Annotated in this window: 57 protein-coding genes (2 of these 57 only partly in view); 41 read left to right on the top strand and 16 right to left on the bottom strand. The window is 61.8% G+C overall.

Features of this window, described 5'->3' with window-relative positions; genetic code table 11:
• A protein-coding gene (locus F552_RS0117540; RefSeq protein WP_018153082.1) for a carbohydrate ABC transporter permease crosses the window boundary here: on the bottom strand, positions 1-689 show its 5' portion. Its footprint begins 199 nt before the window's first position; 689 of the gene's 888 nt are visible here — the first part of the coding sequence; it begins with the start codon at positions 687-689; its stop codon lies off the left edge, out of view.
• A 121-nt stretch (positions 690-810) separates the two neighbouring features.
• Positions 811-2,049: an ABC transporter substrate-binding protein gene (locus tag F552_RS0117535; RefSeq protein ID WP_018153081.1), complete on the bottom strand. Its 1,239-nt coding sequence runs from the start codon at positions 2,047-2,049 to the stop codon at positions 811-813.
• A gap of 386 nt (positions 2,050-2,435) precedes the next feature.
• Between F552_RS0117535 and F552_RS0117530 the strand changes: the two genes are divergently transcribed.
• The 13 genes from F552_RS0117530 (at position 2,436) to F552_RS0117470 (ending at position 16,141) form a co-directional block, all read left to right on the top strand.
• Positions 2,436-3,644 carry a hypothetical protein gene (locus F552_RS0117530; RefSeq protein WP_018153080.1) on the top strand — a complete coding sequence of 403 codons (1,209 nt, stop codon included), beginning with the start codon at positions 2,436-2,438 and terminating at the stop codon, positions 3,642-3,644.
• Entirely contained in the window at positions 3,641-4,414 is a 774-nt protein-coding gene (locus F552_RS0117525; RefSeq protein ID WP_018153079.1) for an SDR family oxidoreductase, read from the top strand. The genes F552_RS0117530 and F552_RS0117525 overlap by 4 nt, the downstream gene beginning before the upstream one ends.
• A 107-nt stretch (positions 4,415-4,521) precedes the next feature.
• Positions 4,522-5,592: an ABC transporter ATP-binding protein gene (locus tag F552_RS0117520; RefSeq protein ID WP_018153078.1), complete on the top strand. Its 1,071-nt coding sequence runs from the start codon at positions 4,522-4,524 to the stop codon at positions 5,590-5,592.
• A gap of 15 nt (positions 5,593-5,607) precedes the next feature.
• Positions 5,608-6,927, top strand: a complete 1,320-nt coding sequence (locus tag F552_RS0117515; protein WP_018153077.1) for an amino acid deaminase — start codon at positions 5,608-5,610, stop codon at positions 6,925-6,927.
• A 37-nt stretch (positions 6,928-6,964) separates the two neighbouring features.
• Positions 6,965-7,840 (top strand): MurR/RpiR family transcriptional regulator, encoded by an 876-nt coding sequence (locus F552_RS0117510; RefSeq protein ID WP_018153076.1) that lies wholly within the window; start codon positions 6,965-6,967, stop codon positions 7,838-7,840.
• A 2-nt stretch (positions 7,841-7,842) separates the two neighbouring features.
• On the top strand, positions 7,843-9,312 hold the full coding sequence (locus tag F552_RS0117505; protein WP_018153075.1) for an N-acyl-D-amino-acid deacylase family protein: 1,470 nt from the start codon (positions 7,843-7,845) through the stop codon (positions 9,310-9,312).
• On the top strand, positions 9,309-10,211 hold the full coding sequence (locus F552_RS19770; protein WP_018153074.1) for a 2-dehydro-3-deoxygalactonokinase: 903 nt from the start codon (positions 9,309-9,311) through the stop codon (positions 10,209-10,211). Before F552_RS0117505 ends, F552_RS19770 begins: the two co-directional genes overlap by 4 nt.
• Positions 10,208-10,849, top strand: a complete 642-nt coding sequence (locus F552_RS0117495) for a 2-dehydro-3-deoxy-6-phosphogalactonate aldolase (RefSeq protein ID WP_018153073.1) — start codon at positions 10,208-10,210, stop codon at positions 10,847-10,849. The genes F552_RS19770 and F552_RS0117495 overlap by 4 nt, the downstream gene beginning before the upstream one ends.
• A 244-nt stretch (positions 10,850-11,093) precedes the next feature.
• Entirely contained in the window at positions 11,094-11,978 is an 885-nt protein-coding gene (locus F552_RS0117490; RefSeq protein WP_018153072.1) for a glucosamine kinase nucleotide-binding domain-containing protein, read from the top strand.
• Complete coding sequence (locus F552_RS0117485; RefSeq protein ID WP_018153071.1) at positions 11,971-12,702, top strand: GntR family transcriptional regulator; 732 nt, start codon at positions 11,971-11,973, stop codon at positions 12,700-12,702. Before F552_RS0117490 ends, F552_RS0117485 begins: the two co-directional genes overlap by 8 nt.
• Positions 12,703-12,714: 12 nt before the next feature.
• The gene (gene nagA, locus F552_RS0117480; RefSeq protein WP_018153070.1) at positions 12,715-13,818 is read left to right on the top strand and encodes an N-acetylglucosamine-6-phosphate deacetylase; all 1,104 of its coding nucleotides are present in this window, start codon (positions 12,715-12,717) and stop codon (positions 13,816-13,818) included.
• Complete coding sequence (locus F552_RS0117475; protein WP_026182858.1) at positions 13,799-14,821, top strand: SIS domain-containing protein; 1,023 nt, start codon at positions 13,799-13,801, stop codon at positions 14,819-14,821. Before nagA ends, F552_RS0117475 begins: the two co-directional genes overlap by 20 nt.
• Positions 14,822-15,154: 333 nt before the next feature.
• Positions 15,155-16,141, top strand: coding sequence for a sensor domain-containing diguanylate cyclase (locus F552_RS0117470; RefSeq protein WP_033375701.1), 987 nt, complete (start codon positions 15,155-15,157; stop codon positions 16,139-16,141).
• Here F552_RS0117470 and F552_RS0117465 read toward each other — a convergent pair.
• Positions 16,138-17,286 carry an ROK family transcriptional regulator gene (locus F552_RS0117465; protein WP_018153067.1) on the bottom strand — a complete coding sequence of 383 codons (1,149 nt, stop codon included), beginning with the start codon at positions 17,284-17,286 and terminating at the stop codon, positions 16,138-16,140. The genes F552_RS0117470 and F552_RS0117465 overlap by 4 nt on opposite strands.
• 335 nt (positions 17,287-17,621) lie before the next feature.
• On the opposite strand from F552_RS0117465, the gene F552_RS0117460 reads away from it, so the two are divergent.
• The gene (locus tag F552_RS0117460) at positions 17,622-18,902 is read left to right on the top strand and encodes an SDR family oxidoreductase (protein WP_018153066.1); all 1,281 of its coding nucleotides are present in this window, start codon (positions 17,622-17,624) and stop codon (positions 18,900-18,902) included.
• Positions 18,903-18,912: 10 nt separating this feature from the next.
• On the opposite strand, the gene F552_RS0117455 is transcribed toward F552_RS0117460, so the two are convergent.
• Entirely contained in the window at positions 18,913-19,824 is a 912-nt protein-coding gene (locus tag F552_RS0117455; RefSeq protein WP_018153065.1) for a LysR family transcriptional regulator, read from the bottom strand.
• A gap of 136 nt (positions 19,825-19,960) precedes the next feature.
• On the opposite strand from F552_RS0117455, the gene F552_RS0117450 reads away from it, so the two are divergent.
• Genes F552_RS0117450 through F552_RS19765 form a run of 3 tightly spaced genes read left to right on the top strand, consistent with a single transcriptional unit; the run spans position 19,961 to position 22,220 of the window.
• Positions 19,961-20,509, top strand: coding sequence for a carboxymuconolactone decarboxylase family protein (locus F552_RS0117450; protein ID WP_018153064.1), 549 nt, complete (start codon positions 19,961-19,963; stop codon positions 20,507-20,509).
• Positions 20,510-20,544: 35 nt separating this feature from the next.
• A complete protein-coding gene (locus F552_RS21015) occupies positions 20,545-21,627 on the top strand; it encodes a methyl-accepting chemotaxis protein (protein WP_018153063.1) in 1,083 nt (360 codons plus the stop codon).
• A gap of 41 nt (positions 21,628-21,668) precedes the next feature.
• On the top strand, positions 21,669-22,220 hold the full coding sequence (locus tag F552_RS19765; protein ID WP_018153062.1) for a pyridoxamine 5'-phosphate oxidase family protein: 552 nt from the start codon (positions 21,669-21,671) through the stop codon (positions 22,218-22,220).
• A gap of 70 nt (positions 22,221-22,290) precedes the next feature.
• Here F552_RS19765 and F552_RS0117435 read toward each other — a convergent pair whose 3' ends face one another.
• From F552_RS0117435 to F552_RS20605, 3 genes are all read right to left on the bottom strand, one after another.
• A complete protein-coding gene (locus F552_RS0117435) occupies positions 22,291-22,758 on the bottom strand; it encodes a hypothetical protein (protein ID WP_018153061.1) in 468 nt (155 codons plus the stop codon).
• A 124-nt stretch (positions 22,759-22,882) separates the two neighbouring features.
• The gene (locus tag F552_RS0117430) at positions 22,883-23,356 is read right to left on the bottom strand and encodes a hypothetical protein (protein ID WP_018153060.1); all 474 of its coding nucleotides are present in this window, start codon (positions 23,354-23,356) and stop codon (positions 22,883-22,885) included.
• 111 nt (positions 23,357-23,467) lie between these two features.
• Positions 23,468-23,635 (bottom strand): hypothetical protein, encoded by a 168-nt coding sequence (locus tag F552_RS20605; protein ID WP_018153059.1) that lies wholly within the window; start codon positions 23,633-23,635, stop codon positions 23,468-23,470.
• A 48-nt stretch (positions 23,636-23,683) separates the two neighbouring features.
• On the opposite strand from F552_RS20605, the gene F552_RS0117425 reads away from it, so the two are divergent.
• The 3 genes from F552_RS0117425 to F552_RS0117415 are packed head-to-tail and all read left to right on the top strand — an operon-like array spanning position 23,684 to position 26,896.
• Complete coding sequence (locus tag F552_RS0117425; RefSeq protein WP_018153058.1) at positions 23,684-24,934, top strand: efflux RND transporter periplasmic adaptor subunit; 1,251 nt, start codon at positions 23,684-23,686, stop codon at positions 24,932-24,934.
• Positions 24,931-26,181: an ABC transporter permease gene (locus F552_RS0117420; protein ID WP_018153057.1), complete on the top strand. Its 1,251-nt coding sequence runs from the start codon at positions 24,931-24,933 to the stop codon at positions 26,179-26,181. Before F552_RS0117425 ends, F552_RS0117420 begins: the two co-directional genes overlap by 4 nt.
• Positions 26,182-26,185: 4 nt before the next feature.
• Positions 26,186-26,896, top strand: a complete 711-nt coding sequence (locus F552_RS0117415; protein ID WP_018153056.1) for an ABC transporter ATP-binding protein — start codon at positions 26,186-26,188, stop codon at positions 26,894-26,896.
• Positions 26,897-26,912: 16 nt separating this feature from the next.
• Here F552_RS0117415 and F552_RS0117410 read toward each other — a convergent pair whose 3' ends face one another.
• The 3 genes from F552_RS0117410 to F552_RS0117400 form a co-directional block, all read right to left on the bottom strand.
• Entirely contained in the window at positions 26,913-28,037 is a 1,125-nt protein-coding gene (locus F552_RS0117410) for an HD-GYP domain-containing protein (protein WP_211208308.1), read from the bottom strand.
• A 164-nt stretch (positions 28,038-28,201) separates the two neighbouring features.
• Positions 28,202-29,182, bottom strand: coding sequence for a chorismate transformation FkbO/Hyg5 family protein (locus F552_RS0117405; protein ID WP_018153054.1), 981 nt, complete (start codon positions 29,180-29,182; stop codon positions 28,202-28,204).
• A 37-nt stretch (positions 29,183-29,219) separates the two neighbouring features.
• Positions 29,220-29,900 (bottom strand): phosphatase PAP2 family protein, encoded by a 681-nt coding sequence (locus tag F552_RS0117400; protein WP_018153053.1) that lies wholly within the window; start codon positions 29,898-29,900, stop codon positions 29,220-29,222.
• A 216-nt stretch (positions 29,901-30,116) separates the two neighbouring features.
• On the opposite strand from F552_RS0117400, the gene F552_RS0117395 reads away from it, so the two are divergent.
• From F552_RS0117395 to F552_RS0117305, 19 genes are all read left to right on the top strand, one after another.
• Positions 30,117-30,407: a phosphopantetheine-binding protein gene (locus F552_RS0117395; protein WP_018153052.1), complete on the top strand. Its 291-nt coding sequence runs from the start codon at positions 30,117-30,119 to the stop codon at positions 30,405-30,407.
• Positions 30,404-31,060, top strand: a complete 657-nt coding sequence (locus F552_RS0117390) for a COG4648 family protein (RefSeq protein ID WP_018153051.1) — start codon at positions 30,404-30,406, stop codon at positions 31,058-31,060. The genes F552_RS0117395 and F552_RS0117390 overlap by 4 nt, the downstream gene beginning before the upstream one ends.
• 33 nt (positions 31,061-31,093) lie before the next feature.
• Positions 31,094-32,446, top strand: coding sequence for an AMP-binding protein (locus tag F552_RS0117385; RefSeq protein ID WP_018153050.1), 1,353 nt, complete (start codon positions 31,094-31,096; stop codon positions 32,444-32,446).
• The gene (locus F552_RS0117380; protein WP_018153049.1) at positions 32,443-32,745 is read left to right on the top strand and encodes an ApeI family dehydratase; all 303 of its coding nucleotides are present in this window, start codon (positions 32,443-32,445) and stop codon (positions 32,743-32,745) included. The genes F552_RS0117385 and F552_RS0117380 overlap by 4 nt, the downstream gene beginning before the upstream one ends.
• Positions 32,742-33,665, top strand: a complete 924-nt coding sequence (locus F552_RS0117375) for a lysophospholipid acyltransferase family protein (RefSeq protein ID WP_018153048.1) — start codon at positions 32,742-32,744, stop codon at positions 33,663-33,665. Before F552_RS0117380 ends, F552_RS0117375 begins: the two co-directional genes overlap by 4 nt.
• A 7-nt stretch (positions 33,666-33,672) precedes the next feature.
• A complete protein-coding gene (locus F552_RS0117370) occupies positions 33,673-34,260 on the top strand; it encodes a LolA-related protein (RefSeq protein ID WP_018153047.1) in 588 nt (195 codons plus the stop codon).
• Positions 34,260-36,590 (top strand): MMPL family transporter, encoded by a 2,331-nt coding sequence (locus F552_RS0117365; RefSeq protein WP_018153046.1) that lies wholly within the window; start codon positions 34,260-34,262, stop codon positions 36,588-36,590. The genes F552_RS0117370 and F552_RS0117365 overlap by 1 nt, the downstream gene beginning before the upstream one ends.
• A complete protein-coding gene (locus F552_RS0117360) occupies positions 36,574-37,245 on the top strand; it encodes an alpha/beta hydrolase (protein ID WP_018153045.1) in 672 nt (223 codons plus the stop codon). Before F552_RS0117365 ends, F552_RS0117360 begins: the two co-directional genes overlap by 17 nt.
• Positions 37,242-38,042: a polysaccharide deacetylase family protein gene (locus F552_RS0117355; protein WP_018153044.1), complete on the top strand. Its 801-nt coding sequence runs from the start codon at positions 37,242-37,244 to the stop codon at positions 38,040-38,042. Before F552_RS0117360 ends, F552_RS0117355 begins: the two co-directional genes overlap by 4 nt.
• Positions 38,043-38,102: 60 nt before the next feature.
• Positions 38,103-39,296 carry a beta-ketoacyl-[acyl-carrier-protein] synthase family protein gene (locus tag F552_RS0117350; RefSeq protein WP_018153043.1) on the top strand — a complete coding sequence of 398 codons (1,194 nt, stop codon included), beginning with the start codon at positions 38,103-38,105 and terminating at the stop codon, positions 39,294-39,296.
• On the top strand, positions 39,293-40,081 hold the full coding sequence (locus F552_RS0117345; protein ID WP_018153042.1) for a beta-ketoacyl synthase chain length factor: 789 nt from the start codon (positions 39,293-39,295) through the stop codon (positions 40,079-40,081). Before F552_RS0117350 ends, F552_RS0117345 begins: the two co-directional genes overlap by 4 nt.
• Positions 40,078-40,515 carry a hotdog family protein gene (locus F552_RS0117340; RefSeq protein WP_018153041.1) on the top strand — a complete coding sequence of 146 codons (438 nt, stop codon included), beginning with the start codon at positions 40,078-40,080 and terminating at the stop codon, positions 40,513-40,515. The genes F552_RS0117345 and F552_RS0117340 overlap by 4 nt, the downstream gene beginning before the upstream one ends.
• A 17-nt stretch (positions 40,516-40,532) precedes the next feature.
• Positions 40,533-41,252 carry a 3-oxoacyl-ACP reductase FabG gene (gene fabG, locus F552_RS0117335; protein ID WP_018153040.1) on the top strand — a complete coding sequence of 240 codons (720 nt, stop codon included), beginning with the start codon at positions 40,533-40,535 and terminating at the stop codon, positions 41,250-41,252.
• A 178-nt stretch (positions 41,253-41,430) separates the two neighbouring features.
• Positions 41,431-42,195 (top strand): lysophospholipid acyltransferase family protein, encoded by a 765-nt coding sequence (locus F552_RS0117330; RefSeq protein ID WP_018153039.1) that lies wholly within the window; start codon positions 41,431-41,433, stop codon positions 42,193-42,195.
• A 27-nt stretch (positions 42,196-42,222) separates the two neighbouring features.
• The gene (locus F552_RS0117325; RefSeq protein WP_018153038.1) at positions 42,223-42,990 is read left to right on the top strand and encodes a glycosyltransferase family 2 protein; all 768 of its coding nucleotides are present in this window, start codon (positions 42,223-42,225) and stop codon (positions 42,988-42,990) included.
• Positions 42,991-43,037: 47 nt separating this feature from the next.
• On the top strand, positions 43,038-44,156 hold the full coding sequence (locus tag F552_RS0117320) for a GNAT family N-acetyltransferase (protein WP_018153037.1): 1,119 nt from the start codon (positions 43,038-43,040) through the stop codon (positions 44,154-44,156).
• 32 nt (positions 44,157-44,188) lie between these two features.
• Positions 44,189-45,400, top strand: a complete 1,212-nt coding sequence (locus tag F552_RS0117315; RefSeq protein WP_018153036.1) for an RtcB family protein — start codon at positions 44,189-44,191, stop codon at positions 45,398-45,400.
• Positions 45,401-45,512: 112 nt separating this feature from the next.
• Complete coding sequence (locus F552_RS0117310; RefSeq protein WP_018153035.1) at positions 45,513-46,400, top strand: glucosamine kinase nucleotide-binding domain-containing protein; 888 nt, start codon at positions 45,513-45,515, stop codon at positions 46,398-46,400.
• Between the two features lie 264 nt (positions 46,401-46,664).
• Positions 46,665-48,338 (top strand): type IV secretory system conjugative DNA transfer family protein, encoded by a 1,674-nt coding sequence (locus F552_RS0117305; RefSeq protein ID WP_018153034.1) that lies wholly within the window; start codon positions 46,665-46,667, stop codon positions 48,336-48,338.
• Positions 48,339-48,416: 78 nt separating this feature from the next.
• Here F552_RS0117305 and F552_RS0117300 read toward each other — a convergent pair whose 3' ends face one another.
• Positions 48,417-49,004, bottom strand: coding sequence for a malonic semialdehyde reductase (locus F552_RS0117300; protein WP_018153033.1), 588 nt, complete (start codon positions 49,002-49,004; stop codon positions 48,417-48,419).
• Between the two features lie 339 nt (positions 49,005-49,343).
• Between F552_RS0117300 and F552_RS0117295 the strand changes: the two genes are divergently transcribed.
• Positions 49,344-50,147: a class I SAM-dependent methyltransferase gene (locus tag F552_RS0117295; protein WP_018153032.1), complete on the top strand. Its 804-nt coding sequence runs from the start codon at positions 49,344-49,346 to the stop codon at positions 50,145-50,147.
• A 117-nt stretch (positions 50,148-50,264) separates the two neighbouring features.
• The gene (locus F552_RS0117290; protein WP_018153031.1) at positions 50,265-51,227 is read left to right on the top strand and encodes a threo-3-hydroxy-L-aspartate ammonia-lyase; all 963 of its coding nucleotides are present in this window, start codon (positions 50,265-50,267) and stop codon (positions 51,225-51,227) included.
• A 91-nt stretch (positions 51,228-51,318) separates the two neighbouring features.
• On the opposite strand, the gene F552_RS0117285 is transcribed toward F552_RS0117290, so the two are convergent.
• From F552_RS0117285 to F552_RS0117265, 5 genes are all read right to left on the bottom strand, one after another.
• Positions 51,319-51,681, bottom strand: a complete 363-nt coding sequence (locus tag F552_RS0117285; protein WP_018153030.1) for a group I truncated hemoglobin — start codon at positions 51,679-51,681, stop codon at positions 51,319-51,321.
• Between the two features lie 466 nt (positions 51,682-52,147).
• Complete coding sequence (locus F552_RS0117280) at positions 52,148-53,107, bottom strand: LysR family transcriptional regulator (protein WP_018153029.1); 960 nt, start codon at positions 53,105-53,107, stop codon at positions 52,148-52,150.
• A gap of 123 nt (positions 53,108-53,230) precedes the next feature.
• Positions 53,231-54,673, bottom strand: a complete 1,443-nt coding sequence (locus F552_RS19760; protein WP_018153028.1) for a M81 family metallopeptidase — start codon at positions 54,671-54,673, stop codon at positions 53,231-53,233.
• Between the two features lie 218 nt (positions 54,674-54,891).
• Entirely contained in the window at positions 54,892-56,064 is a 1,173-nt protein-coding gene (locus tag F552_RS0117270; protein ID WP_018153027.1) for an iron-containing alcohol dehydrogenase, read from the bottom strand.
• Positions 56,065-56,083: 19 nt separating this feature from the next.
• Positions 56,084-56,696, bottom strand: partial view of an aldehyde dehydrogenase family protein gene (locus F552_RS0117265; RefSeq protein ID WP_018153026.1) — the 3' end only. Its footprint extends 776 nt past the window's final position; 613 of the gene's 1,389 nt are visible here — the last part of the coding sequence; its start codon lies beyond the right edge, outside the window; it ends in the stop codon at positions 56,084-56,086.

Here is a 56,696-nt window from a genome sequence, read left to right as displayed (position 1 = left end):
GAGTTGAACACGTAAATCACGTTCAGCACGATGGCCATGTTGATGAACGGACGCAGCAGCGGCAGCGTCAGCTTGCGGAACATCTGCCACGGCGTGGCACCGTCAATGCGGGCGGCTTCGTAGATGTCGCCGGGCACCGAGGACAGGCCGCCCAGAAAGATGGTCACGGTAAACGGGACCGACACCAGGATACCCACCATGATTTCGACCGGGAACGCCCATTCGGCAGTGGCCAGCCAGTGGATGGGGCCGCTGATGATGCCGAGTTTTTGCAGGGTCACGTTGACCATGCCGTATTCGTCGTTAAAGGCCCAGCGCCAGACAATGGCGGTCATGGTCAGCGACACCGACCAGGGCAGCATGACCACCGTACGGGCAATGCCGCGGCCGTAAAAATCCTGGTGCAGGATCAGCGCTACCGGCACGGAGACCAGCACCGTCCCGCCGACCACGCTGACGGTCCAGATCAGGGTGCGCCGCAGCACATCCATGAACACGGGGTCTGCCATGACTTTCAGAAAATTGGTCAGTCCGTTGAAGTCCCGGATCATGCCGAAACGGGAGACATCATGTACCGACTGGAAAACGATATTGAAAAACGGGTAGCTGATGATGAACAGCGCCAGTGCAAAACTGGGCATGATCAGTAGCCATGGCATCATGGGCCGGCTGGATGCAGATTGCGTCATAGGAGCAAAGCCTTAAATCACCTCGGAAAAACCAGCCGCCCAAGGGACGGCCGGATCTCCGGATATTGCTAAAGACAGAGATACCGCCCCCGGAAAGGGGACGGTATCTGGCTGGCAAGGGTTACTGGCCGAGGGCCTTGTTGGCGTCTTCGGCGGCTTTCTTCAGGGCATCGGCCGGTTTGGCTTTGCCCAGATAAACGGCTTGCATGGCATCGCTGACGGCTTTGGCGGTGTCTTCCCACCCGGTTACTGTAGGGGCAAAGCGGGCGTGAGGCAACAGGGCCACGAACGCTTTGGTATCCGGATCGGCAAACTGTGGTGCTGTCGCTTCTTCCTTGGTGGTTGGCAAGAAGCCTTCACCGCTGGTAAACGCCACGCGAGGTGCCTTGGTGAACAGGTAGTCCAGGAACTTCCAGGCGGATTTCTTCACTTTGGAGTTCTTGAACATCACCATGGAGTCTGTCACCGCGTAAGTCGCATTGGTGGTACCCATCGGGATTGGCGCAATGCCGTACTGCAGGTTAGGTGCTTCTTTCTTGATCTGCTTGGCCAGGAACGGGGCAGAGATGGCCATGCTGACGCGACCCTGCTTGAACAGGTTCTGTACGTCTTCGCGGCTGTAGTTGGTCACGCCCGGCTGGGTCAGGCCCTGGTCGATCATGGATTTGTACAGGGTAGCGGCCTTGATGCCGGCAGGGGAAGCAAACGCGGCCTTGCCGTCTTTGCCGACGACTTCACCACCGTTGGTCCACAGGCCGTAGTACCAATACACATCGGTTTCGATCTCTTTACCCTGCAGACCAAACCCGTAAGAACCGGCGGCCTTGATCTTTTTGGACGCGGCAATCACGTCAGCCCAGGTTTTCGGGCCGTTCGGGAAACCGGCCTTGGCCAGCTGCTCTTTGTTGTAATACAGCGCACGGGCAGAGGCGGCAATCGGCAGGCCGTAAGTTTTGCCGCTGATCTGGCCCGGTGCCAGGAAGGCGCCGATGAAGCGGTTCTTGAACGATTTGTCCATGTAGCCGTCCAGCGGCTCGGCTACGTCGTCTTTCACGAAGTCCAGCAGCCAGCGGGTACCGATGATGGCCAGGTCGGCGTTGCTGCCGCCGGAGATGTCCGTTTGCAGTTTTTGCTGCAGGGTATCCCAGTTCACCATTTCAATCTTGATGTCGGTGCCCGGGTTGGCCTTGGTAAAGGCTTCCGCCATTTTCTTGAAATACGGCTCGGTCTGGTCGCTGTAATACGCCACCGTGACACGGACGGTATCGGCATGCGCCATCGGGGCCATGATGCTGGTCACACATGCTGCGGTCAGCGCCAGCGCCATTTTTGTCAGTTGTTTGGTTTTACGCACTTCCATCTCTCCTCCTGGGTAAAAATCAATGCACAGGATGGGCTTGCACCATGCAATCACACCTTGTGAAATTAATTTACATGCAAAGCAAATGTGGTTCGTATTGGTATCTAACTGGTATCTAACAAGTATTGGCGGTGCTTACAGAATCATGGTGTTCCGCCCCTGCTGTGCTGCTACCATGAATTTTTACTGATAGCTGAAAAATATTCAATCTAAACAGTGCATATACTCGCATGAAACTTAGTTTGTTCGATGAAAGAAAAAATGTCAACAATATTTTTGTTCCAGAACTAAGTCGAATATTTTTTATTCAATTGGTACTAAAAATCGCTTGCAATTTAAAATTTCAGGTCTCTATAATTTGTAGGAAATTTACAAGGACGAAAGAAATGCACACGCAAACCCGGGGGGATTCCTTGCGGTCCATCTATACCTATCCGTGGGATCTGTTCGATACGGGCGTCAGCAATTTTGTGGATGAAGCCCTGGCGCTGAACCTGAACGGCGTGACGCTGGCCACCAGTTATCACGCCGGCAAGTTCCTGCGGCCGCAGGCCCGCCAGGGGGCGGTGGTGTTTCCGGAAGACGGGGTGGTGTATTTCGAACCGGATGCCGGTGGCTATGAAGAAGTCCGGCCGCTGGCGCACAGCAACCCGGTGCTGCGCAAAGGGCTGGATGCGGTACTGGCGGATGGCCGCCTGTCGGTGCATGGCTGGACGGTGTTGCTGCACAACAGTCGTCTGGGGGCGATGTTTCCGCAGTACACCTGCCAGAACGCCTTTGACGAATCGTATGTCTACAGCCTGTGCCCGATGCAGCCGGCGGTGATGGCGTATGCCGTCAACCTTTGCCGGGACCTGGGCGCGCAGTACCCGCTGGCGAGCCTGGTGCTGGAAACCCCGGGCTGGTTGCCGTTTGCCCATGGTTACCACCACGAGTTTGCGCAGGTGAAGTCCAACGTCTGGCTGGACGGCCTGCTGGGTACCTGTTTCTGCCCGGCGTGTCTGCATGCCTTCCGTCTGGGCGGGCTGGATGCCGGGGCCATCAAGACCTGGACCGCGGCACGCATCCGCCAGTATTTTGCCGCTTGCGATGAGACCGGTGCCGATCAGGCAGCCGCCTGGATCAGTGCCGACCTGCTGCAGGATGAGGCATGGCGGGCGGTGCAGCAGATCCGCCAGCAGCGCGTCACCGAGCTGGTGCAGGCCATCCGGCAAGCGGTACCGGCACGCACACAGTTAACGGTGATCCCGACGGTGCAGCGGCCCACGGCGATGTGCTGGCAGGAAGGCAGCGACCTGGCCGCGCTGGCGCAAGTGGCCGACCGGCTGGAGATTCCGTTTTACGAGCCGTCTGCTGCCCGGGTGGTGGCAGACGCCATGCACTGCCTGACACGGGTGGCGCCAGAGAAGGTCCGCGCCATTCTGCGGCCGGGCACGCCGGATCTGGGTGACGGCCGCGAGCTGGGGGAGGCTTTGCAAGGCTTGGCGCAACAGGGGGTGACAGAGTTCGCCTTTTATAACTACGGATTGCTGGGCACGCGCCGCTTACAGGCACTGGGGCAGCAATTGGCACATTTTCACGGGGTAAGGTCATGAGTCGGATTACGTTAATCACGGGCGCGGCAGGGGGTATCGGCAAAAGCCTGTGCCGGCATTTTGTGGCGGCGGGCGATACCGTGCTGGCCCAGGACCGCGATGCGGCAGGGGTGCAGGCGCTGGTGGATGAGCTGGGTGCGGCCCGCTGTCTGCCGGTCATTGCCGACCTGACCGACGGCGCCGATTTGCGCCAGGCGCTGGCGGCGGTGACCCGCCAAACCGGCCCGGTCGAAGTGCTGGTGGCCAATGCGGGCACCGCCGAAGGCCTGACACTGGAAACCACCACCGGCGACGCATGGCGCCGGGATATGGACATCAATCTGAACGGTACCTTCGAGACGGTGACCGCGGTGCTGCCGGGCATGAAAGCCATGGGACGTGGCCGGCTGATCCTGATCGGCTCGGTCAATGGCATGACGGCGCTGGGCCACCCGGCCTACAGCGCGGCCAAGGCGGGGCTGATCAGCTATACCAAGGCGTTGGCGATGGAGTACGGCAAGTACGGCATTCGCGCCAACATCATTTGTCCGGGCACGGTCAAGACGCCGGCCTGGCAAGCCCGGGTGGACAAAAACCCGCACGTGTTCGATGACCTGAAAAAATGGTATCCGCTGCAGGATTTTGCCAGCCCGGAAGACATCGCCGCTGCGGCCGGGTTTCTGGCGTCGGACGCTGCGCGCATGATTACCGGAGTGGCTTTGCCGGTGGACGGTGGTCTGATGGCCGGCAACCGGGTCATGGCAGAAGAATTGACACTGGAAGCCATCTGAGGCGGAAAGTGTGATCCCCTGACCCGTTCGGGGTCAGGCAATGCACAAGCCCCCGGGCAGAATGCCGCAAGGCGCCCGGGGCAACAGGTTAATACAGGAGAGAGGCAATGGCAGCAGTACAGCTGGACGGGATTTTCAAGCGTTATGGCGACACACAGGTGGTGCACGGGGTAGACCTGCAGATTGAGGATGGCGAATTTGTGGTCTTGGTTGGCCCGAGTGGCTGCGGTAAAACCACCCTGATGCGCATGGTCGCCGGGCTGGAAGACATCAGCGGCGGCAACCTGCTGATTGGCGGAGTACGGGCCAACCAGCTGCCGCCGCAAAAACGCAATATTGCCATGGTGTTCCAGAGCTATGCCCTGTACCCGCACCTGAGCGTATTCGACAACATTGCCTTTGGTCCCAAATTGCGCAAGGAGCCGGAGTCGGTCTTCCGTCCGCGTATCGAGGCCGCGGCCAAGATGCTGAACCTGACCCCGTATCTGGAACGCCTGCCGCGTGCCCTGTCGGGCGGCCAGCGCCAACGGGTGGCCATGGGGCGTGCCGTGGTGCGCGAACCGTCGCTGTTCCTGTTTGACGAGCCATTGTCCAACCTGGACGCCAAGCTGCGGGTGCAGATGCGCACCGAGATCAAGGCATTGCATTTGCGCCTGAAAAACACCGTGATCTATGTGACCCACGACCAGATCGAGGCCATGACCATGGCCGACCGCATTGTGGTGATGAACGCCGGCCGCATCGAGCAGGTCGGCCGGCCGCTGGAACTGTACGACCGGCCAGCCAACCTGTTTGTGGCGGGCTTCATCGGTTCTCCGTCCATGAACTTCATCGAGGGCACGGTCGCGGCGGGTGATAACGGCCCGGTACTGCTGACCGAGGGCGGAGGCGCCTTCCCGTTGCCGGCAAGTGCCGCGCAACCGGGGCAGAAGGTGACGCTGGGTATTCGTCCGGAACATATCGACACCGTGAGCAGCGGGCCGATTACCGCCAACGTCAACGTGGTGGAGCCGACCGGTGCCGAGACGCATTTTTACGGCAAGATTGCCGATGTGGCCATTTGCGTGGCCGCGCATCGCCGGCTGGACGTGGCGCCGGGGCAGCAAGTCCATCTGGCGTTCCCGCTCGACAAGATTCACCTGTTCGATACCCCCTCCGGCCAGCGGATCAACGACTGAAAGCAGATACCGATCATGAGAACGACCCCCGCGCTGGATGTATCCGGCCTGAATCAGCAAACCCTGTTGCCGGGCTGCAAAGGCCTGCCCCTGAATGCACCGCTCCGCCAGTCGGAGGTGGGGGCGCAGGGCTGGCATATCCTTTCTGGCGATGTGTCTTACCCGGTGGCGGTCCTGAAAGAAAGCCGCTTGCAGTACAACGCCGACTGGATGCGCCGCTTCTGCGAGCAGATGGGGGCGGTGCTGGCGCCGCACGGCAAAACCACCATGAGCCCGCAACTCTTTGACCTGCAGCTGGCCAGCGGCGCGTGGGGGATTACCCTGGCGACGATGGCGCAGGTGCAGGTGGCTTACCGCTTTGGCGTGCGCAAGATGCTGGTGGCCAATCAGCTGGTGGCCCCGGCCGACATCCGTGCCGCCCTTCATCTGCTGCAACAGGACCCAGCGCTGGAGCTGATGGTGCTGGTGGACTCTGCAGCCGGCGTGGAACGTCTGGCCCGTGCCACCCGCGAGGCCAAGCTGGCACGGCCGCTGGGGGTACTGGTGGAACTGGGTCTGACAGGCGGGCGTACCGGCTGTCGCGATGCAGACGAAGTGTTGCAACTGGCCAGCCAGGTGCACGCCGCCCCGGGGCTGGTGCTGGCCGGGATCGAAGGATATGAAGGGCTACTGGTCAGCGCGCATCGCGCGGATGACCTGCCCAAGGTACGGGCATTTGTCGATCTGCTGTGCGAGATTACCCGTCGCTGCGACGCCGCCGGTCTGTTTGGCGGCACGCAGATCGTCCTGTCGGCCGGCGGCTCGGCCTATTTTGATCTGGTCGCCAACGGCTTCATGCAGGCCAGCGGTTTGTCCCGTCCGGTCTTGCCGCTGCTCCGCAGCGGCTGTTACCTGACCCACGATCACGGTTTCTACCACGGACTGATCGACGAAATGCGCGCCCGCCAGCCGGGCTTGCCGGCGGGTGGCCTGCTGCCGGCGCTGGAAGTCTGGAGCATGGTGCAGTCACGCCCGGAACCGACATTGGCGATCCTGACCATGGGCAAGCGCGATGCCTCTTACGACATCGACCTGCCCATCCCCGCCTGGTACCACCGCCCAGGCCAGACCGGTACGCCGCTGGCGCTGGACGCCGGTTTCCGCATCGAGAAAATGAACGACCAGCACGCCTATCTGCGCCTGCCGGACGGCCACCCGGTCAGCCAGCAACTGGCGGTAGGTGACCTGATCGGTTGCGGCATTTCGCACCCGTGCACCACCTTTGACAAATGGGCGGTGCTGCCGGTCGTGGATGATGCATACGCCATCCGCTCGGTGGTGAATACCTTCTTTTAATGACGTGACAGACGCACCGCCCAGCAGGAAAGCCGAGATGCCGGATACCAATCTGATACCGCTGATCCAGGACCACCTGCCCACCTTGCGGCCGGCCGAGCGCAAAGTGGGCGAGACCATTCTGGCCGACATTGATTTTGCCATTCACGCCAGCATTGCCGAACTGGCGCAGCGGGCCGATGTCTCTGAGCCCAGCGTGACCCGTTTCTGCCGTGCCATCGGCTGCCAGGGCTTGCGTGCCTTCAAGGTGCGGCTGGCGCAAAGCGTGGCCGGCGGCTTGCCGTACGCGTCCGAGACGGTAGAGGTCAGCGACGATACGCTGACCCTGATGAACAAGGTGTTTGATGCCGTCAACGACACCATGGCCTTTGCCCGCAATCATCTGGATTCGCACGCTTTTGAAGCCGCCATCGAGGCATTGAGCAAGGCGCCGCGCATCTACTTTTTTGGCGTGGGGGCGGGGTCCGGCGTGGTGGCCGAAGACGCCTACCTGCGCTTTCTGCGACTGGATATTGCCGCCAGCGCCTTTACCGACGGCCACTTGCAGCGGTTGTCGGCGGGCCTGCTGGAACCGGGCGATGTGGCCTTCGGCATTTCGCTGTCGGGCCGCAGCCAGGAAATCATCGACAGCCTGAAAATTGCCCGCCAATGCGGCGCCACCACCATTGCGCTGACCAGCGTCGGCAGCGCACTTAGCTGGGTGGCCGACATCCCGCTACTGGTCCGGCTGCCGCAGCATACCGACCCTTACACTCCCGGTGTATCGCGGCTGGTGCACCTGGGCATCATGGACATTCTGGCCATCGGTACCGCGCTGCGCCGCGGGCCGCGCATCATGGAAAAAATCCGCCGCGCCAAAGCCCTGCTGGACCCGCACCGCGCCGCTAACGACACCCCTTCGGAAGATGCTTGACCATGACCGACACCCCAAACGAATGCCTGATCCGCCACGCCACCGTCTATGACGGCAGCGGTTGCGCCCCTTACGCCGCCGACGTGCTGTGCCGCGGCGGCCTGATCGCCGCCATTCTGCCACCCGGCAGCGGGCACGCAGCACAAGTGATCGACGCCAGCGGCCTGGCCTTGTCGGCCGGGTTTATCGACGTACATACCCACGACGACAGACAAGTGATGATTGCGCCAGACATGCAGGCCAAGCTGTCGCAAGGGGTGACGACCGTCATCACCGGCAATTGCGGCATCAGCCTGGCGCCGTGGGTGGCTGACACAGCGCCGCCCGCGCCGCTCAACCTGATCGGCGGGCAGGACGATTACCGTTACCCTTCTGTTCAGGCGTATATGGAGGCCGCCGATGCCGCCCAGCCAGCCGTCAACCTTGGCGTGCTGATCGGGCACTCTACCCTGCGTGTCAACGCCGTGGCCGACACCGGTCAACCGGCCAGTGCGGCGGAAGTGGTGCAGATGCAAGCCCTGCTGAGTGAGGGCATGCGGGCCGGCGCACTCGGGTTCAGTTCCGGGCTGTTTTACCCGACCAGCAGTGCCGCCGGTAACGACGAGGTGATTGCGCTGGCCAAGGTGTCTGCCGCGCACGGCGGGGTGTATACCTCGCACATCCGTGACGAATACAACGGCGTGGTCGATGCCCTGCACGAAGCGTGCGACGCCGGCGAGGCCGCCGGTTTGCAGGTGGTGCTGTCGCATCACAAGTGCGCCGGGCCGGCCAACTGGGGTCGCAGTGGCGAAACCCTGGCGGTGGTCACGGAACGCCGGCACCGCCACCCGGTGGGGCTGGACGCCTACCCTTATACAGCCGGTTCCACCACCCTGAATCCGGACTACGTGGACGGCGTGATCGACATCATGGTCAGCTGGTCGGTGCCGCATCCGGAACACGCTGGCCGCTATCTGAAAGAGATTGCCGACGACTGGGGTGTCGACCAGAAAGAAGCCGCCCGCAGGTTGTTGCCGGCCGGGGGCATTTATTTCCAGATGCGCGAAGACGATGTACGCCAGATTCTGGCTTACCCGCATACCATGATCGGCTCGGACGGGCTGCCGCACGACGCGCACCCGCACCCGCGCCTGTGGGGTACCTTCCCGCGGGTGCTGGGGCATTACTGCCGCGAGCACGGCCTGTTTCACCTGAGCGAAGCCATCCGCAAGATGACCACCTTGTCGGCCGACACCTTTGGCCTGCGCCGGCGCGGACGGGTACAGGCGGGGTGCGCGGCTGATCTGGTGCTGTTTGACCCCGCAACGGTCAAGGATGCCGCTACCTTTGCCGACCCCAAACAGGCGGCACTCGGCATCGTGCACGTCTGGGTGAACGGCGTGCATGCACTGGCCAACGGCCGCTTGACCGGCCAGCGCGCCGGGCGCGTGCTGAAACGCGATCAGGAACGTTTTTCCGGAGCACCGGCATGAGCACCGCACTGATCGGTATCGACTGGGGTTCTACCCATGCCCGGGCATTCCGCTATGACCGCAGTGGCCAATGCATCGAAACCCGGCGATCAGATGCCGGAATTACCCGCTGTCCGGCGGGCAGCATCCCCGGCATCCTGCTGGATGAACTGACAGACTGGCTGGCCGCCGCACCGGATGTGCCGCTACTGGTGTGCGGCATGGCCGGCAGTGCGGTCGGTTGGCAGGAAGTGCCCTACGTGCAGGCGCCGGTCGGGCTGAGCGGGCTGGTGGACGGTCTACGGGTATTTGCATACGCGGGGCGGCAGGTTGGCATCGTGCCCGGGGTCGCCGGTTTTTGCGACAAGGCCGGGTTTACCGACGTGATGCGTGGCGAGGAAACCCAGTTTGTCGGCCTCTCTGACACCTTGCCGGTGCTGATTGCACCGGGTACGCACAGCAAATGGATCGAAGGCGGGCCGGACGGCATCACCGCACTGCACACCTTTATGACCGGGGAAATGTACGCCCTGCTGCGGCAGCATAGTCTGGTCGGGCGGGTGTGTGCCGATGCCGATTGGGATGAGGCGGCGTTTCAGGAAGGCTTGTCGGTGGCGTCAGTGCATCCGGACTGGCTGAACCAGCTGTTTGGCGTGCGTGCCCGTGGCGTGCTGGGCGAGCGTACCCCGGCGGCACTGTCGTCGTGGTTGTCCGGGCTGCTGATCGGTTACGAGATGGTGCAGGGGTTGCAGCGGCTGGCCGGCAAACCGGCACAGGTCGGGGTGGTGGCCAGCGGACAACTCACCGGTCCGTATCTGGCCGCGTTGGCCTGTTTCGGGGTACAGGGCATCGCCATTGACGGTGAGCAGGCGGTGACCCGCGGGTTATGGCAGATAGCAAAGAAAGCAGGCTGGGTATGAATCATGAACAGGCATGGCAACAGGCGCGGGATACCTTGCCGCTGGTGGCCATTTTGCGCGGGGTGAAGCCGGACGAGGTTGTCGCCATCGGCCAGGTATTGTTTGACGCTGGCTGGCGGCTGATGGAAGTACCGCTGAACTCGCCGTCGCCGTTCGACAGCATTGCCCGCTTGCGGCAAGCCTTTGACGGCCGGATGGTGATCGGCGCCGGTACGGTGCTAACCGCGGCTAACGTGCAGCAACTGGCAGAGGCAGGCGGGCAGCTGGTGGTGGCCCCCAATATGGACCCGGCGGTGATCCGCGCGGCACTCAAGGAGGGCATGGTGCCGCTGCCGGGGGTGCAGACGGCGACCGAATGTTTTGCCGCGCTGGCCGCGGGGGCCAAGGCGCTGAAAATCTTCCCGGCCGAGCAGGTGCCCCCGGCGACCATCAAGGCTTTGCGGGCGGTCTTGCCGGCCAGTACCGATGTCATGCCGGTGGGCGGGGTGACGCCGGACAATATGGCGGCGTATGTCCAGGCCGGGGCCAGCGGGTTCGGTATTGGCGGGGCCTTGTACCGGCCGGGCGACACGGCGGCCCAGGTGCAACAACGGGCGCTGGCGTTTGCACAGGCCTGGCGGACGGCCACCCGGGCGTGATGGCAAAATCTAATACCATGTAGATACCTTTGTCAGCCGGACAGGCAGCGTATCCCGGATGGGTGGCTGCCTATTTTTTGCACTAAACAGTGAAATTAAATCGATAAACACGCTTTTTTTGGCCGTTTTTCACCAGAAAAATCAGATTTTGATCTGATGGCCGGATTGCGGGTTTGCTGCACTTGTGTTTTAATAGGTATTAAATTGGTATTGTAAAAATGCCAATCACAGGCTGGAGTATGTCATGAATGGGTTCCCGAAATGTCTGATGGCCGTCGATGGCGGCGGCACAGGTACGCGTTTGCTGCTGGCAAACCCGGCCGGGGACGTTCTGGCGCGCGTGGAAGGCGGACCATCGGCGCTGGGGCAGGGTATCGACAACGCCTGGCAGACCATCCGCGGCCTGTGCGAACAAGCCTGCCAGCAGGTCGGCATGGATTTTGTGCCTGAACACTGCGCCATCGGGTTGGGGCTCTCCGGCGTGCACAACCCGGTGTGGGCTGCGGCCTTTCTGGCTGCGGCGCCCGCGTTCATGGCCATTGCGCTGGAAACCGATGCCTTTACCACTTTGCTGGGCGCCCACGCCGGCGCGCCGGGGGCGGTGGTGGCCATTGGCACCGGCAGCGTGGGTGAAGCTCTGTTTCCGGACGGTCGCCGGACCAGCGCCGGCGGCTGGGGCTGGATCAGCGGTGACGAAGCCAGCGGTGCCTGGCTCGGCAAACAGGCGGCCAACCTGGCCCAGCGCCAGCTGGACGGCCGGCTAAGCGGCAGTGTCCTGGCCGCAGAGGTGATCCGCGTGTGTGGCGGCAGCAAAACGGCGCTGCAGAACTGGCTGGGCGATGCCGACCAGCACGCCTATGCGCGGCTGGCCCCGCTGGTGGTGCAGTGTGCGGATACCGACCCGCTGGCCAGACGCTTGCTGGTGACCGCCGCACAAGACGCCATGTCGCTGGCCGATGCGCTGGACCCGGCGGGCCAGTTGCCGCTGGCCATGTGCGGAGGATTGGCACAGGTACTGATACACTATCTGCCTGAGCCCTGCGCCCGCCCCATTCTGCCGCCCAAAGGCCAGTCGGTGGACGGCGCGCTGACCCTGATCCGGACACGCATGGAAGACCGACATGGATAAACTGCTGGCCCTCAAACCAGACGAAGACAACTCGACCCCGCTGTACTTGCAGCTGAGCCAGAAACTGGCCACAGCCATTAACGCCGGGGTCTGGCATGCCAACGAGGCCCTGCCCTCGGAACGTGCCTTTTGCGATGCGCTCGGCGTATCCCGGGTGACCGCCCGCAAAGCGATGGACCTGCTGTTCGAGCAGGGGCTGATCATGCGCCGTCAGGGGTCCGGCACCTACATTACCCCCAAGCTGGAGCAACCGCTGTCACGGCTGTCCAGTTTTTCCGAAGAACTGTCGCTGCGCGGGTTTCACCCGTCCTCGCAATGGATTTCGCGCGACGTCGGCTTTGCCCGGCAGGAAGAAGTGCTGAAACTCGGGCTGTCGCCCAATACGCAGGTCGCCCGCTTGCAGCGCCTGAGGAAGGCCGACGGCGTGGTGATGGCCATCGAAACCACGACCTTGCCGGCCCGCTATCTGCCGCATCCGGAGCGGGTGGGCGATTCGCTGTACCAGTGGCTGGACAGCGCCGGCACCCCGATCGTGCGGGCCTTGCAGCACATCCGTGCCGTGAACGCCACCGAAGAGCAGGCCGCGCTGGCCGGCATCGCCCCCGGCACCGCCATGCTGCACATTACCCGCGTCGGCTATTTGCAGAACAACCTCGCCATCGAGCTGACTCATACCTACTGTCGTAACGATTATTACGACTTTGTCGCCGAACTGCGCAGGTAAGGAGGAAACAGCGTGCTCAAGGGAAACATACTGACACCGACCGGCTGGGTAAACGGCCAGCTGGCATTTGACGGGCGGATTACCGGCCTGACTGGGCAACCGGTGGCGCCAGAGGACAATGCCGACGGCTATATCCTGCCCGGGTTCATCGACCTGCACATCCACGGCGGCGGCGGTCGGGACATCATGGAAGCGAATGGTGCGGTGCATACCGTCAGCCGTCTGCACGCCCGCCACGGCACCACCTCGCTACTGGCCACCACCATGACCGCGCCGGTGGACGAGATCACCACCGCCCTGCAGGACGTGGCGTTGGCCATGACCGATCGGCCGGCCGGCTGCGCCCGGGTGCTCGGCGTGCATCTGGAAGGTCCGTACATTAACCCCGGCAAACTGGGGGCACAGCCCGATGTGGCGCGCCACGGCGTGCTGGCTGAAATTCTGGCGTTCCACGCCATCGCCCCGATCCGGGTACTGACGCTGGCACCGGAGCTGACCGGTCACATGGCGCTGATCCGGCCGCTGGTGGATGCCGGCATCCGGGTACAGATCGGCCATACGCTCGGCAGCTATGAAGAAGGGGTCACGGCGCTAGAAAGCGGCGCCAGCAGTTTTACCCACCTGTTCAATGCCATGACCGGTCTGCATCACCGCGAACCCGGCATGGTGGGCGCGGCGCTGGCCCATGGCCGGTTTGCCGAACTGATTCCGGACCTGCTACACGTGCACCCTGGCGCCATTCGCGTGGCGCGGCGTGCCATCCCCGGCCTGTATTGCGTCACCGATTCCACGGCCGCCGCCGGCATGCCGGACGGCAACTACAAGCTGGGCAGCCAGACCGTGTGCAAGTGCATGGGCGGTGTACGCCTGGCAGACGGCACACTGGCCGGCAGCACCCTGACCATGGACGTGGCCCTGCGCAATCTGGTCGACGTCGGCCTGTCGCTGGCTGAGGCCAGTGACTGCCTGTCCCGTTACCCTGCCGAGCTGCTGGACCTGCAAGACCGGGGACGGCTGGCGGTCGGCAACTGGGCAGATCTGGTGGTCTTTGACCGTAACCTGCGGCTGGTTGCCGTGTATATAGAAGGAGAATGCATTGAGCTCACTGATGCTTGAAGAGGCGTGTAGTGCCGCAGACGTGATTCGTCGGCAGTTGCAACAGGACCAGGCGCAATACGCCATGGTGGCTGAACGCCTGCGGCAGCACCCGCCCCGTAACGTGGTCACGGTGGCCCGTGGCAGTTCGGACCATGCGTCCGCCTACCTCGCTTACCTGATCATGTCTCGCATCGGTAAACTGGTGACCTCGTTGCCGATGTCGCTGGTGACGCTGGAAAAAGCGCCGCTGGACACCGGCGACTCGCTGGCGATTGCCATTTCCCAGTCCGGCCAGAGCCCGGACGTGATCGAACCGATCCGCTACTTCCGTGCGGGTGGTGCCCGTACCATCGCGCTGGTCAACGATACCTCGTCGCCACTGGCGCAATCGGCCGAATGGACGTTTGGCCTGCACGCCGGCGCAGAAAAGAGCGTGGCGGCGACCAAGAGCTTTATTGCCAGTCTGGTGGCTGGCGCGCGTCTGGTCGCCCACTGGCAGGACGATGCCGCGCTGCATGACGCCATTGCCGCGCTGCCGGACGGGTTGCAGCAGGCTACCCAGCTCGACTGGTCTGCCGCCATCGAGGCGCTAACCCCCGCCAGCCGCATCATGGTGGTTGGCCGCGGCACGGGTTTCCCGGTGGCGCTGGAAGCGGCGCTGAAATGCAAGGAAACCTCTGCCATCCAGGCCGAGGCGTTTTCCGGCGCCGAAATCAAGCACGGCCCGATGGCCCTGATCGACGAAGGCTACCCGCTGCTGATCTTTGCTACCCGTGGCCCGGCCATGGCCGGCTTGCTGCAACTGGCACGCGACATGCGCCAGCTGGGTGCGCGCGTGATTCTGGCGGCACCGCTGGATGTGGCCGACCGTGACCTGACCTTGCCCACGGCCGCCCTGCCGGAACTCGACCCGATCCTCGCGATTCAGGCGTTCTACGTGATGGCCGCCCGGCTGTCCGAAGCCAGGGGCAGCAACCCGGATACCCCAAGACACCTCAACAAGGTGACCAAAACCCAATAAGCGCGTCGCCACTGCATGCCATGTCATGCAGTGGCCGTGTCAGCATCAAAACCCTGCACAGACAAAACAACTTGGCGTAAAGTTACCTGTATAAGCTGTTGATCACGGAGATGCCAGCCGGTTGTTGCGAAAACGCCGGATGTCATCACGCGACACATCAGCGCGCTTGTCCTGACAGGTCGTTGGCCGGATACCTGCGTGCAACCGCCGGGCCATGTTCAGGCACCACAAGACAGGGTGGGCAGCGGGTTGAGTATTGTTTGCGATATGTCCATACTCGGGGCGTATCAAGCCGGACGAAAGACGGCGCGAACAATGGGGCGGGAGGCGGCAATGGCAACCAAAGCGCAACTGATGCAAGTGATCCAGGTCCAGTCCGAAATTGCCCGGCTGGGGTTAGACCTGAGCGAGGTCATGAACCTGGTGGTTGAACGGGTTCAGCCGCTGATGCAGGCAGATGGTGCCGTGATCGAGCTGGTCGAAAACGAGGACATGGTCTACGCCGCCACTTCCGGCATTGCCGAACCGTTTCTGGGCCTGCGCCTGAAACAGGGCGAAAGCCTCTCCGGCCTGTGCGTCCGGGCTGGCAAACTGCTCCGCTGTAACGATACCGAAACCGACGCACGGGTGGCCATTGATGCTTGCCGTCAGATCGGCTTGCGTTCCATGATGGTCATGCCGCTTGTGCATCAGGGGGAGGTTGTCGGGGTACTCAAAGCCATGTCATCGCAACCGGACCGCTTCGGCAAGAAGGACGAGCAGTTGCTGGGCCAGTTATCCGATGTCGTGAGTTCGGCCATGTATTTTGCCACCCGCTATGACCGGGACAGCCTCTTCTTCAAAGCCACCCACGACAGCATGACCGGCCTGGCCAACCGTTCTCTGTTCATGGACCGGCTGCGCAATGCCGTGGCCCGGCATGAGCGTGACCAGTCGTCTGTCGCCGTGCTGGCGCTGGACATGAACGACTTCAAAGCCATCAACGACACCCATGGCCACCGGGTGGGCGATGCCGTACTCAAGGAACTGGCTCGCCGGCTGGCGCTGGCCTCACGCCAGTCCGATACCATTGCCCGCTGGGGCGGGGACGAGTTTGTCATCATGCTGGCGCCGGTGGATGTCCCGGACGGTGTTGATGCGACGATAGAACGTTTGCAGGCCGATATTGGCCAGCCGTTCGAGTTCGAGGGGCACACGCTGCATCTGAATGTCAGCATGGGTGCCGCCAGTTTTCCGGACGACACCCATAACCTGGATTTACTGCTGGAACTGGCAGACCTGCGGATGTACGCCGTCAAAAAGGCCTATCACAGCGGTTAGCGGATGACGCCACCACGCTCATAAAACGCCTGGATTGCCAGACTGGCAGCGCCCAGCGCCCAGATGTCGGAGTCTTCTTCCTGGTACAGGATATCCATGCGGGTATCGGCAAACAGCACGCTGTTGTCGCGGTAACTGACTTCCAGTGCCTCTTTCAGGTACGGGTTCAGGTAGTCGGCCGGTGCGGTGATGATGATGGCCTGCAAATCCAGAATATGGTTCAGCGTGGACAACGCGTAACCAATATAGCGCCCGGCGGTTTCAAACACGGCTTGTGCTTTTGGGTCGCCAGAGACAGCGGCTGCGGTCAGCCCGGGCAGATCGGCAGGCAACCCGGCGGCCGCCGCCTGTTGCAACAGGGCCGGGATCGAGGCCAGCGCTTCCAGACAACCGCGTTTGCCACAGGTACAGGCAGGCCCATCAATGGCAATGTTGATGTGACCAAACTCGCCGGTCGCTCCGCGTGAACCCCGGTAAAGCTGGTTATAGGTATAAATCCCCGCGCCAATCCCGTCTACCAGGGTGACCACGGCGTAGTTTTCGTAGTGCTTGGCCAGGCCAAACCATTTTTCACCCACCGCCAGTGCGTTGGCATCGTTTTCGACAAACGCCGGGTAACCCAGCGCGTCTTCCAGCAGCGGGCGGAACTGCACCCCGTTCCAGCCGTGCACAGTAGACTTGAGACAGGTGCCGGTTTCGCTGTCGATCCAGCCCGGCAGGGCCAGCCCGACCCCGGCGATATCCTTGTTGCGCACCTTGTGCTGTTTACGCAGTTCGGCCATCTCCGCCACGCATTGCGCAATCACCTGATCCGGCGCATCGCTGACCAGTGGCACGGCATGACTGGCCAGAACGGTGCCTTCCAGATCCGTCATTACCGCGTGCAACCCGCTCCAGGTCAGCGCCATGCCAAAGGCAACGGCGTGTGAGGGGTTGATTTTCAGCAACACTTGCGGCCGGCCAAGGGTATCCTGATGAATGCCGTGTTCTTCCAGCAGCCCGCGTTCCAGCAACTGTTTGGTACTGGTCGAGACCACCGATGGCGACAAACCGGTCATGCGTGTCAGGCTGGCCCGGCTGACCGGGCTATGCTGGCGGATGGTTTGCAACACGGTCGTCAGCGCAGAGCGCGTCCCAGAAGACATATTTTATTCTCAGAACTAAATAATTTAGATTAGGATTTATCGGCGCACAAGTCAATACAAAACATCCGTATTTACAGGGTCTTAACCGGTTTTGTGCCAGACGGACCCTGCAGGCGGCATTTTACCTGACTTGGCCAGGCAAATTTGACGTAAACCAAATTTATTGACGGCATTTGACCGCTTTGCGGCAAGAAAGCCAGCCCCGGCTGGCCAGAATCTCTCCTTGGGAGGGGGAATCCCCGACAGTGCCGATTGCAGTCTCTCCTTGCGACAGGCATGATAAGCAGATATCACGGGATATCCGGCCCCCAGACGGGGCCAAAGAGAGGCAAGACATGAACGTACTGGTTTTAGGTGCATCCGGGCTGATTGGCAGCCATGTGACCACGGCATTACGCCTGGCCGGACATGAGGTCACGGGGGTGGGACGCCGGCAACCCGCCAGCACTGATGCCCATCACTGGCAGGTCATTGATTTCGACCGGATGACCACACCGGAGGCCTGGCTGCCGCTGCTCGACAGCATTGATGCCGTGGTGAACTGCGTCGGCATTATCCGCGAGCCACGGCCCGGCGACTTTGACCTGCTGCACCGGGCCGTCCCGGTGGCCCTGTTTGCTGCCTGCGAGCAGCGCAGCGTGCCCAGGGTGATTCAGGTGTCTGCACTGGGTAGTGCCGAAACGGCACCTACCCCGTACTGGCGCACCAAAGGGGCGGCAGAAACCGATTTGCTGCAGCGCCAGCTTAACGCCACCATTCTTCGCCCATCCATTGTGTACGGACCACAAGGCGCCAGCAGCAAGATGTTCCGCATGCTGGCCACCTTGCCGATGCTGGCCATGCCGTTTGCCCGTCGCGCACGGGTCCAGCCCATCCATGCGGCCGATCTGGCCGAGGTGGTGGTCAAACTGATCACCATGCAGGAGGGGGCTCCCAAGGTCCTGGCGACCGTCGGCCCGCGGGACATGACGATGGCCGAGTACCTGGAAGATTTGCGTAGCGGCATGCAGGCGGCACCTGGCATGGTGCTGGACCTGCCCGACGTGGTGTCGTCTGTCATGGGCCGCGTGGCCCAGCTGGACCCTGCCAGTGCCCTGACCCCGGATGCCCTGAAAATGCTGGAAGAAAGCCAGAGCGGCAGCAATACGGCAGATGCCAGCGACGTGACCACCGTACTGGGCCGGACGCCAAGAGACCCGGATACATTTGCCACCCCCGCAGACAAGGCCCCGTCCGTGCTGGCATGGGCGCTGCCGGCCTGCCGCTTTGCGGTGGCGCTGGTGTGGCTGTGGATGGCATGCGTGTGCTGGGTGGCGTGGTCCACTACCGGTAGCCGGACCTGGCTAGAATCCAGCCATGTGACCCGTTGGCCGCCCGATTTCCTGCTGGTGTCCAGCGCCCTTGCGGCCGTGATCGGACTGATGCTGGCATTTTATCCACGCCGTTGGCTCTGGCCGCTCCAGATCGTGCTGGTGCTGGCCTATACCTGGATCAGCAGCAGTTTTGTCCCCGGTTTGTGGCTGCTGCCGTTCGGATCGCTCAGTCTGGTGCTGCCACTGCTACTGATGCAGTTCGTGATGTGGCGGCTGACGGATAACCCCGCTCCAACACGATAGCCCTGACGCATCAGGGCTGTTCGGGGTTGAGATGCGGGTCGGCCCGCAAGCGGGCGACCATCCAGTCGATAAAGCTTCTGACCTTAACCGAGCCTTGTCGGGGCTCCCGATGCACGATATGAATCGGTAACGGCGCCCGTTCGTCCGCCGGCAGCAGCATCTGCAGCTGGCCGTTGGCGACTGCCGTGGCGACCTGATACGACATCAGGCGGCAGATGCCAAACCCCTGGCGTGCGGCTTCAATGGCCGCATCATTGCTGGTGACGGTCAGGCGCGGCTGCAGCTTGACGGCGACTGGGGCATCCTCGGGGCCAAAGCGCCATTCCACCCCCGGCGTCACGCCGCTGGCGGCAATGATGGTGTGCTCGCGCAAGTCTGCCGGTGTGGCGGGGGTACCATGTCTGGCCAGATAGTCCGGCGATGCGCACAGCACCCGCCGGACCTGACCGACCCGGATGGCCTTCATGCTGGAGTCCGGCAATGACCCGATCCGCACCGCGACATCCACGCCTTCTTCCAGCAGGTTGACGACCCGGTCCAGAAACAGGGCGGCAATATCCATCGCCGGGTAGTGCTGCAGGTAAGACACAATGCCCGGCATCACATACAGCTTGCCAAACAGCACGGGCGCGGTGACGGTCAGATGCCCGCGGGGAGCTGCATTCACGCCAGCTGCCGCTTCGTCGGCCTCGGTGACGGCCGCCAGAATCTGGCGCACATCTTCCAGATAACGCTGGCCGGCATCGGTAATGCGTACATGGCGGGTGGTTCGTTGCAGCAGTTTCACCCCGAGCTGTGTTTCCAGTGCGGTAATGGCCCGTGTCACGGCCGGCGGCGAGATGCCCAGGCGTCTGGCGGCCCCGGCAAAGCTCTCTTCCTCTGCCACCGCCACAAACACCGTCATCCAGTAAAACTTGTCCATTGATTATTCCTCTGAACGAAATAATTTCTTTCATTTTACAGATATTCTTCTTTCTGGTGGCGTTTGGCATAGTGACATCCATGGCGTTACACACCGTAAGCCAGTGATAACCAGATGCCACCCGAAAGGAAATACCATGAGCCGCATTCAGATTCCCGCCGTAGATCAAGCCCCGACCGCCAGCCAACCGCTGCTGGCCGCCGTCCAGCAGCAACTGGGCGTTACCCCCAACCTGATGAAGCTGGTCGCGCTAAGCCCTGCCGCGCTGGAAGGGTATCTGTCGCTGAACGGCGCGCTGGCCAAAAGCTCGCTGAGTGTGGCGCTGCGGGAGCGGATCGCCCTGGCGATCGCCGAGTTCAACCAGTGCGACTATTGCCTGTCTGCCCATAGCTATCTGGGTGAACATGTCGCCCGCATCCCAGCCGCAGAAATCACCGCGGCCCGCCAGCACGAAAGCAGCGATGCCAAACTGTCCGCCGCACTGCAGTTTGCCTACCGGGTGGCCGCAGACCATGGCCGCGTCAGCGATGCAGAACTGGCCGCTTTGCGTCAGGCCGGGTTTGATGACGCCAGCGTGATCGAGATCGTGGTGGTGGTCGCGCTCAATATCCTGACCAACTATGTGAACAACGTGGCCCGGACGACCATCGACTTCCCGCAGGTCAGGGCAGGCGTATTGGCCTAGGCCGATTGAGCACCGTCATCAAGGAGATAGCAGACATGTTTGTTCAGCGGAAACAGCTTCGCCAGATGGAGCAGCAGCTGGCAACCCTGCAAGTTCAGTTGGGGGCGCAACAGCAAGTGGCGGCTGCCGAGACGGCACGTGCGGACGCCCTGGCTGACCAGTTGCAACAGGCGGGGCAAGACCGCACGCAACTGATGGCCCTGGTCGGGCAGATGCAGCGCATGGCCGGGGCCATGACGGCGGCCCAGAGCAGCATGGGTACGCTGGCGACCGGCATGCGGGACGAGCGGGACCGCGCTGCGGACATGTCGGTCGTGGCAGATCAATGCGCAGCAGAAATCTCGCAGATCTCCAGCCAGCTCGCAATGCTGGCGAGCAATTCGTCGCAAGCCGCCAGTCAGGTCGCTGAACTGGACGTGCGCGCCCAGCAGATTGGCGGCATCGTGCAGCTGATCAAGGAGGTGGCTGACCAGACCAACCTGCTGGCACTCAATGCCGCCATTGAAGCGGCGCGTGCCGGCGAGGCCGGGCGCGGGTTTGCGGTGGTGGCAGACGAAGTGCGCAAGCTGGCAGAACGGACAACGCAGGCGACCGTGCAGATTGCCCGGCTGGTCACCGGCATCCGCGATGACAGCCGCGCCAGTCGCGAACACATGGAAACCCTGGCCGGTCAGGCCGTCGCCTTTAGCCAGAACGGCGCCCAGGCGGCACAGACCATGTCTGGCCTGTTGCAGCTGGCCAGCATGGCAGAGAAAGCCACGGCCCGGTCATCCTTGCGCGGCTTTTGCGAGGTTGCCAAGATCGACCACCTCCTGTTCAAGCTCCGGGTGTACCGGGTGCTGTTCGGCCTCAGTCAGGAAACCGAACAGGATTTTGTCGACCACACGCATTGCCGGCTGGGCAAATGGTACTACGAGGGCGAGGGCCTGCATCACGCGCACCAGCCCGCCTATCGGGCCATGAATGCCCCGCATTTGCAGTTGCACCAGCATGTCCAGTACGCCATCCGCAGTTTCCGGGCAGGCGACGCCGACGCCATGCTGGGTGCCGTACAACAGATGGAACAGGCGGGCGACCAGGTGCTGGCGGCGCTGGAACAGATGGCCAGCGCAGACTGACACGGGGTTCAACCCGGCCACTCACTTACGGGAGCAGGATCATGCATTCGCCTTTTGTTCAGTTACAGCAGACCAGTGACGAGACGCTTGTCCGGCAACTGGATGCCAATCCTCAGGCATTGCGGGAGACCGAAGTAGATTTCATCGCCGCCCGCGACTGCTTTTTTCAGGCTTCTGTGAATGAAGCCGGCTGGCCGTATGTCCAGCATCGCGGGGGGCCAGCCGGGTTTCTCAAGGTGCTGGATGCCCATACCCTGGCCTATGCCGACTTTAGCGGCAACCGCCAGTACCTGAGCCGCGACAACCTGCAGCACAACGACCGGATCTCGATGATCCTGATCGATTTCGCCCATCGTCGCCGGCTGAAGCTTATGGGCCATGCCACGCTCATCCAGGCAGAAGAAGCGCCCGGGCTGATGACGCAACTGGCGACACCCGGTTATCGGGCCCGCATCGAACGGGCGGTGGTGATCCGGGTGGTGGCGTGGGACTGGAACTGCCCGCAACATCTCACCCCCAGATTTACCGAGGCCGAGGTACTGTCCATGCTCGCTGCCCGTCCGCGGGCGGAACCGGCCGGCACCGCCGAATGAAAACGCCCGTCATGTTGCCATGACGGGCGTGCGGGTGCGTGATGTCAATGAGGCGGTCTGTTAACCGGTATTACTTTTTACCGCCACCGTTACCGCCATGGTCTCCGCTATGGCCGTTGCCGTGTGAAGAGTTACCGTCAGCATCATCGCCATCAATGTGTCTGGTTTTGCCTTTTGACGAATGTTTTTTATCTGTTGAGTGATGCTTTTTCGATGCCTGTGTGGTCGTCGGCGTATGTTTTTTGCTGGTGCTGACGACATCGCCTAGTCGTAAACCAAGGCTGTTGGCAATTTCACCCCAGCCCATGCCTTTGGCACGGTCTGCCTGGATGATGGCGAGCTGGTCTTCCTTGGTGCTGGTCGGGGTAGCACTGGCAGCTGCCAGCGCGTTGGCAATATCGGTCTGACCTTTGCTGGTCGTGGTCGTCGTCGTGCCGGTACTGGTTGTGGTTGAGGTGGTGGCTGCTTGCAGAGGGGCGGCCATGATCAAGGTCGCCAATGTCAGCCCGGACAGGGTAAGTGTGTTTTTCAAGTTCATTATTGTTCTCCTGATGCTTCGCATGTCTAGCCACAGGAAAAGGCAATCTGGTGATGCAAGCAGCACAGCATGCCGCGCTGCTTGCAAACGCCACCCGGATTGTCTGGGTGACTAGGCTACGACATTACTTCTTGTGACCGCCGCCATTACCACCGTGGTTACCACCACCGTGATTGCCAGAGTTGCCTTTGCCCGACTGGCCGGAACTGCTGCTGGTCGTGCTGTCATCGGTTGTGGTGTCGGTGGTCGTATCGTCAGCCGCATGCTTTTTGCTGGCACTGACGGCGGCACCCAGTTTCACGCCCAGGCTGTTGGCAATTTGACCCCAGCCCATGCCGCTGGCACGCAAACCCATGATGGTGGTCAGCTGGGCATCGGTTGCGGTGGTATCGGTACTGTCGGTCACGGTGGCCGCTGCCAGTGCCTTGGCGATATCGGTTTCCCCTTTACTCAGGGTAATCGGGGTAGCAGGGGGGGTAGTTGTGGTGGTATCTGTCGTCGTATCGGTCGTTGTGGTATCTGCTGACATGGCAGGTACTGCCGCGAGCAGGGCGGCGAAGGTCAGGCCAGCCAGGGTAAATGCAGTCGTTTTACGCATGAATTGTTCTCCTTGAATGAGACGATGTTTGGCACATGGATAAATCAATTGTTGGCTTAATATGCCCTACTCAGTATGGGAGAGGTTAGCTGAACAAAAGCTGAATGCAATCTACATCAAGACCATGTGTCTTCTGGCCTTACTATACGCCTGCATGTGCCGGCTGGTTAAGTCCGGGTGACCAAAGGCAGACAAGCGGATGGCCGGTAATCCAGAGAACGTTCCCTGACGGCCAAAGCCTTGCGCTTGCGCAAACAACGTATGGCCGATGGTCGACAAGCCATGGTCCAGAGACTACACTCGAATCCTGATGTCATCCAAGGATTGATGCCCGTGCAAGCCCTGAAATCCCTGTTGTCCGTGTTACGGCGCCATCTCGGCAAGGCCATTCTGGCACTGGTGGGCGTGGTGTTGCTGGCTGTGTTTGTACCCCGCTTGCTGAACGGTCCGGTCGTGCCGGTCGAGCAGGTGGTGCAACGGGATTTTGTGCAGACCGTGGTGGCCAGTGGCCGGGTAGAGACGCCGCATCGGGTCGCCGTCGGGGTGCAGATGACCGGCAAGGTGCGACAAGTCCTGGCCGAAGAAGGCCAGCAGGTGAAGGCCGGTGCTCCCCTGCTGGTGCTGGACCAGGACGAGCTGGCTGCAACCCTGCGCCAGAGCGAAGAAGCGGTGCGGCAGGCGGCGCTGCATGTGCGGCAAGTGCACGAGCTGCAGCGGCCGGTGGCCGAGCAGGCCTTGAAACAGGCAGAGGCCAACCGCGATGCTGCCCGGCAAAACCTTACCCGCCAGCGCGATTTGTTTGCCCGGCATTTTGTCAGTCAGGCCGCACTGGACGAAGCCCAGCGCGCTGCCGATGTTGCCGAGGCGCAGGTCAATACGGCCCGGCAACAACTGGGGGCCAGCAGTCCGACCGGCAGCGATACCGCACTGGCGGAAGCCGCACTGGCGCAGGCCAATGCCAATGCAGCCATTGCACGGGCCCGTCTTCAGTACGCCACGGTGCGGGCGCCGGTCGATGGCATGATCATTGCGCGGCAGGTCGAGCCGGGCGATACCGTGCAATCCGGCAAGGAGTTGCTGACGCTCTCCCCGACGGGAGAAACGCAGCTGGTGGTACAGATTGATGAAAAAAACCTGCAATTGCTGCATCAGGGTCAGTCGGCACTGGCCTCGGCCGATGCCTACGCCAGCCAGCAGTTTCCTGCCCGGCTGGTATTCATTAACCCGGCGGTGGATGCCCAGCGCGGGTCGGTGGAGATGAAGCTCGTGGTGCCCACCCCGCCCGCGTATCTGAAACAGGACATGACCGTGTCGGTCGATATCGAAGTCGCGCGCCGCTCACGGGCGGTGCTGGTGTCGGTGGATGCGATACATGATGCCGACTCTGCGGCCCCCTGGGTGCTGAAAGTCACCCATAACCGGGCTCACCGGCAGCCTGTCCGCCTTGGTCTGCGCAGCCATGGGTTTTGCGAAGTCCTGCAAGGCTTGCAGGCCGATGATCTGGTGGTGCCGCTCTCCGAAGCCATTGTCACTGACGGCATGCGTATCCGTCCGCAAGCAAGGCGAGCCGCTTCATGAGCCTGACCACGTCGCCCCAACTGTCGCGCTGGTTGCCGTTTGAATGGATTGTCGCGCTGCGGTTTCTGCGCGAAGGCCGCATGCAGACCGCGTTCATCATTGGCGGGGTGGCCATCGGGGTGGGGGTAATCGTGTTCATGTCGGCCTTGCTGAGCGGCTTGCAGGGTAACTTCGTCAAGCGGGTGTTGTCGGGACAGTCGCACATCCAGCTGTTGCCGCCCAAGGAGGTCGTGCGTCCCTTGCGCCAGAAAGGGACGGCTGTCGAAGGCGCCATCGTGCAGGCACCGCTGCAACGGGTGAAGAGCATCGACCAGTGGCAAAGCATTGCAGCGCAGATCCGCAGCATGCCGGATATCAAGGTGGTGTCGCCGGCGGTATCCGGTTCGGCCCTGGTGCTGCGCGGAGACGCCAGCCGTTCGATCTCGCTCAACGGGATCGAACCGGACCTGTATTACCGTATCGTGCCGATGGATGAAAAAATGGTGCGTGGCAGTGCGCGTCTGGCCAGTACCGACATGCTGATCGGCACCGAGCTGGCCAGTGACCTCGGCGTCGGTGTGGGTGACAAGCTGCGTATCACCGCCGCTAACGGCACCGACAACACGTTGACCATCCGCGGCGTTTTCGACCTGGGCAACAAAGGGGCCAATACCCGCACCACCTATGTGACATTGCGCACCGCCCAAAGCATGCTGGGGCTGGCGGGCGGTGTATCGGTGCTGGATGTGACCGTCAAGGATGTATACGCTGCCGAGCGCATCGCGCAGCGGATTACCCTACAAACCGGCGTGAAGGCCGATAGCTGGATCAAGACCAACGAGCAGTTTTTTACCGCAGTCAGCGCACAGACCACCGTCAACACCGCCATCCGCTTCTTTGTGGCGCTATCGGTGGCGTTTGGCATCGCCAGCGTGCTGGTCGTGTCAGTCGTGCAAAAATCGCGCGAGATCGGCATCTTGCGCGCCATGGGCATTTCCCGTGGCCAGATCTTGCGGGTGTTCCTGTTGCAAGGCGGCTTGCTGGGGCTGGGAGGCGCGGTAGCCGGCTCCATGCTGGGCGGTATTGCCCTGATCTTGTGGCAGACGCTGGCGACCAATGCCGACGGCACGCCCATGTTCCCGCTGACCTTTGACCCCTGGCTGTTCGTACTGGCGCTGGTGCTGGCCTCGGTGACCGGCCTGGTTGCCGCCTTTGCGCCGGCGTTGCGGGCGGCCAGACTAGACCCGGTGGTGGCTATCCGTGGCTGATCTCATGACGACCAATCCGCCGCCTGTCGTCCAGTTGCAGGGGGTCAGAAAATCCTTCAACGTTGGCCAGCCTAACGAAACCGAAGTGCTGCACGGCATTGACCTGACCTTGTTGCGGGGCGAGTTTTGCGCCGTCATGGGGCCTTCCGGTTCCGGCAAAAGTACCCTGCTGAACCTGATCGGTTTGCTGGACCGACCAACCGCCGGCGCCCTGTCGATTTGCGGCGAGGACACCACCACCTTTGATGACCGGGCGCTAACCCGCTTGCGGGGGCACAGCATCGGTTTCGTGTTCCAGTACCATCACCTGATCAGCGCGTTTACCGCGCTGGAAAACGTGATGATGCCGCTATTGGCCGATGCCGGGTTTCCAAACGCCACCATCACCGCTCGGGCCGCGGAACTGCTCGACAATGTTGGCCTGACGCCCTGGAAGGACCAGCCGGCTGCGCGCCTCTCTGGCGGACAGCAGCAGCGGGTGGCCGTGGCCCGGGCCCTGGCCATGAATCCGGTGTTATTGCTGGCAGACGAGCCGACCGGCAATCTGGATACCAAAAGTGCCGATGCCGTGTTTGACCTTCTGCGCCGGGTCAACCAGACCCAGGGCACCAGCGTGCTGTTTGTCACGCACAACCCGGCACTGGCGTCCCGCTGTGACAAAATCATTTCGGTGGTGGATGGCCAGGTGGTGGACGGGCATGCCGAACACCCCTGAGGGCTGAGCCCGACGATTAATCCGGGAAAGCATCCTTGATGCGCTGGATCTCCAGCGGTTTGGCCAGCAGGGCATCCACGCACGGGCCATCCAGATGCCCGATGGCGACCTGATCGTGCAACTCGCGGGCAATTTCCGCCTCGGTCCATGGGTGTTTGTACGGACGGCGGTGCGCCAATGCATCGTACACGTCGGCAACCGCCACAATCCGTGCTTCGATGGGAATGTCCTTGCCGGTCAGGCCGCGCGGGTAGCCGGAGCCGTCGCCGCGCTCGTGATGGTAGGCCACCACGTTGTACATGATGGCGGTAGCCAGACCTTCTTCCATGCCCAGATCTTCGATGATCTGCTTGATCAGGGTTTCGCCAATCTCGACATGCTGACGCATCACCACCCACTCGGCCTCGTCCAGATGGCCGGGCTTGAGCAGAATGTCATCCGGGATGCCGACCTTGCCGATATCGTGCAACGGCGCAAACAGGTGCAGGTATTCGATAAATTCGTCATCCAGCTGATAGGTCGCCATCACGCCGCGCGCAATCAGCCGCGAATAATTGGCAATGCGTTCCAGGTGGTTGCCGGTTTCCAGGTCCCGTATCCGGGCCAGACCGCTGGCCACCTGCACCGTACCGATCAAGCCCCTAACGGCGCGCAGTTCCAGCAGGTACAGCTGGGCGGTCAGGTCGGCAAACACATCCAGAAATTCGGTGACTTCCGGCAGGAAAACATACGATTCTTTCGAATCGAAAAACATGAACCCGGCCAGATGGTTGCCCTGAAACACCGGCAGGGTGTAACTGCTCTGGTAATTGTTTTCTTTCAGCCAGGAGGTATGGCCGGTGGGGCGGTTGAATACCTCGTCAATCTCGTTGACCACCCGGCTGCTATGCCCGTCGGCCAGTTTCTTGAGCGACGGTACATCCTGCAGGCGCGCCTCATAGCCTACCAGCCGCTGACCATCGGTATTGCTGCTGATGAAGGTTTTCAGCATGTCGGTGCGCGGGTCGTACAAGGCCATGGCCAAGCGATGGACAAAAGGATAGCGCGAGGCAATGATCTGGTGCAGGTGCTGCAGCCGATCGGTCAGGTTGGTGCGCGGCAGGCTCAGGTTGCTGACCAGCTGCAAGGGAAGGGAGTTCACTACGTCGACCTCAAGAAAAAGCGATGGTGCCCGCCGCCAGGCAGCGATGCGTCTGGTGGCAGGCTGATGCTACTGAAGTCTAGCACAGGCAGTTTGAAATGCTACCGGGATATGGGCTGCTGCGGGTTGTACGCAGGCCGGACCTTTGGCGAGCCGGCTCAGGGTCAGGTGATGGCGTGTGCTTCGATCTCGACCAGCAGGTCCTGCCGGCAGACATCGGCCTGCACATACAGCGCGGGTGCCTTGCCGGTGATGGTGTCCACGATGTCGCGCACGGTATCGTAATCCTGACGGTGCCGGACATACACCCGGTACTGTAAACCGGGTAGCGCAAACAGCGCTTGTCCTGTCTGCCGGTTGGCTTCTGCCAGCAAGGTCTGGATATTGGTCAGTGTTTCCCGGGTCTGGGCGGCCACATCGCCTGCGTGTACGGTCTGGTGCTGCACGATGCTGGCGGTACCGGATACAAACAGGATGTGCTGCCCGGGCAATGTGGCCAGGGCGGCACGGGTAAAGGTCGGGCTGCGCGGGCCGTACTCGGGCGGATAGGCAAAGGCGCTGACCTGACGCGGGTTCTCGATGCACAGGGCCGGCTGTCTGGCGGCGATAAAGGCAATCGACAGCTCGCCTGCCGGTGTGCCCAGCGCGCAGGCCGCCGGGCTGGCATCCACCGGCCGCGCGCAGGCTGCAAATGCATCATGGCGACCGATATTGAACTGCCGGTAACGCTCCATGCCGGCCTCTTCGGCATTGATGTGCGGTACGTAATTCCATACCCGCCACAGATAACGGTGACCGGTCTCTTCCAGCAGGGCAAATATTTGCCGGTAAGCCGACTCGGCTGCGGCCTGCAAGGGGGGAACGGCTTGCCGGCTGAAATCGGCCTCTGCCAGCGACAGCGAGCCAAATAGCAGGTCATCTTGCTGGCGATACTGAATCGAACCTGACTGGCCTGACTGGCAACAGGCACGGGTCAGCCAGCGTTCTTCGGGCTGGGTGGCGGTTTGCCCCAATACCGGTGCACAAACGTGCTGGACAGGCCAGGTTCTGGCCGGGGCTTTGCCGGTGCCAATGAAACAGCCGCCCAGCACCGTGCCGGACTCGGCATCGTGACCGTCTGGATTTGCCTCGTACTGCAACTGCATGCATCCCGCCTTATTCATCGATTGCTTGTATTCTTGACTATCCATGCCGGTGCGCGTGCAAGGCGTGCTGCTTCAGGCCGGTGAGCCATGCACACGCCAGCCCGAGTAATGCGCCCGCCACAACGTCGATCACCACATGCTGGCGAATGGCCATGGTGGACCAGGCAATGGCGGCGCACCACAGCCAGTTGCTGCCGGTCAGCCAGGCTGGTGCCCGGTGCAGGCGCAGGCGCCAGTGCAGCCAGCAGGCGGTAAACACCGCCGTGGCCACGTGCAGCGACGGACAGGCATTGCCGGCCGTGTCGACCTGTTTGATAAACGCCACGCTGGGGTAAAGCGACCAGTCTATGCCCACCGGCGGGATGGCACTGGGCCACCAGAAGAAAATCGCCAGCCCGATCAGGCAGGGCGCGGCCGCCCGTAGTCCGTAGGTGGTGATTTCCTGCCTTGAGAACATCAGGATCAGCGGTAAAAACAGGTAGACCCATAATGATACATAAATCGGCATGCCATTGGAATTGAACGGAATCCACCGGTCAACGGCGGTGAGCGAAATGGTATGCACCGCACTGCCTGGATGACGCAACAGGTAGAGATACACCGTAAAGAACAGCAGCGTAAACGTGGTGGCGCCAACCAGTTTGAACCAGAAGCAGGCCAGAATGGTCTGAGACCATTTACGTGGTGCCGGCGAAGGGAAATCCGAGCTGGAACGCAAGGCAACTCCTTGGGGAACGGGTGTAATGCATTAGCATAATGCGACGTGGGGTGGTAGAATCATGTACTTGATTTCAGGACAGGTTTTGGCCGGAAGCTGCCAGAAAACCGTTCTTCTGCCCCTGTAAAAATCAGCCCGTCGGGTCCGATAATACAGAATCATATTCCCCTTGGCGATGCCCGGGGTTGAATCAACAGCGATCGAAAATTTCAAAGCATGGAACTAGATACTACCGTACCGTCTCAACCTGATGCCGCCCTGCAAAGCGAAATTGCCGGTCTGATTGTCACTGCCCTCAATCTGGAGATCGCACCCTCAGAGATTGACCCGGAAGCCCCGCTGTATGGTGACGGCCTGGGCATCGACTCCATCGACATCCTGGAGATCGCGCTGGTCGTTTCCAAGCAGTATGGCGTCCAGTTGAAGGCCGACAGTGCCGACAATACCCGCATCTTTGCATCCCTGCGCGCACTGACGGCGCATATCGCCGCGCACCGCACCAAATGAACGCTGTCTGGCGCATTGCGCGCCTGGCGCTGATCGGGGCGGCGGTGGGGATGTACATCTGGCTGGGTTATCTGGCCTCTGCGTCCAATCATCCGCCGCTGGTCGCTGTGCTGGTGGGCGTGTTGCCTTTTATGGCCGGTGTGATCGCGGTGTGCTGGCGCTCTGTCTGGCGCTGGCCGGCCTTGCTGGCCTGTGGCGCCGTGCTGGCGGCAGCGGCCTTCAAGCTCGATACCCTGCTGGCGCATGCCTCGTGGTTATATTTCTTGCAGCATGTCGGCGCCATGGTGTCGCTTGCCATCATGTTTGGCGGCACGCTGGGAACCCATGAGGGCGCCCTGTGCTCCCGCGTGGCCTGCATTGCCATCGCCACGCCGCTGGCAGCGGATTACCTGCACTATACCTGGAAAGTCACGCTGGCCTGGACGATGTATTTTGTGCTCTGCGGTACGGTATCCGTGCTGCTGTTCCTGCTGGCACCGCTGGCCGTGTGGGCCTTTTTCGCTGCGGTGCTGACACCGGTATCGTTGGGGTTGATGTTTGCCGGCGAATTCATGATCCGCTTGCGGGTGCTGCCGGACAGACCCCATATCAGCATTGCCCAGACCATCCAGTCGTATCGCCGCTTTACGCAGCGCAAAAAAGGCACTGCCTAGATTATCCGCCCACCCATTGTGCCGGCGCCTGCCATGACCCTGATCCCCCTGTTACCCGATACTCCTCCCGACCAGCCGTTTGCGTACTTGCGCGACAGCGTGGTGACTCGCGCCCGGTTTCTGGCGCATGTGTCCGAGGTGGCCGACACCCTGCCGGACGAGGGTTGTCTCCTTAACCTGTGTGTTGATCGTTACCATTTTGCCGTGACCCTGTTTGCGGCCATCCAGCGCGGCCTGCTGACGGTGCTGCCAAACTCGCTGGCGCCGGAGCATCTGGCCAAAGTGATGCAGGATCACCCCGGCTTGCAGGTCGTTGGCGACCAGGCCGACAACCCGGTGCCATCCCTGCCGTGGCAGGCGGTTCGTCTGCAGGCAACGGCCTCTACCCCGCACTTGCCGATGCCGATGGTCGATTTTCACCAGACCATTGCCTGTGTGTACACCTCCGGCTCTACCGGCACGCCAACCGCGCATTACAAGCAGTTTGGCCGGGTACGGCTGGGCATACTGGGCGGGGCCGAGGTGCTCTGGTCCAAGACCGGCGGACCTTGTGCTGTCGTCGGTACGGTGCCGATCCGCCACATGTATGGCCTGGAGTCGAGCGTGCTGCTGCCGGTGCTGGCGGGCGGCATGCTGATGGAAGATGTACCGTTTTTCCCTGCCGATATTGCAGACAGCCTGGCGCGTTTACCCGCACCACGCTTGCTGGTCATCACCCCGTTCCATCTGCGCAAGCTGATCGAATCCGGCATCCCGCTCCCGCCAGTGGCGGCCATCTTGTCGGCCACGGCGCCGCTGAGCGCCGAGCTGGCGCAAGCCGCAGAACAGGCGTTTGGCAGCCGTCTGGTCGAAATCTACGGTTCGACCGAAACCGGACAGATCGCCATGCGCGAAACCGCCCGTGAAACGGCATGGCAGCGCCTCTCTGGGGTGCAGCTGGTACAGCGCGGGGAGGAAACCTGGGCAGAAGGCGAGCTGTTTGCGCAGCCACAGTTGCTCAATGACGTGGTAGAGATTTCGGCCGATGGGGACTTCCGCCTGATCGACCGGAAAGCCAATATGGTGAACGTGGCCGGCAAGCGTAGTTCGATGAGTTTTCTCAATGCTACCCTGCTGCAATTGCCCGGCGTGACCGACGGCGTGTTCTTTGTGCCGCCACGGTCGCAGGCGCAGGATGTCGAGCGGCTGGCGGCTTTTGTGGTGGCTCCCGGCAAAACGCGTGAGGAGATTCTGGCAGCCCTACGGGCGCATATGGACCCGGTGTTTCTGCCGCGCCCGCTGTTGCTGATTGACGAATTGCCACGGGACGGCAACGGCAAGCTACTGGCCCGGTCGCTGACGCAGTTGGTGAATACCCATTTTGATGCCAAGGGAGAAACCGCATGATCCATGATCAGCCGCTGTGCATCCCCGAGGATCATCCGGCCTTTGCCGGCCATTTTCCGGGGCAGCCGATTGTCCCCGGGGTGGTGTTGCTGGATCTGGCCCAGATTGCTATCCAGCAGGCCTGCGCCTGTACGCTGACGGAACTGGCGGTAGCCAAGTTTTACCGTCCGGTCCGCCCGGGCGAAGCGGCGACCCTGAGTGCCGAGCCGGATGCGACCGGTATCCGCTTCGTGATCCGGGTCGGCGATGTCAAAGTGGCCGACGGCAAGTTTCTGGGCACGGGTTTGCCCCTCCCATGACACGCCCGGCAGACGACAAGGCAGACCAGAAGCCGGCCTGGATGCAGCAGGCAGAGCGGGGCAGCAGGTTCTGGCTGAAAGTGATGTGCGTGTTGTCCAACCTGTTTGGACGCCGTCTGTCCCGGCTGGTGCTGTACCCGATTGCCGCTTATTTTCTGCTGTTCGGACGCAAGGCCGGGCAGGCGTCCTGCCTGTATCTGGCGCGGGTGCTGGGGCGCAAGCCGACGCTTCGCGAGCGTTATCGGCATATCCTCACGTTTGCCACCACCATCCATGACCGGCTCTACCTGCTGCAAGACCGCTTTGACCTCTTTGAGATATCGCTTGCCGGGGCCGACGAATTACACGCGCACAACCAGCGTGGCCAGGGGCTGCTGTTGCTGGGCGCGCACCTGGGCAGTTTTGAGGTGCTGCGTGCCATGGCGCGTCACAAGCCGGATTTGCAGATGCGCATGGCCATGTACAGCGAGAATGCCCGGCAGATCAATCAGGCGCTGGGCACGATCAACCCTGCGGCGGTGCCGGACATCATCGAGCTGGGGTCGCTGGACGCCATGCTACAGGTGCATCATGAACTTAAAAGGGGTGCGCTGGTCGGTATACTGGCAGACAGGGCATCCGGTCCGGACGAGTATGTAGCCTTGCCGTTTCTGGGTCGGACGGCCCGTTTTCCGACGGGGCCGTTCCGCATGGCCGTGATGCTGGCGCAGCCGGTCTACTTCATGACCGGGCTGCATGTCGGCGGCAACCGCTATCAGGTGCACTTCGAATTGCTGGCCGACTTTGCCGACGGCAAGCCGCACGACCGGCAGCAGGCGGTGCAGATGCTGATGACCCGCTATGTCGAAGCGCTGGCCGCACACTGCCGTGCCCGGCCGGCAAACTGGTTCAATTTTTATGATTTCTGGGAAGAGTTGTAACGCCATCATGCAGAAAAATCTATTGCGATATGTGGTCTGGGGCGGTGTGTGTGCCTTGCTTTCCGGGCAGATCATGGCCGCCGGCTGGTCGGTAAGCGACCTGATGCAGCTGCTGGGCCAGAAAAAGGCGGGGACGGCGACCTTTGTCGAGAAGAAATACCTGGGGGTATTGTCCCAGCCGCTCGAATCGACCGGCCAGCTCGCATTTACCGCGCCGGACCGGCTGGAAAAACGCACGCTGACCCCCAAGGCAGAGACGCTGGTGCTGCAAGGCGACAAACTGCTGGTAGAGCGTAGCGATGGCCGCAAACTGTCAGTCACGCTGGCAGACCGCCCGGAAGTGATCGCGTTTGTCGAAAGCATCCGTGCCACGCTGGCGGGCGATCGCAGCGCGCTGGAGCGGTATTACACCGTGTCGCTGAACGGCAGCGAAGAGCAGTGGCAACTGACGCTGACGCCGCTGCAAGGCCGCATGCAGAAAATCCTGACCCAGATCCGTATCAATGGCACCCGTGCCCAGCTGAAAACCATTGCGTTCCAGCAGGCTGACGGTGACCATTCCGACATGCTGATCACCGAGACAAGCAGCAAATAATGAAGCTGCCGTCGCAGAAAACCGCCCTGGGTATCTGGCTGGTCTCGCTGCTGGCTGCGGTGCTGGTGGTGCTGAACACCACTTTCATCGCGGATTTGTCGGCGTTCATGCCCAAAACCCCGAATGTCCGCCAGCAGATGCTGGTCGAGCAGCTGAAAGAAGGGGCGATTGCCCGGCTGGTGCTGATCGGCATCGAAGGCGGAGATGCGACTGAGCGTGCCCGCTTGTCTCGCCTGCTGGCCGCCCGGCTGGCTCGGGATACCCGGTTTTCTGCGGTACAAAACGGAGACCCGGCGACCCTCGCGCGGGACCAGAGCTACTTTTTTGCCAACCGGTATGCCCTCAGCCCGGCCATTGGCCCGGACCGTTTTACAGCAAGCGGGATGCGGCAAGGGCTGCAGGAGATGCTGGATGCCATGGCGGGGGACGGCGGCCTGCTGGTGAAGCAGTTGCTGCCGCGCGACCCGACAGGGGAAACGTTGCAGATCGTGACGCAGTTCATGGGCGAAGCCGGGCCGCAGACGGATCAGGGCGTGTGGGTGTCGCGTAATCGCGAGCGCGCCGTGCTGATGGCCCAACTGGCCGAGTCCGGGCTGGATACCGATCGACAGGCCGTGGCGCTGGACGGCATCCGCCAGGCGTTTGCCTCCTTGCCCCAGCGGCAAGCATCGACCCGGCTGGTCATGAGCGGGACCAGCGTGCTTTCGGTTGCGTCGCGCGACATCATCAAAAGCGAAGTGGAACGGCTGGCGACCCTGGGTACCCTGCTGGTGATCGGCCTGCTGTTGCTGGTTTACCGCTCGTTTACCCTGCTGCTGCTCGGCCTGCTGCCGGTCGTCACCGGTGCGCTGGTCGGGGTCGCCAGCGTCAGTCTGGCATTCGGGTCGGTGCATGGCCTGACGCTTGGCTTTGGCACCACCCTGATCGGGGAAGCGGTTGATTACTCCATCTATCTGTTCATTCAGCGTGACAACCGACAACCGGGCCGCTTCTGGCGGACCATCCGCCTGGGCGTGCTGACCTCGGTCACCGGGTTTGCCGCGCTGATGTTTTCCAGCTTCCCCGGCCTGGCCCAGCTCGGGCTGTACTCGATCAGCGGTCTGGTGGCAGCGGCGTTGGTGACCCGGTTTGTCCTGCCGGCCCTGATGCCCGCCACCCTTGGGGTGCGGCGCATGGACAAAGCTGGCAAATGGCTGGAAACCGGCCTTGACCGGCTGGCTGCCTTCCGCTGGCTGCCGCTGCTGTTGCTGTCCGGCTGTCTGGTCTTGCTGTTCACCAGTCGTCACGAGGTCTGGAACCGGCAACTCAGCAGCCTGAGCCCGGTCACCCAGGCGCAGAACCAGCTGGATGCGAGCTTGCGTTCTGACTTGGGCAGTGCGGACATGCGCTACGTCGTCAGCTTTACCGCACCGTCACATGAGCAGGCGTTGCAGCAGTCGGAGCGGGCAGACAAGGTATTGGCGGTCCTGCTGAAGCAGCAACTGATCGGCGGTTACCACACGCCGTCCCAGCTCCTGCCCAGTCAGGCCAGCCAGGCAATGCGCAAGGCGGCCATTCCGGCGGCGCCGGTGCTACAAGTCAGACTGGCGGAAGCCCTGCAGGGTATGCCGGTCGCGGCGGACAAGCTTGGTAGCTTCCTGACGGATCTGGCGCAGGCGCGCCAGGCGCCCATGCTGACCCCGCAATCCCTGGCCGGCACATCGTCGGCTGTCTTGCTGGATTCCATGCTGATCCAGCGACCGCAGGATTATCTGGTGATGATGCCGTTACGTGCCGCTGGCGATCGCCTGGACACGGACAAGGTGCAAGCCGCGCTCAACGGGTATGGTCTGGGCCACATGACCGTGATCGACCTGGCGGCAGAAACCAGCGGCATTTTTGACCACTACACGCACGAGGCACAATGGCTGTCCGGCATCGGTTGCGTCGCCATTCTGTTGCTGCTGCTGTTCAGTTGCGGCTGGCGCCAGACCTGGTTTGTGGTGGCGCCGGTGGCCTGTGCCGTCACGGGGGTGATTACGCTTTTGGTGATGCTGGGCATTCCGCTGACCATCCTGCACCTGATCGGTTTGCTGCTGGTGGTGGCACTGGGCTCCAATTACGCGCTCTTCTTTGCCGATGATCACCACCAGCGGGCCGTGGAGGAAAACCGGCGGATGGAACTGTCTTTGCTGATTGCCAATCTGGCGACCGTCTGCAGCTTTGGCTTGCTGGGGATGTCATCTGTACCGGTGCTGTCGTTTATCGGCTCGACGGTGGCCATCGGCGCGCTGCTGTCGCTGGTGTTTGCCGCGATGCTGGTCAGGGGGCGTCGTGCGTTGCATCCATGACCGCTGGCAAGCGGACCGTCCCGCACCCGTCAGGCTGGTCTTTCTGCCGCCAGCCCAGGCGACGCTGGAAGACTTGCTGACCCACGGCTTTGTGCAGGCGGTACGCACCCGCCAGCTGGCCGTGGATGTCACGCTGGTGGAAACCGACTATCAGCAGGTGCTGGCCGGCACGGTGGCCGCAGACTTGCAACGTGACGTCATGCTGCCGATGCTGGCTGCTGACCCGACCCCCATCTGGATGGCGGGCATCTCTCTGGGGGCGTTCAATATCCTGCACCATGCCAGCCACTACCCGGACCATCTTGCAGGGCTGGTGCTGCTGGCCCCTTATCCGGGCACTGCCGATATCCTGAACGAGATTGAAGCCGGTGGCGGCCCGGCCCGCTGGGCCCGCCAACCGGACGTCTCCTTGCCGGACGAGCGCCGCTGGTGGCATTGGCTGGCCACCCGCGGGCCCGTCCCGGAAGTGCATCTCGGCCTATCCGCGGAAGACCGTTTCCGGCATGGACAAGCCATGCTGGCTACCCTGGTGGCTGAGGAGCAGACCTTGCGCCTGCCGGGTACCCATCAGTGGCCGGTCTGGCAAACGCTGTGGCAGCAATGGCTGGACCGCGGACACTGGCCTAGCGCATCAACGATAGAGGTGACACCATGAACCGCTGGCGTCCGACCCCGTTTCTCTGGGTATGCATCGTCGCCCACCTGCCTTTGCTGGTCTGGGCCTGGCGGGTGCCCGCGCAGTGGCCATGGTGGCTGGGGGCACTGCTGCTGGTACACGGCGGCATCGCCATGGCAGGGCTATGGCCCCGCAGCCGTTTGCTCGGCCAGAACCTGATCTGTCTGCCGCCCGCCGCGACAGCCGCTGGCGAAGTGGCGCTGACCTTTGATGATGGTCCGGACCCCGAGGTCACGCCGCGGATTCTGGCCATTCTGGCCCGCTATGAGGTCAAGGCCACGTTTTTCTGCATTGGCGAGCGCGCGTTGCAATACCCCGAGCTGTGTCGGCAAATCCTGGCCGCCGGTCACGAGATTGAAAACCACGGGCAGCGTCATCGGGTACCGACCGCTTTTTCCGGCCCCCGCGGCTGGCGGCGCGAGGTGATGGACGGGGTCGCGACCCTGACCCGGCTCACCGGGCAACGGCCACGGTTTTACCGGCCCATCGCCGGCTTGCGTAACCCGTTTCTGGCGCCGCTGCTGGCCCGCGAGGGCCTGTTGCTTGCCTGCTGGACAAGGCGTGGTTATGATACGCGCGAAAAAAATGCCGACCGGATGCTGGCAAGACTGACCCGCCGATTGGCCGCGGGTGATATCCTGTTAATGCACGACGGCCACGCCGCGCGGGATGCATCCGGCCAGCCGGTACTGCTGACGGTACTGCCCCGTGTGCTGGACATCGTGGCGGCCCGGGGGCTTACCCCGGTGACGTTACGGCAAGGCTGCCGCGCATGAGCCCGTCCGCCTTGTGCTGCTGGTGAAACTTCTGCAACCCAACTCAGGTCTGATCGACACATGCGACCCCTTCGACTTTCTGCCTATACCCTGACCAGTGCCCTGGGAGCCGGTCTGGCTGACCACGTCGCCGCCCTGCGCGCGCAGCGGAGCGGCATTGTCCGCCAGCATTGGGAAACCATCGACTTTGAATTCTGCATGGGCGAAGTGGCTGGCGTGGACGGGGTGGTACTGGACAGCGCGTTTGCCCGTTATGACTGCCGCAACAACCGCCTGGCCCAGCTGGGGCTGGCACAGGACGGTTTTGCCGAGCGGGTGCGAGAAGCCATTGCCCGCCATGGCGCGTCCCGGGTCGCCGTCCTGCTGGGCTCCAGTACCTCCGGCATTCTCAATTCGGAAATCGCCTACCGGCATCGTGATCCGCAAACCGGCCGTTTGCCGGAGGATCTCTATTACCGCGAAACCCATAACAGCTATTCGGTGGCGGACTTTGTCCGGCGCTATTTCCAGTTGTCCGGCCCGGCCTCTGTGGTGTCTACCGCCTGTTCTTCCAGCGCCAAGGTGTTTGCCACGGCGGCCCGCATGATCGATGCCGGGCTGATTGATGCTGCCATCGTCGGGGGCGTGGATTCGCTGTGCCTGACCACCGTGTACGGGTTCAGCTCGCTGCAACTGGTGTCGCCCGATCCGTGCCGGCCCTTTGACGCCAGCCGCAACGGCATTTCGATCGGCGAAGGGGCGGCTTTTGCCCTGCTGGAGCGGCCGGATACCGCGGTCGCGGGCGAGGTCTGGCTGACGGGCGCAGGCGAAAGCAGCGATGCTTACCACATGTCCTCCCCGCATCCGGAAGGGCTGGGCGCGCAGCACGCGATGCGATCCGCGCTGGCCAGTGCCGGGCTGCAGCCGGCCGATATCGGCTATATCAACCTGCACGGCACGGCAACGCCCAGCAACGATGCTGCCGAAGATGCCGCTGTCTGCGCCGTGTTTGGCACACAGACGCCAGCCAGCTCTACCAAAGGCCATACCGGGCACACGCTGGGCGCGGCAGGCGGTATCGAAGCGGTGATCTGCGCGCTGGTTCTGACCGAAGGCTTTCTGCCCGCCGGCGTGGGCACCACCACGCAGGACCCGGCGTTGCACTGCCATTACCTGCTGTCGCAGCGGGACCAGCAGGTGCAGCACGTACTCAGCAACTCGTTCGGTTTTGGCGGCAGTAACTGCAGCCTGGTTTTCTCAAGGGTACAAGCATGAACAGCGTCTATCTGGAAGGCATCAGCGTGATCGGTCCCGGCATGCCGGACTGGCCGATGGCCCGGCAGGTGCTGCGTCAGGAATCTGCGCTGGAGATTGCCCCTGTCACGCTCACGGCACCAGACATCCTGCCCGCTACCGAGCGGCGGCGTGCCGGTGCCGCCACCAAACTGTCGATGTCCATCGGGCTGGCGGCTGCCCGCGATGCTGGTCTGGACCCCGCGACACTGGCCAACGTATTTACCTCGACAGGCGGGGACTGCGACAACTGCCACGCCTTGCTGGAAACCCTGGCGTCGGACGACCGCATGGTGTCGCCCACCCGTTTCCATAACTCGGTCCACAATGCCCCGGCCGGCTACTGGAGCATCGCCACCCATTGCATGGCCCCGTCGACCAGCCTGTGTGCCTACGATGCCACGCTGGGCGCGGGCCTGCTGGAAGCCGCAACCATGGCTCTGGGGAACGGACAACCCTGCCTGATGATCGCGTTTGATACCGCATACCCAAAACCACTGTTCCAGTTGCGGCCTATCCCGTACCCGTTTGGCGTCGGTCTGGTCATCAGCCCGGTGCCAACCGCGACCAGCCGTGCCGAGCTGAAGCTGTCGCTGGTTTCCACTCCGGCTGATGTGATGGCCGATACTGGCCTGGAGTCATTGCGGCAGCAGATTCCTGCCGCACGCGCCCTGCCGCTGTTGCAACTGCTGGCCAGGCAAACCGCCGGACGGGTGGTACTGGATTACCTGGAAGGCTGCCAGCTGGCGGTCGAGGTAGTGCAATGATCGACCACACCTGGATCGAACAGCATATTCCCCACAAGGGCAGCATGTGCCTGCTGGAGCAGGTTGGTGACTGGGGGCCGGACACGCTGACCTGCGAAACCACCACCCACCAGCATCCGGACAACCCCTTGCGGGCCAACGGGCGGTTAGGCATGAGTGCGCTGATCGAGTACGCCGCCCAGGCGATGGCCGTGCATGGTGCCCTGCTGGCAGATGCCAACGCGGTACCTGCTGCCGGTTATCTGACCAGCGTGCGCCAGGTACGCTGGCATCGGGACCGGTGCGATGATCTGGCTGCGCCATTGCGCATCGAGGTCAGCCGCCAGTCCGGCAATGCCACCCATGTCATTTACGATTTCAGCATCCACTGCGGCGAGCTGCTGGCGACCGGCCGGATCAGCGCCGTGCTGGATGCCGCCGCCTTGTCGGCCTAATACCGGAGAACCATCTGATGAAACGTGCATTGGTCACAGGAGGAAGCGGCGCCATTGGTGCGGCCATCTGTCGCGCGCTGGCAGCCGCCGGGCATCATGTGATCGTGCATGCCAACCGCAATCTGGCAACCGCCGAAGCATTGTGCGAATCCCTGCGGCTGGCGGGCGGCTCGGCAGAAGCCGTACAGTTTGACGTGGCGGATGCCGAAGGTTGCGGGCAGGCCATGACCGCGCTGCTGGAACAGGGCCCCATCCAGATTCTGGTCAATAATGCCGGCATCCACGATGATGCCGTGTTCCCCGGTTTGTCATCCGAGCAATGGCATAAAGTGATAGACGTGTCGCTGCACGGGTTTTTCCATGTAACGCAACCCGTGACCATGCCAATGATCCGTACCCGCTGGGGCCGCATCATCAATATTTCGTCAGTCGCCGCCATTGCGGGTAACCGCGGGCAGACCAATTACGCCGCAGCCAAGGCCGCCCTGCACGGGGCTGCAAAATCCCTCTCGATCGAGCTGGCCAGCCGCGGCATCACCGTGAATACGGTGGCACCAGGCATCATCGAATCTGACATGACTGAGGGTGTGTTTGACAAGGACACCATCGCCCGCATGGTGCCGATGAACCGGGCCGGTAAGCCTGAAGATGTGGCCAGCGTGGTGGCGTTTCTCGCATCGGACGGCGCAGGGTATGTCACCGGGCAGGTGATTTCGGTCAACGGCGGGATGATCTGAACCAATCCGTCGGTGCCCTTCGGCCCGGGTTGTATAGTAAAATGGCATATTCAGCGTGATGAAGGCTGATGAATGACCGGCCTGCCGGCCAAGTCCGCGTGTCCTGTCATCATGTATCCCGATTGACCGCCCGCCATTACCTATCCGTGATGGCGGACAACTGCACTATGAACGCCTTATGATCCGGTTTTTACCCCGCCCATTGCAGGTTGTGCTGTTCTACCTGATGCTCGTCTGGTTGGGAAGCATGCTGCTGGCCGGCAATCTGGTGACCCTGACCCTGATCGGCGTGCCACGCTCGGTGCGTGAGCCCATTGTGCAGCGCTGCATCAGCCTGATCTGCCGGGTGTTTCTGGATGGCTGCGAACATCTGGGGTTCATGAGGCTGGACCTGGCCGCCCTGGACCGGCTCAACCGGCGCGAGCCGGTGGTGCTGACACCCAACCATCCGAGCATGATCGACGCCTTTCTGATCTTGTCGCGTGTTCACTCAGCGGTCTGCCTGATGAAGGCCAGCATCAGCTCCAATCTGTTTCTGGGGGCGGGTGCATATTTGGCCGGTTACATTCCCAACCGGCGGCCGGAACGCATGTTTCGTGCCGCCATCCGCACGGTCAAAAGCGGTACGCCACTGCTGATTTTCCCGGAGGGAACGCGCACCACCCATCCGCCCGTGAATGCGTTTCAGGGTGCGGCGGCATTGATTGCCCGCAAGGCGAATGCCCCGTTGCAAACCATCGTCATTACAACCGACTCCCCGTATCTGTGCAAAGGTTGGAAACTCTGGCGTCCGCCGGTATTTCCCCTCTGCTACCGGGTTGTACCGGGTCCGCGGATACTGGTCGACGGGAGCGTTGATGCGCTAACTGCCCGATTGCAGGCCTATTTTGAGGCCGAACTTTCCACTACGCCGGCTGCGCGTCAGCCTGGTCAGCGTCCGTGATGGCGTGACCCACAGGAGCCTGTTTGCATGCAAAACCCGTCTTTAACCCATCTGGTGATGATTCCGAGCTATAACCCGGGGCAAAAGCTGATGGAAACTGTCCGTGCCGCCCGTGCACAATGGGCGCCGGTGTGGGTGGTGGTGGATGGCAGCACGGATGGCAGCGTCGAGGTGTTGCAGGCCATGGCAGCAGAGGACCCGCAACTCAAGGTGATTGTGCTGCCGGAAAACCGCGGCAAGGGGGCGGCGCTACTGTACGGGATGGAGATCGCCGCAGCACAGGGGTTTACGCACGCGCTGTGCATGGATTCCGACGGGCAGCATCCGGCGGATTTGATCCCCGTTTTCATGGCCAAGTCGCAAACCACGCCCGATGCCATGGTCCTGGGCGTACCGGTGTTTGATGCGAGCGCACCCGCGTTACGCGTCAAAGGCCGCAAAATTTCCAACTGGTGGGCCAATCTGGAAACACTGGGCATGGGGGTGGGGGATTCCCTCTACGGGTTTCGCGTCTACCCGCTACAGCCGCTGATCCGCATCATGCACCGGCAGCGCTGGATGCGCCGGTTTGATTTTGACCCTGAAGCCGTGGTGCGGTTATGCTGGGACGGCGTGCCGCCCGTTAATCAGCCCGCGCCAGTAAAATACTTCCAGGCTGGCGAAGGCGGGGTGTCCCACTTCAATTACTGGCGAGACAACAAACTGTTGACCTGGATGCATTTCCGCCTGATGCTCGAATTTTTCATCCGCCTACCGGTTTTGCTGGTCAAACGGGTTGCCTACCGGAAACCATAAACACATGGCGGAATGTGCGGTCACGCACAGGTAAAACAAGGCTCATCATGCAACTGCAGATACATAGCGACATCCGTCAGATTGGCGCATCCGGCTGGGATTTCCTGGCGGGTGAGCAGCCGTTTCTGCAGCACCGGTTTCTGGACGCGCTGGCGTTACACGGCTGCGTGGGGCCAGATACCGGCTGGCAGACCGCCCACCTCAGTCTGACCGAAGGCGACGAGCTGCTTGCCGCCATGCCGCTGTACCTCAAGTCGCACTCCTATGGCGAATACGTGTTTGACTGGGCATGGGCCAACGCTTGCGAACAGGCCGGCGTGCCATACTACCCCAAGCTGCTCACTGCCATTCCGTTTACGCCGGTGACGGGCTGCCGCTGGTTGGCCCGGTCCGAGATGTACCGGGAAGTGATGCTGGATCAGGTCATGGCGTTTGCCGAAGAACAGCAGTTGTCGGGCTGGCATGTCCTGTTTGCCGAAGACGCACCGGTAGAGGCCATGCGCGAACGCGGCTGGCTGAACCGGCGCGGGGTGCAGTTTCACTGGCTGAATCGCGGTTACCGCGACTTTGGCGACTTTCTGGACAACCTGCGCAGCGACAAGCGCAAAAAGCTCAAGCAGGAACGCCGCAAGGTGCAAGAGACCGGCGTGCAGATCTGCCGCAAGACAGGTACTGACATTACTCCGGCCGACTGGGATTTCTTCTATCGCTGCTATGCCCAGACCTATCGCGAGCATCGCTCCAGCCCGTACCTGACCCGAGACTTTTTCCAGACATTGGGCCAGACCATGCCAGAGAATTGCCTGCTGGTGATGGCCAGCCAAAACGACCAGCCCATCGCAGCGGCACTGAACCTGATGGACGACCAGCGCCTCTATGGCCGCTACTGGGGCGCGCTGGCCTGGGTGCCCGGCCTGCATTTCGAGCTTTGCTATTATCAGGGTATCGAGTTTGCCATCGAGCGCGGCTTGCAGGTATTTGAAGGTGGTGCGCAAGGCGAACACAAACTGGCCCGCGGCTTTGAAGCGGTAGAAACCCAAAGCTGGCACTGGTTGCGCCATGCCGGCTTGTCGGCCGCCGTTGCCCGCTACCTGGCGCACGAAGGCAAAGGTATTGGTCACTATCTGGACGAGCTGCAAGAGCGGGCGCCGTTTGCGCAGGGGTAAACGGTCAGCATCAGCACCCAAGTGAGCATGTCATGAGTTATCAGTTACTGGAAGTTGCAGACGGCAAGCCCGTGAAGATGTGGACCACCGGGGTGCCCGTCGAGCCGGAGGCGCAGGCGCAATTGCGCAAGGCGGCCCAGTTGCCGTTCATTTTCCGACACCTGGCCGTGATGCCGGACGTGCATCTGGGCAAAGGGTCTACCATCGGCAGCGTGATCCCGACTCAGGGCGCCATCATTCCGGCGGCGGTTGGCGTGGATATCGGTTGCGGCATGATGGCGGTCAAAACGTCGCTGACAGCCGCCGACCTGCCGGAAAACCTGCACCGCTTGCGCAGCGAAATCGAGCGGGCCGTGCCGCATGGCCGTACCCCGGGGCGGCGTGACCAGGGCGCCTGGGGACAAACGCCCGGCACGGTAGACCGGATGTGGGCCGAGCTGCTGCCAGGGTTCGAGCGCATTACCGAGAAGTATCCCCGGCTGAAAAATACCAACCACCACCAGCATCTGGGCACGCTGGGAACGGGCAACCATTTCATCGAAGTGTGTCTGGATGAGGCCGACCATGTCTGGTTCATGCTGCATTCGGGTTCCCGCGGGGTAGGTAACGCCATCGGCAACCTGTTCATCGAACTGGCGCAGGCCGACATGCGCCAGCACCTGGCCAACCTGCCGGACAAGGATCTGGCCTACTTCCGCGAAGGCAGCGCCCATTTTGACGACTATGTGGCCGCCGTAGGCTGGGCGCAGGATTACGCCCGCCGCAACCGGATGCTGATGATGCAGCATGTCATCTCGGCCGCCAGAGGGGTGATCCGCAAGCCGTTTGCCGCCGAAGTGGAAGCGGTCAACTGCCATCACAACTATGTCCAGCAAGAAACCCATTTCGGGGCAGCGGTTCTGGTCACCCGCAAAGGCGCCGTCTCGGCACAAAAAGGTCAGCTGGGGATCATCCCCGGATCCATGGGCGCCAAAAGTTATATTGTGCGAGGTCTCGGCAATGAAGAGTCGTTCTGCTCCTGCAGCCATGGCGCGGGACGGACCATGAGCCGCAACGAGGCCAAGCGGCGCTTTAATCTGGACGATCAGATCCGTGCTACCCGTCACGTTGAGTGTCGTAAGGACAAAGACGTGATCGACGAAATTCCCATGGCGTACAAGGATATCGACGCCGTCATGCGCGCGCAGACTGATCTGGTCGAGATCGTGCATACCCTGCGGCAGGTGGTTTGTGTCAAAGGTTGAGCCGATTTCCGTGTATTTGCTGCGATATTGATGCGATCGTCGGCTTATCTGGCAGAGATCGCCCCCGATTATGTTATCCTTGGTCAAATTCATGCATATCCACGAGTAGCACATGTCTCAAGCCGTCTTTCATCTGGCTGTTGACGGGGGCGGTACGTCCACCCGGCTGGCCGTCTATGACCATCAGCATCAGGAACGGATTCGTGTCACCGGCGGCCCGTCTGCCCTTGGGCAGGGCATTGCCCAGGCCTGGGCCAATATTTCGTCGCTGTGCCAGCAGGCGCTGGCGGGGCTTGGGGCGCATGACGTCCCGCTGGGCGCCTGTGCGATTGGTCTGGGCTTGTCTGGGGTGCATAACCCGGTCTGGGCGGCAGAGTTTCTGGCGGCAGCACCTGCATTTGCGCAGATTGCACTCCACAATGACGTACACACGGCCTTGCTGGGCGCGCACGATGGCAAGCCGGGTATCCTGATGATTCTGGGGACGGGCAGCGCGGCCGAAGCCTGGCTGCCGGACGGCCGGATTCTCGAGGCTGGTGGCTGGGGGTTTCCGAGCGGCGACGAAGCCAGTGGTGCCTGGCTGGGGCTGGCGGTGGCACAACTGCTGCAAAAACGCCTGGATGGCCGCTTGCAGCCCTCGCCACTGACGGACGCTGCGCTGGCCGAGTGCGGCGGTCACAAAGCCGCGGTACAGCATTGGCTGGCCGGCGCAAACCAGGGGCGCTTTGCTACCCTGGCGCCACTGGTTGTCCGCCACGCAGATGACGATGAACTGGCCCGACAACTACTGGAAAAAGCGGCGCAGGAGATCGCGGCGCATATCCGGGCGCTGGATGAAACGGCCACGTTACCGGTGGTGCTGAGTGGCGGGCTGGCCTCTGCCTTGTCGCCCTGGTTGCCGGATGCCCTGCAACAACGCCTGTGCCCAGCCCGGCATGATGCGGTGTATGGGGCTTACCTGTATCTGCTGCAGCAACACGCTCCCCTGACGGGCGGCTAGGCAAGTCATCACGCTTCCCGCCGATTGCCCGCTTGCCGGGCGGTTGTTCATCCCGTGTGATTCATTGTCGCCATGGCGTGCTGCTGTGGCGATTCTTCCATGTTTCTTATGAAATGCCATTTTCATAATTAGGCATTGCCATGCTATTATGCCAATTCAATATATTGGCATACGTGGCTGCTTTCACGGCAGCCTACCCGTCGTCTGCACACAAACAGCCAGGCGACCGCCAGGAACGTCATTTCACCGCACCAGAGACCGCCGTTGAACAAGAAATATCTGCTTATCCCCGGGTTGCTGATCCTGACTGGACTTACCGGTTTATACCTGTCGGGCTACCTGTTTCTCCTCCTGACCCGGCTACCTACCCGCATTCTCGGGGCAACCACCATTTATCACTATTACGCGGCTTACCATGGCACGGCGGGCGTGGCCTGGAAGCTGAAACTGGCACTCGGGGCCGGGTTTGGCGTGCCGGCTGCCCTGATACTGCTGGTGCTGTACAAGCGCTTGGGGCAAACGCACAACCTCTATGGAGAGGCCCGCTTTGCCAGCGTGGGCGAACTCCGGCAGCAAGGGTTCATGAAACCCTCTGAAACCAGCGTGGTGATTGGCAAGGCCAATGGCCGGTTCTTGTACTTCAACGGCCAGCAGTTCCCGATTCTGTCTGCGCCCACCCGGTCCGGCAAAGGGGTCGGCATCGTCATTCCCAACCTGTTGTCGTATCCGGGATCGATGGTGGTGCTGGACATCAAGCAGGAGAATTTCGAGCTGACCAGCGGTTTTCGCCAGCAGCACGGGCAGGCGGTGTATCTGTTTAACCCGTTTGCCGAAGACCGCAAAAGCCACCGCTGGAACCCGCTCACCTATGTATCATCAGATCCGGATTTCCGCGTGTCAGACCTGATGAGCATCGCCACCATGCTGTATCCGGTGGGCGAGGACGGCAAAGACCGCTTCTGGAAGAACCAGGCCCAGAATGCGTTTCTGGCGTTTAGTCTGTACCTGTTCGAGCGGCGCGCGGCCAAGCTGGCAGATGGCATCTCGCCCGCCCATGTGCCGGCGTGTACCATGGGGGCCTTGTTCCGCCTGGCCGGCGGTGACGGGCGCAGCCTGCGGGCCAGCATTGCCAGGATGAGCGAGGCCCCCTTCCTGAGCGGCGCCTGTCAGTCAGCGTTTGCCGGGCTGTTGTCCCAGGCAGAAGAAACGTTTTCCAGCATCATGGGCACGTTTCGCGAGCCGCTGCTACCCTGGCTAAACCCGATCACCGATGCCGCCACCAGCGGAGACGACTTTCTGCTCACTGATGTGCGCAAACGCAAGATGACCATCTATATCGGTATTCAGCCCAACAAGCTGGCCGAGGCCAGCCTGATCATCAACCTGTTCTTTTCGCAACTGATCAACCAGAACACCCGCGACCTGCCGCAGAACAACCCGGCGCTCAAGCACCAGTGCCTGCTGCTGATGGACGAGTTCACCTCCATCGGCCGGGTGGACATCATTGCCAAAGCCGTCAGCTACATGGCCGGCTACAACCTCCGCCTGCTGCCCATCATCCAGTCGTTGTCACAGCTGGAAGCCACCTACGGCCAGGCCAACAGCCGCACCCTGATGACCAACCATGCCTTGCAAATCCTGTATACCCCGCGCGAGCAAAAGGACGCCAACGAGTATTCGGATATGCTGGGGTATCGCAGCGTGCAGAAACACAGCGTGTCTCGCGGCCGGGATGTCAGCAAGACCGAGTCCGAAGAAAAGCGCGCCCTGATGCTGCCGCAAGAGCTGAAAGCCATGCCTTCCGACAAGGCCATCTTCCTCTGCGAGACGCTCTCCAGCCCGGTGATGTGCGACAAGATTCGCTATTATCAGGAACCCGTGTTCAAACAGCGGCTGTTGCCGAAGGTTGCGGTGCCCGTGCTGGAGATGCACGGCTAAACGGCTTCTCCTTATGTAACAAGACCCGGCGACATGCATCCGCCGGGTCGGTCAGTCAAAGGGGCCTGATGCTGGTCGTTACAGCACTTGTGCCACTTCTTCAAACGCCAGTCGCGGGCCGCGCGGACGGGTGCCGCTGGCGTCGCCGTAGCCCAGATTCAGCAGAAAGTTTACTTTGTACTGGCCATCCGGGAAGAATTCGGCGTTGACCTTGTCGGCATCAAAGCCGCTCATGGCGCCGCTTTCCAGCCCAAGCAGACGGGCGGCGATGATCAGGTAGCCGCCTTGCAGCGAGCTGTTGCGGAATGCGGTGGCATCTGCCAGGGCCTGATTGGCTTCAAACATCGGTTTGGCATCGTAGGCCGGAAACTGGGTGGGCAATTGCTCATAAAAGCGCGTGTCTTGCGCAATGATGACGGTAACCGGTGCTGCCAGGGTTTTGTCCAGATTGCCTGCAGACAGTGCAGGGGCCAGGCGTTGCTTGGCTTCCGGGGTTTTCAGGAACAACAAGCGTGCCGGCTGGCTGTTCATGGAGGTAGGACCCCATTTGAACAGGTCGTACAGCTGACGCAACGTATCATCGCTAACCGGCTGGCTGGTAAATTTGTTGAAAGTACGGGCTGAAATGAAAGCTTTTTGCAGTGCTTCCTGAGACACGGGGTTCATGGGGCAGATTCCTTGGCGGTAGCTGAGATCATCAAAGACAAGACAGAAAGTGGCGGACCGGCCGGGTACCCTGAGACCGGCCCGCCTCTGTAACACGCAGGTATTTTATGAGAGGGCCCGACCGCGCTGGTTCAGGAATTCTGAACGGGTTGTTCAGGTTTTTGATAAATGTTTAGCTTGCTAACCGTTATTGCCAAGCCGGTGTTCTGACAGATGGACGGGGATTGGTGAAATGAGAATGCGTCGCAATGACCGTTTGGCGGATAAAGGCCTTCGCTGATTGTTGCGGGAGGAGGACAGGCATACAATTTTCTACTTGAAGGTGAACAGGAGAAAGCCATGTTCAATGATCCTTTTGCAGAATTAAAAAAACGGCAGCGCGAGATGTGGGCGTCTTTTGCGCCCAATGCGATGTTTACCACACCGTCTGCTGCCCATCTGGTGGAGTTTGCCCAGATCAAGCCCGGGGAGTCGGTGCTGGATGTGGGCACTGGTACTGGTGTGGTGGCCATTACGGCGGCCCGGGCCGGTGCCAAGGTAAATGCGCTGGATTTAACCCCGGCGCTGCTGGCGCAAGCGCGGGAAAACGCCGCCATTGCCCGGCACGAAGAAATTGTCTGGACCGAAGGCGATGCCGAAAACCTGCCCTATCCGGATGCCTCGTTTGATGTGGTGGTCAGCCAGTTTGGCCACATGTTTGCCCCGCGTCCGGAGGTGGCGATTGCCGAGATGCGCCGGGTGCTGAAACCCGGCGGGCGGGTGGCTTTTGCTACCTGGCCCCCTGAGCACTTTATTGGCAAGATGTTCATGTTTATTGGCCGTCATTCGCCACCGTTGCCCCCCGGGGCATCTCCCCCCGTGCAATGGGGGATTCCGGCGGTGATTACCGAGCGGCTGGGCGACAAGTTCGAGGCACCGTTTTTTGAGCGTGGCAAACTGCAGTTTTTTGCGTTGAGCCTTAGCCACTATCGCATGTTCATGGAGCTCTACGCCGGACCGCTGCAAAAGCTGGTGGAGAACCTGGCGAATGACCCGGAACGTCTGGCCAAGGTGCGGGCAGAGTTTGAAGCCATGTGCGCACCGCACTATCACGGCAATACCGTACTATCAGATTACATCCTGACCCGCGCACAAGCGCGGTAAGTCACCCGCTAATATTGCATGCCTCATTCTCCAAAGGCCCGGGGGTAATACCCCGGGTCGGGTAGCTGGCTGTTTGTCTGGCCGGCATAAGTCTGTCTGACCATCAGGGAGTAACCCTTGGAACCGCTGTCCTTACCGGTCTATGCCGATGTTGTTGCTGCTGCCTTGCGTATTGAGGGGCAGGCGCACAAAACCCCGGTCATGACATCCCGCACGGTGAATGAGCTGCTGGGGGCCGAGGTATTTTTCAAGTGCGAGAATTTACAGCGCATGGGGGCGTTCAAGTTTCGGGGGGCCTTTAATGCGCTGTCCCGGTTTGACGAAACCCAGCGACGGCACGGGGTGGTGGCATTTTCATCCGGTAACCATGCGCAGGCCATTGCGCTGTCTGCCCGCCTGCTGGGCATTCCGGCGACCATTGTCATGCCCCATGATGCACCGGCTGCCAAGGTAGAGGCGACCAAAGGGTATGGTGGTCATGTGGTTGTGTATGATCGCTACACTGAAGACCGGGAGCAGATCGGCCGTGATCTGGCCGCCAGACATGGCTATACGCTGATTCCGCCGTATGACCACCCGGATGTGATTGCCGGGCAGGGCACCGCAGCCAAAGAGTTGCTGGAAACGGTGGGCGACCTGGATGCGCTCTTTGTGCCCTTGGGCGGGGGAGGCTTGCTGTCCGGGTCATCCTTGGCGGTCAGGGCGCTATCGCCGCACTGCAAGCTGTACGGTGTGGAACCCGAAACCGGTAATGACGGCCAGCAATCTTTCCGTGCTGGCCGCATTGTACATATTGAGGCACCCAAGACCATTGCCGATGGTGCACAGACCCAGCATCTGGGGCAGTACACCTTTGCCCTGATCCGCCAGCATGTCGATGATGTTCTGACCGCCAGTGATGCGCAGCTGGTCGAGTGCATGCGCCTGTTTGCCACCCGCATGAAGCTGCTGGTAGAACCAACCGGTTGCCTGGGGCTGGCCGCGGCCCTGCCGATGAAAGCGGCATTGCAAGGCAAACGGGTCGGGGTCCTGATCAGTGGCGGGAATGTGGATATGGCCAAATTGTGTGAATGGCTGTAAGCCCGGTGTGCATGCAACCCATGGCAGATGCGCGGATCAGGCTGGCTGACCCGCGTCGCTTGCTATTGCGCTGATGAAAATCCTCTTGTGCCTAGACACGAATGATCTGACCTTTCAGTGAATACAGAATAGCCACCACTTCCCCTTTGGTGCCCTCGTCGATTTCATTCTTGGTCATGGCACTGACAATATCATCGATGACCGCCAGATATTCTTGCTCGCTGATGTTCATGCCTTTGTGTGCGGCGAGCATGTCTTTGCCGGTATAGGCTTCAGGTCCGCCAGCGCCTGCGCACATGAACTCGCACGCCATGCGTTTGAGGTGGTCGAGATCCTTGACGTTTTCAAAGCGTGCTTTGACGGCCGGATTGGCCAAGTGGGCTGCCACCAGATCATCCACGATGCGTGTGATGCCGATAGACCCGCCCAGCCGTTGATAGAGTGACGTACTCATGGTGAACTCCCCTTACGAATGCCGAATGACAAAAACCGCAACGGTGAACGTTGCGGGTATGACCCGGGTGGGTGGCGGTTGAATCTGCCCCGTGCCAGAACAGCAGGGCGCAGGGTCGGCACCGACACTCGGGGTCATCAAGATTGCTACCGACAGGGGGTCATCTGTATGGGGTGTATGCACACGGCCAAAGAAACAAACCACATGCATGCAGCCAGACAGTGGGGGATGCCGTACCGCAGATGGTCTTGCGGCAGCCGGAGCCCAGTGACCAAAAAGGTCTGCGAGCACGGGTTCCGACCGGGACGATGTCCCGTCAAGCCGAGTGCGCCCGCATGGGCGCGTGAAGATCGGGAAGGGTGCTCAGCGAAGCAAGTAACAACAACGCGAGCCGGGTAGCAGTCACAAGTTTTAGACCTGTCTGCCCTGCATGTCAAGACGCGGGGCTCGCCGTCTGTCCGGTCGGTTATTCGCCCAGCGTGATGCCGCTGGCCAGCCAAGGCGCACTGCCTTGCAGGATCGGGAGGTAGCGGGTCTTGAGTATGCTGATGGTATCGCTGGCCAGTTGTTCCGGCAGGCTGCCAAGCTCAGAAGCCTGGGCGACCAGGGTCAGCTCGCGGAAGAACTGGCCTTCCTGCATCGGCATGCAGTCGACCTCGCCGCTGAGCAGCCCGGCTTGCAGCAGGCAGAGCGGGGTGGTGATGGCCCAGCCGGCGCCGGCCTTGACCATGGACAGGATGGCAAACGAGTTGTCCAGCTGCATGCGCTGGGGCGGGTTGATGTTCCAGGCGTTGAGCTGCTTTTCAATGCTGCGGCCGATGACGGTGCCGTTACTGTAACGGATGAAATCGGAACGGGTAGAGAGCTGCTGCAGGGAGACGGGCAAGGCGCTGCCTTCGCCCTTGGGCATCACCAGCACAAATGGCTCGCGGATCAGCCGGCGGCGGTAGAGTTCCGGGTGGCTGGCGATGGCGTCGTCCGAGATGATGATGTCTACCTTGCGAGACAGCAAGGCTTCGGCATGGGCGTGCGACTGGCCGGTGGTGAGCGACCACTGGGCCGTGCGCAGCTTGACCACATCCAGCAGTTCACGACCGACGCTGGTGGCCAGCGAATCGACCAGTGCGATACGCACATGCTTGAGCGGGGTTTGTTCTTTGCGGCGGAATTCCAGACTGACTTGCCGGGCGCGCGCCAGCAACTGGGCGCTTTGATCATAGAACTGGCGGCCAAGCGGTGTCAGCAGTGGCGGCCGGTGCGAGCGGTCCATCAGTTGCACCCGCAGGCTTTGTTCCAGGTTGGCCAGCCCTTGAGAAACAGACGACTGGGTCATGCCTAGCCGCTGGGCGGCGGCCGTCATGCCGCCGGATTCGACGATGGCGACAAAGACTTCCAGCAATTTCAGATCAAAACCGATATCAGACATAAATATTCCGGGGCAATGCGCCCGAACAATCCGTTAGAAGGACGAGAATACAAGAACGTCATGCGCGATGCAGGCGCCAGCATAGCACCTGCATCGCAAAAGCACGAGTGTCATGCCCGGTGATCAGGCAGGGGGACGGCTGGCATGGCGGTAGGTGAGCTGGTGCAGGTCGGCAATATTCGGGCCGCTGGCGGCTACCACCAGGATGTCCTGTGCCAGCGGGCCAAAGTCGGCCCGAAAATGGACGGAACTTTTGAGCACCAGCACTGCCTGCTCGGCCGGTTCGATGCCCAGGTGACGGAACATGGCCTGATCGGCCGCTTGCTGCTTGCGGCTGGATACCAGCACCGTTACGCCTTGCCTGCGCACCGCGGCCATCAGGCCCAGGTCCATGCGGCAGCCGGCGTAGAAGGGGCCGGTCCCGGTAAACTGGCCGTTGCCAAGATGTACCACGTCCCAGGTACCAAAGGTGCTGTCATCGCCGCACAGCGACATCGGTAACTGGCTGCCCAAGCCGGCGGCGTGTGCCTTGCGGGCAGTGGCAGGGTCGCACAGCAGGCCGACACAGCCGCCTACATGCTGTTTCAGCATGGCGGCGATCAGGTCGGTGGTGTTGCTGTCTGCGCCGCCGCCCGGGTTGTCCTGGGTATCGGCCAGTACAATGGGGTGGCCGGGTTTGCCCCGTTCTCCAGCCGCCTGAACCGCATCGGTTGCGGACCAGAGCTTGCCGGCAAACTGGTGCCGTGCCGCCAGCACGCGCTGGTGGAGTTGTTCTGCCAGCTGCTGGCTATGGGCTTCATCCGTACCGTACACCAGCACCGACGGCGCACACTCGGGGACATCGGCCAGCGGGAACCCGGGCGCAAACCGGACAATCGGGGTCTCGGCAGATTCCATGTCGTCGGCTGCCTGGATCAGCGATTTCATCGGGTCGGTCAGCGTGCACTGCCATGGCATCGGGATCAGGAACGGCAGCTGGCGGAAGGCCTTGTGCCAGCGTTCGCCGGCCAGCAGGCGTGGTACCAGTGCCGCCGCCCGTTCGCCGGAGTCGCTCATGTCGACATGCGGGTAGGTACGGTACACCACCAGTGCATCGGTATGGCTGACCATGGCCGGGGTAATATTGGCGTGGAAGTCGAGTGTGGCAATAATCGGGCACTGGTCGCCGATCTCGGCGCGAATCCGGCGCAACAGCTCGCCTTCGCCATCCTGCAGGTGCTCGGTGACCATGGCGCCATGCAGGTCCAGATACAGTACGTCCAGCGGGCCGGTCGTGGCCAGGCTGAGCAGCAGCATCCAGCAGATGGATTCGAACGCATCCTCAGTCACCGGGCCGCTCGGATTGGCGGAGGCCCAGACCAGCGGTACCAGTTCGTGGCCCTTGCCGGCCAGGGCATCGACAAATCCGGCAACCGGGATGTTGACGCCCTTGATCGCCTCAAACATGCCGTCGCCCCATTGCAGGCCTGGCCATGCGTCGGCCTCTGCAAAGGTGGTAAAACGTGCCCGACTGTCGGCAAAGGTATTGGTCTCGTGTAAAAAGCCGGCAATCCCGATTCGTGCCATGCGGTTCTCCTGCGCGTAGGCGGAAGTCGTGTGAAACAGGACGGCAGCCTGACTGCCGCCCTGTCGCTTTCCAGAATGTCTGTTTGCATCCTGTTTTATGATTTCCGTTCCCTGACGGGTAACGGAGGGTCTGTCTGGGGCCAGTCGCAACGGTCAGGTTGTCTGGCACGTTGCGCTCACCGGGTTTGCTACCCGGTTAACGCAACGCTGTGGCCGGGTTACAGCAGGCCGACCACCGCACGTTTGAAGATCTCGCTGTATTGCGCGGCGGTGAACGGGATCGGGTTGGTGCCGTGGGATGGATCTGCCACCGCCATCTCGCCCACTTTCTGTGCCTGTGCATCGTCGATACCAATGGCGGACAGCGCGTGCGGGATGCCGACTTCTTCACGCAAGGCCAGTACCCAGTTGAGGAAGGCCTCGAACGACGGGTTCGGCAGGTTCAGATAGCGGGCCAGCGCGGTAATGCGTTCTTCAATGACCGACTGGTTGGCCTTGAGCACGTACGGCATCAGGATGGCGTTCAGCATGCCGTGGTGCGCGTCATACAGTGCGCCCAGCGGGTGGGCCAGTGCGTGCATGGCGCCCAGACCGCGCTGGAAAGCGGTGGCGCCCATGGTGCTGGCGACCAGCATCTGCATGCGGGCTTCTACGTCCTGGCCGTTCTTGACCGCGCGCGGCAGGTATTCCTTGACCAGGCGCATCCCTTCCAGCGCCACGCCGGTGGCCATCGGGTGGTAGAACGGCGAGCAATAGGCTTCCAGATTGTGGCTGAGCGCATCCATGCCGGTGGCGGCAGTCAGCTTGGCCGGCAGGCCGGTGGTGACTTCCGGGTCCAGAATCACTACTGCTGGCACCATGCGTGCGTGGAAGATCAGCCGCTTGATGTGGGCGGTGTCGTCGGTAATCACCGAGACTCGGCCGACTTCGGAGCCGGTACCGGCGGTGGTCGGCACGGCAACCACCGGGGCCATGGCGTCTACATTCACGCGCAGGTAGTTGTCACCCACGTCTTCATAGTCCCACAGTTCGCCGGTCTGGCCGACCATCAGGGCGACCGCTTTGGCTGCATCCAGGCCGGAGCCGCCGCCAAAGGCGATCACGCCGTCGTGCTGGCCGGCCTTGAAGGCTGCCACACCGTCCATGACGTTCTGGCCAGTCGGGTTGCCTTTGATGTTGCTAAACACCGCACAGGCCAGGCCGGCAGCCTTGCAGCTGGCCACGGCATCGGTGACGACGGGCAGGTTGGCCAGTCCGGGGTCGGTAATCAGCAGCGGGTTTTTCATGCCCAGTGCCTTGCAATGGTCTGGCAATTCTTTGATGCGGCCAGCGCCGGCCTTGATCGCTGTCGGGTAATTCCAGTTGGCGCGGTATGCGTTCATGTCGGTCATCGGGGTATCTCCGCTTGATTTACAGTTTTTTCAGATGGAAGGATTTTGGTCGGGTCAGGTGTTCATACCCGACGGAAGACAGGGTCGCCCCGCGGCCGGTGTTCTTGACGCCGGTCCAGGCGAGCGCCGGGTCCAGATAGTCGCAGCGGTTCATGAACACGGTGCCGGTTTCCAGCTGGTCGCCAATCGCCAGCGCAGCGGCTTCGTCCTTGGTAAAGATAGAGGCGGTCAGGCCAAACGGACTGTCGTTCATCAGGCGGATGGCCTCGGCGTCGTCCTTGACCGGCATGATGCCGACCACCGGGCCGAAGCATTCGTCGTTCATGATGGCCATGCCATGATTCACGTTGACCAGAATCTGTGGCGCGACAAAGGCAGTCCCTGGCTGGTCAGCCGGGAACTCGCGGGAGTCGATCATCGCCTTGGCACCTTTGTCCAGCGCATCCTTGATGACAGCGCGGATATCATCGGCGGCCGAGGTGCGTACCACCGGGCCGAGCGTGGTGTCCGGGTCCATCGGGTCGCCCAGCTTGTACTGGCGGGTCAGCGCCACTGCTTTGGCGACAAAATCGTCGTACTGCGACTGATGCACGTAAATGCGCTGGATACCGCAGCAGCTTTGACCGGAGTTG

The sequence above is a fragment of the Leeia oryzae DSM 17879 genome (assembly GCF_000376945.1).
Taxonomy (GTDB): Bacteria; Pseudomonadota; Gammaproteobacteria; order Burkholderiales; family Leeiaceae; genus Leeia; species Leeia oryzae.
Note: the sequence above shows the minus strand (reverse complement) of the source record. Positions and strands in the feature narration are given on the sequence as shown.

Excerpts from the sequence above, each read along its gene's own strand:
- F552_RS0117370 (WP_018153047.1), top strand. The coding sequence starts at position 33,673 with ATGCAGAAAAATCTATTGCGATATGTGGTCTGGGGCGGTGTGTGTGCC.
- F552_RS0117455 (WP_018153065.1), bottom strand. The coding sequence starts at position 19,824 with ATGGACAAGTTTTACTGGATGACGGTGTTTGTGGCGGTGGCAGAGGAA.
- F552_RS0117380 (WP_018153049.1), top strand. The coding sequence starts at position 32,443 with ATGATCCATGATCAGCCGCTGTGCATCCCCGAGGATCATCCGGCCTTT.
- F552_RS0117325 (WP_018153038.1), top strand. The coding sequence starts at position 42,223 with ATGCAAAACCCGTCTTTAACCCATCTGGTGATGATTCCGAGCTATAAC.
- F552_RS0117345 (WP_018153042.1), top strand. The coding sequence starts at position 39,293 with ATGAACAGCGTCTATCTGGAAGGCATCAGCGTGATCGGTCCCGGCATG.
- F552_RS0117525 (WP_018153079.1), top strand. The coding sequence starts at position 3,641 with ATGAGTCGGATTACGTTAATCACGGGCGCGGCAGGGGGTATCGGCAAA.
- F552_RS0117425 (WP_018153058.1), top strand. The coding sequence starts at position 23,684 with ATGCCCGTGCAAGCCCTGAAATCCCTGTTGTCCGTGTTACGGCGCCAT.
- F552_RS0117280 (WP_018153029.1), bottom strand. The coding sequence starts at position 53,107 with ATGTCTGATATCGGTTTTGATCTGAAATTGCTGGAAGTCTTTGTCGCC.
- F552_RS0117310 (WP_018153035.1), top strand. The coding sequence starts at position 45,513 with ATGTCTCAAGCCGTCTTTCATCTGGCTGTTGACGGGGGCGGTACGTCC.
- F552_RS19770 (WP_018153074.1), top strand. The coding sequence starts at position 9,309 with ATGAGCACCGCACTGATCGGTATCGACTGGGGTTCTACCCATGCCCGG.
- F552_RS0117485 (WP_018153071.1), top strand. The coding sequence starts at position 11,971 with ATGGATAAACTGCTGGCCCTCAAACCAGACGAAGACAACTCGACCCCG.
- F552_RS21015 (WP_018153063.1), top strand. The coding sequence starts at position 20,545 with ATGTTTGTTCAGCGGAAACAGCTTCGCCAGATGGAGCAGCAGCTGGCA.
- F552_RS0117395 (WP_018153052.1), top strand. The coding sequence starts at position 30,117 with ATGGAACTAGATACTACCGTACCGTCTCAACCTGATGCCGCCCTGCAA.
- F552_RS0117460 (WP_018153066.1), top strand. The coding sequence starts at position 17,622 with ATGAACGTACTGGTTTTAGGTGCATCCGGGCTGATTGGCAGCCATGTG.
- F552_RS0117505 (WP_018153075.1), top strand. The coding sequence starts at position 7,843 with ATGACCGACACCCCAAACGAATGCCTGATCCGCCACGCCACCGTCTAT.
- F552_RS0117535 (WP_018153081.1), bottom strand. The coding sequence starts at position 2,049 with ATGGAAGTGCGTAAAACCAAACAACTGACAAAAATGGCGCTGGCGCTG.
- F552_RS0117295 (WP_018153032.1), top strand. The coding sequence starts at position 49,344 with ATGTTCAATGATCCTTTTGCAGAATTAAAAAAACGGCAGCGCGAGATG.
- fabG (WP_018153040.1), top strand. The coding sequence starts at position 40,533 with ATGAAACGTGCATTGGTCACAGGAGGAAGCGGCGCCATTGGTGCGGCC.
- F552_RS0117355 (WP_018153044.1), top strand. The coding sequence starts at position 37,242 with ATGAACCGCTGGCGTCCGACCCCGTTTCTCTGGGTATGCATCGTCGCC.
- F552_RS0117520 (WP_018153078.1), top strand. The coding sequence starts at position 4,522 with ATGGCAGCAGTACAGCTGGACGGGATTTTCAAGCGTTATGGCGACACA.
- F552_RS0117495 (WP_018153073.1), top strand. The coding sequence starts at position 10,208 with ATGAATCATGAACAGGCATGGCAACAGGCGCGGGATACCTTGCCGCTG.
- F552_RS0117420 (WP_018153057.1), top strand. The coding sequence starts at position 24,931 with ATGAGCCTGACCACGTCGCCCCAACTGTCGCGCTGGTTGCCGTTTGAA.
- F552_RS0117375 (WP_018153048.1), top strand. The coding sequence starts at position 32,742 with ATGACACGCCCGGCAGACGACAAGGCAGACCAGAAGCCGGCCTGGATG.
- F552_RS0117385 (WP_018153050.1), top strand. The coding sequence starts at position 31,094 with ATGACCCTGATCCCCCTGTTACCCGATACTCCTCCCGACCAGCCGTTT.
- F552_RS19765 (WP_018153062.1), top strand. The coding sequence starts at position 21,669 with ATGCATTCGCCTTTTGTTCAGTTACAGCAGACCAGTGACGAGACGCTT.
- F552_RS0117470 (WP_033375701.1), top strand. The coding sequence starts at position 15,155 with ATGGCAACCAAAGCGCAACTGATGCAAGTGATCCAGGTCCAGTCCGAA.
- F552_RS0117320 (WP_018153037.1), top strand. The coding sequence starts at position 43,038 with ATGCAACTGCAGATACATAGCGACATCCGTCAGATTGGCGCATCCGGC.
- F552_RS0117510 (WP_018153076.1), top strand. The coding sequence starts at position 6,965 with ATGCCGGATACCAATCTGATACCGCTGATCCAGGACCACCTGCCCACC.
- F552_RS0117435 (WP_018153061.1), bottom strand. The coding sequence starts at position 22,758 with ATGAACTTGAAAAACACACTTACCCTGTCCGGGCTGACATTGGCGACC.
- F552_RS0117300 (WP_018153033.1), bottom strand. The coding sequence starts at position 49,004 with ATGAACCCCGTGTCTCAGGAAGCACTGCAAAAAGCTTTCATTTCAGCC.
- F552_RS0117450 (WP_018153064.1), top strand. The coding sequence starts at position 19,961 with ATGAGCCGCATTCAGATTCCCGCCGTAGATCAAGCCCCGACCGCCAGC.
- F552_RS0117515 (WP_018153077.1), top strand. The coding sequence starts at position 5,608 with ATGAGAACGACCCCCGCGCTGGATGTATCCGGCCTGAATCAGCAAACC.
- F552_RS0117350 (WP_018153043.1), top strand. The coding sequence starts at position 38,103 with ATGCGACCCCTTCGACTTTCTGCCTATACCCTGACCAGTGCCCTGGGA.
- F552_RS0117465 (WP_018153067.1), bottom strand. The coding sequence starts at position 17,286 with ATGTCTTCTGGGACGCGCTCTGCGCTGACGACCGTGTTGCAAACCATC.
- F552_RS0117390 (WP_018153051.1), top strand. The coding sequence starts at position 30,404 with ATGAACGCTGTCTGGCGCATTGCGCGCCTGGCGCTGATCGGGGCGGCG.
- F552_RS0117315 (WP_018153036.1), top strand. The coding sequence starts at position 44,189 with ATGAGTTATCAGTTACTGGAAGTTGCAGACGGCAAGCCCGTGAAGATG.
- F552_RS0117530 (WP_018153080.1), top strand. The coding sequence starts at position 2,436 with ATGCACACGCAAACCCGGGGGGATTCCTTGCGGTCCATCTATACCTAT.
- F552_RS0117340 (WP_018153041.1), top strand. The coding sequence starts at position 40,078 with ATGATCGACCACACCTGGATCGAACAGCATATTCCCCACAAGGGCAGC.
- F552_RS0117365 (WP_018153046.1), top strand. The coding sequence starts at position 34,260 with ATGAAGCTGCCGTCGCAGAAAACCGCCCTGGGTATCTGGCTGGTCTCG.
- F552_RS0117405 (WP_018153054.1), bottom strand. The coding sequence starts at position 29,182 with ATGCAGTTGCAGTACGAGGCAAATCCAGACGGTCACGATGCCGAGTCC.
- F552_RS0117330 (WP_018153039.1), top strand. The coding sequence starts at position 41,431 with ATGATCCGGTTTTTACCCCGCCCATTGCAGGTTGTGCTGTTCTACCTG.
- F552_RS0117490 (WP_018153072.1), top strand. The coding sequence starts at position 11,094 with ATGAATGGGTTCCCGAAATGTCTGATGGCCGTCGATGGCGGCGGCACA.
- F552_RS0117270 (WP_018153027.1), bottom strand. The coding sequence starts at position 56,064 with ATGACCGACATGAACGCATACCGCGCCAACTGGAATTACCCGACAGCG.
- F552_RS0117430 (WP_018153060.1), bottom strand. The coding sequence starts at position 23,356 with ATGCGTAAAACGACTGCATTTACCCTGGCTGGCCTGACCTTCGCCGCC.
- F552_RS0117285 (WP_018153030.1), bottom strand. The coding sequence starts at position 51,681 with ATGAGTACGTCACTCTATCAACGGCTGGGCGGGTCTATCGGCATCACA.
- F552_RS19760 (WP_018153028.1), bottom strand. The coding sequence starts at position 54,673 with ATGGCACGAATCGGGATTGCCGGCTTTTTACACGAGACCAATACCTTT.
- F552_RS0117415 (WP_018153056.1), top strand. The coding sequence starts at position 26,186 with ATGACGACCAATCCGCCGCCTGTCGTCCAGTTGCAGGGGGTCAGAAAA.